General features: G+C 69.1%; 38 protein-coding genes and 3 pseudogenes. 15 read left to right on the top strand and 26 right to left on the bottom strand.

All coding sequences use genetic code 11. The annotated features are described in order from the left end of the window. Nucleotides 1–1005: IS701 family transposase (locus AC07FY_RS31525; RefSeq protein ID WP_479013382.1), on the bottom strand; the 1005-nt coding region annotated here is incomplete at its 3' end. Between the two features lie 401 nt (nt 1006–1406). Between AC07FY_RS31525 and AC07FY_RS31520 the strand changes: the two genes are divergently transcribed. Then, the gene (locus tag AC07FY_RS31520) at nt 1407–1877 is read left to right on the top strand and encodes a MarR family winged helix-turn-helix transcriptional regulator (protein WP_479013379.1); all 471 of its coding nucleotides are present in this window, start codon (nt 1407–1409) and stop codon (nt 1875–1877) included. 58 nt (nt 1878–1935) lie between these two features. Here AC07FY_RS31520 and AC07FY_RS31515 read toward each other — a convergent pair whose 3' ends face one another. The 14 genes and pseudogenes from AC07FY_RS31515 to AC07FY_RS31450 all read right to left on the bottom strand — a co-directional run bounded on the left by AC07FY_RS31515 (nt 1936) and on the right by AC07FY_RS31450 (nt 14268). Further along, nucleotides 1936–2178: a hypothetical protein gene (locus AC07FY_RS31515; protein ID WP_479013376.1), complete on the bottom strand. Its 243-nt coding sequence runs from the start codon at nt 2176–2178 to the stop codon at nt 1936–1938. Nucleotides 2179–2366: 188 nt separating this feature from the next. Next, nucleotides 2367–2774 carry a hypothetical protein gene (locus tag AC07FY_RS31510; RefSeq protein WP_479013373.1) on the bottom strand — a complete coding sequence of 136 codons (408 nt, stop codon included), beginning with the start codon at nt 2772–2774 and terminating at the stop codon, nt 2367–2369. An 18-nt stretch (nt 2775–2792) separates the two neighbouring features. Further along, nucleotides 2793–2999, bottom strand: a pseudogene (locus tag AC07FY_RS31505) (IS110 family transposase); the annotation flags it as partial. Between the two features lie 191 nt (nt 3000–3190). Further along, nucleotides 3191–3442: a chorismate mutase family protein gene (locus AC07FY_RS31500; protein ID WP_479013370.1), complete on the bottom strand. Its 252-nt coding sequence runs from the start codon at nt 3440–3442 to the stop codon at nt 3191–3193. Nucleotides 3443–3480: 38 nt separating this feature from the next. Continuing rightward, complete coding sequence (locus AC07FY_RS31495) at nt 3481–4239, bottom strand: thioesterase II family protein (RefSeq protein ID WP_479013367.1); 759 nt, start codon at nt 4237–4239, stop codon at nt 3481–3483. Nucleotides 4240–4283: 44 nt separating this feature from the next. Then, nucleotides 4284–4907, bottom strand: a complete 624-nt coding sequence (locus tag AC07FY_RS31490) for an NADPH-dependent FMN reductase (RefSeq protein WP_479013364.1) — start codon at nt 4905–4907, stop codon at nt 4284–4286. Between the two features lie 8 nt (nt 4908–4915). After that, the gene (locus AC07FY_RS31485) at nt 4916–7108 is read right to left on the bottom strand and encodes an anthranilate synthase component I (RefSeq protein ID WP_479013361.1); all 2193 of its coding nucleotides are present in this window, start codon (nt 7106–7108) and stop codon (nt 4916–4918) included. Nucleotides 7109–7216: 108 nt separating this feature from the next. Next, nucleotides 7217–8434: an acyl-CoA dehydrogenase family protein gene (locus tag AC07FY_RS31480; protein WP_479013358.1), complete on the bottom strand. Its 1218-nt coding sequence runs from the start codon at nt 8432–8434 to the stop codon at nt 7217–7219. A 97-nt stretch (nt 8435–8531) separates the two neighbouring features. After that, on the bottom strand, nt 8532–9329 hold the full coding sequence (thyX, locus tag AC07FY_RS31475) for an FAD-dependent thymidylate synthase (RefSeq protein ID WP_479013355.1): 798 nt from the start codon (nt 9327–9329) through the stop codon (nt 8532–8534). A gap of 12 nt (nt 9330–9341) precedes the next feature. Beyond that, nucleotides 9342–10097, bottom strand: coding sequence for a 3-oxoacyl-[acyl-carrier-protein] reductase (gene fabG / locus AC07FY_RS31470; RefSeq protein ID WP_479013352.1), 756 nt, complete (start codon nt 10095–10097; stop codon nt 9342–9344). Further along, nucleotides 10094–10354 (bottom strand): acyl carrier protein, encoded by a 261-nt coding sequence (locus AC07FY_RS31465; RefSeq protein WP_479013349.1) that lies wholly within the window; start codon nt 10352–10354, stop codon nt 10094–10096. The genes fabG and AC07FY_RS31465 overlap by 4 nt, the downstream gene beginning before the upstream one ends. A 43-nt stretch (nt 10355–10397) precedes the next feature. Further along, nucleotides 10398–11375, bottom strand: coding sequence for a beta-ketoacyl synthase N-terminal-like domain-containing protein (locus AC07FY_RS31460; RefSeq protein ID WP_479013346.1), 978 nt, complete (start codon nt 11373–11375; stop codon nt 10398–10400). After that, complete coding sequence (locus AC07FY_RS31455) at nt 11372–12508, bottom strand: beta-ketoacyl synthase N-terminal-like domain-containing protein (protein ID WP_479013343.1); 1137 nt, start codon at nt 12506–12508, stop codon at nt 11372–11374. Before AC07FY_RS31455 ends, AC07FY_RS31460 begins: the two co-directional genes overlap by 4 nt. Next, on the bottom strand, nt 12505–14268 hold the full coding sequence (locus AC07FY_RS31450) for an AMP-binding protein (RefSeq protein ID WP_479013340.1): 1764 nt from the start codon (nt 14266–14268) through the stop codon (nt 12505–12507). The genes AC07FY_RS31455 and AC07FY_RS31450 overlap by 4 nt, the downstream gene beginning before the upstream one ends. A gap of 493 nt (nt 14269–14761) precedes the next feature. Between AC07FY_RS31450 and AC07FY_RS31445 the strand changes: the two genes are divergently transcribed. The 10 genes from AC07FY_RS31445 (at nt 14762) to AC07FY_RS31400 (ending at nt 27224) form a co-directional block, all read left to right on the top strand. Beyond that, nucleotides 14762–16465 (top strand): class I adenylate-forming enzyme family protein, encoded by a 1704-nt coding sequence (locus AC07FY_RS31445; RefSeq protein ID WP_479013337.1) that lies wholly within the window; start codon nt 14762–14764, stop codon nt 16463–16465. Nucleotides 16466–16602: 137 nt separating this feature from the next. After that, entirely contained in the window at nt 16603–17862 is a 1260-nt protein-coding gene (locus tag AC07FY_RS31440) for an MFS transporter (protein ID WP_479013334.1), read from the top strand. Beyond that, on the top strand, nt 17859–19088 hold the full coding sequence (locus tag AC07FY_RS31435; protein ID WP_479013331.1) for a beta-ketoacyl-[acyl-carrier-protein] synthase family protein: 1230 nt from the start codon (nt 17859–17861) through the stop codon (nt 19086–19088). The genes AC07FY_RS31440 and AC07FY_RS31435 overlap by 4 nt, the downstream gene beginning before the upstream one ends. Further along, nucleotides 19085–19870, top strand: a complete 786-nt coding sequence (locus AC07FY_RS31430) for a ketosynthase (protein ID WP_479013328.1) — start codon at nt 19085–19087, stop codon at nt 19868–19870. Before AC07FY_RS31435 ends, AC07FY_RS31430 begins: the two co-directional genes overlap by 4 nt. After that, nucleotides 19867–20688, top strand: coding sequence for a 4'-phosphopantetheinyl transferase family protein (locus AC07FY_RS31425; protein WP_479013325.1), 822 nt, complete (start codon nt 19867–19869; stop codon nt 20686–20688). The genes AC07FY_RS31430 and AC07FY_RS31425 overlap by 4 nt, the downstream gene beginning before the upstream one ends. Continuing rightward, complete coding sequence (locus tag AC07FY_RS31420; protein WP_479013322.1) at nt 20642–21094, top strand: hotdog fold thioesterase; 453 nt, start codon at nt 20642–20644, stop codon at nt 21092–21094. Before AC07FY_RS31425 ends, AC07FY_RS31420 begins: the two co-directional genes overlap by 47 nt. A 15-nt stretch (nt 21095–21109) precedes the next feature. After that, nucleotides 21110–22489: a nitrate/nitrite transporter gene (locus AC07FY_RS31415; protein WP_479013319.1), complete on the top strand. Its 1380-nt coding sequence runs from the start codon at nt 21110–21112 to the stop codon at nt 22487–22489. Between the two features lie 22 nt (nt 22490–22511). Further along, nucleotides 22512–24608, top strand: a complete 2097-nt coding sequence (locus tag AC07FY_RS31410) for a molybdopterin oxidoreductase family protein (RefSeq protein ID WP_479013388.1) — start codon at nt 22512–22514, stop codon at nt 24606–24608. Between the two features lie 4 nt (nt 24609–24612). Beyond that, a complete protein-coding gene (locus AC07FY_RS31405; RefSeq protein ID WP_479013317.1) occupies nt 24613–26022 on the top strand; it encodes an FAD-dependent oxidoreductase in 1410 nt (469 codons plus the stop codon). Further along, nucleotides 26019–27224 (top strand): NAD(P)/FAD-dependent oxidoreductase, encoded by a 1206-nt coding sequence (locus AC07FY_RS31400; protein ID WP_479013314.1) that lies wholly within the window; start codon nt 26019–26021, stop codon nt 27222–27224. Before AC07FY_RS31405 ends, AC07FY_RS31400 begins: the two co-directional genes overlap by 4 nt. Before the next feature lie 505 nt (nt 27225–27729). On the opposite strand, the gene AC07FY_RS31395 is transcribed toward AC07FY_RS31400, so the two are convergent. From AC07FY_RS31395 to AC07FY_RS31365, 7 genes are all read right to left on the bottom strand, one after another. Continuing rightward, on the bottom strand, nt 27730–28080 hold the full coding sequence (locus AC07FY_RS31395) for a hypothetical protein (protein ID WP_479013312.1): 351 nt from the start codon (nt 28078–28080) through the stop codon (nt 27730–27732). Nucleotides 28081–28155: 75 nt separating this feature from the next. Further along, entirely contained in the window at nt 28156–28434 is a 279-nt protein-coding gene (locus AC07FY_RS31390) for a hypothetical protein (RefSeq protein WP_479013309.1), read from the bottom strand. A 347-nt stretch (nt 28435–28781) separates the two neighbouring features. Further along, on the bottom strand, nt 28782–29285 hold the full coding sequence (locus AC07FY_RS31385) for a hypothetical protein (protein ID WP_479013306.1): 504 nt from the start codon (nt 29283–29285) through the stop codon (nt 28782–28784). Nucleotides 29286–30086: 801 nt separating this feature from the next. Beyond that, nucleotides 30087–30776, bottom strand: a complete 690-nt coding sequence (locus tag AC07FY_RS31380; RefSeq protein WP_479013303.1) for a helix-turn-helix domain-containing protein — start codon at nt 30774–30776, stop codon at nt 30087–30089. Nucleotides 30777–30852: 76 nt separating this feature from the next. Beyond that, nucleotides 30853–31296, bottom strand: a complete 444-nt coding sequence (locus tag AC07FY_RS31375; RefSeq protein ID WP_479013300.1) for a hypothetical protein — start codon at nt 31294–31296, stop codon at nt 30853–30855. Nucleotides 31297–33239: 1943 nt separating this feature from the next. Further along, on the bottom strand, nt 33240–34898 hold the full coding sequence (locus AC07FY_RS31370) for an IclR family transcriptional regulator (RefSeq protein WP_479013385.1): 1659 nt from the start codon (nt 34896–34898) through the stop codon (nt 33240–33242). A gap of 5 nt (nt 34899–34903) precedes the next feature. Continuing rightward, nucleotides 34904–35491, bottom strand: coding sequence for a sigma-70 family RNA polymerase sigma factor (locus AC07FY_RS31365; RefSeq protein ID WP_479013297.1), 588 nt, complete (start codon nt 35489–35491; stop codon nt 34904–34906). A gap of 797 nt (nt 35492–36288) precedes the next feature. On the opposite strand from AC07FY_RS31365, the gene AC07FY_RS31360 reads away from it, so the two are divergent. After that, nucleotides 36289–37647: a NucA/NucB deoxyribonuclease domain-containing protein gene (locus tag AC07FY_RS31360; protein WP_479013294.1), complete on the top strand. Its 1359-nt coding sequence runs from the start codon at nt 36289–36291 to the stop codon at nt 37645–37647. 48 nt (nt 37648–37695) lie between these two features. Here AC07FY_RS31360 and AC07FY_RS31355 read toward each other — a convergent pair whose 3' ends face one another. Together AC07FY_RS31355 and AC07FY_RS31350 are read right to left on the bottom strand one after the other, a co-directional pair. Beyond that, nucleotides 37696–38151, bottom strand: coding sequence for a hypothetical protein (locus AC07FY_RS31355; protein WP_479013291.1), 456 nt, complete (start codon nt 38149–38151; stop codon nt 37696–37698). Between the two features lie 325 nt (nt 38152–38476). Next, a pseudogene (locus AC07FY_RS31350) lies at nt 38477–39149 on the bottom strand (transposase family protein); the annotation flags it as partial. 169 nt (nt 39150–39318) lie between these two features. Between AC07FY_RS31350 and AC07FY_RS31345 the strand changes: the two are divergent. Together AC07FY_RS31345 and AC07FY_RS31340 are read left to right on the top strand one after the other, a co-directional pair. Next, nucleotides 39319–40443, top strand: coding sequence for an SMI1/KNR4 family protein (locus AC07FY_RS31345; RefSeq protein WP_479013289.1), 1125 nt, complete (start codon nt 39319–39321; stop codon nt 40441–40443). Nucleotides 40444–40587: 144 nt separating this feature from the next. Beyond that, nucleotides 40588–40848 (top strand): annotated as a pseudogene (locus AC07FY_RS31340) (tyrosine-type recombinase/integrase); the annotation flags it as partial. 100 nt (nt 40849–40948) lie between these two features. Here AC07FY_RS31340 and AC07FY_RS31335 read toward each other — a convergent pair. Then, nucleotides 40949–41290, bottom strand: coding sequence for a hypothetical protein (locus AC07FY_RS31335; protein ID WP_479013286.1), 342 nt, complete (start codon nt 41288–41290; stop codon nt 40949–40951). Then, nucleotides 41287–48138, bottom strand: coding sequence for a polymorphic toxin-type HINT domain-containing protein (locus AC07FY_RS31330; RefSeq protein ID WP_479013283.1), 6852 nt, complete (start codon nt 48136–48138; stop codon nt 41287–41289). The genes AC07FY_RS31335 and AC07FY_RS31330 overlap by 4 nt, the downstream gene beginning before the upstream one ends. 749 nt (nt 48139–48887) lie before the next feature. On the opposite strand from AC07FY_RS31330, the gene AC07FY_RS31325 reads away from it, so the two are divergent. Next, nucleotides 48888–53183: a ricin-type beta-trefoil lectin domain protein gene (locus tag AC07FY_RS31325; protein WP_479013280.1), complete on the top strand. Its 4296-nt coding sequence runs from the start codon at nt 48888–48890 to the stop codon at nt 53181–53183. Nucleotides 53184–53313 lie beyond the last annotated feature (130 nt).

The raw sequence follows: 53313 nt of genomic DNA, 5'->3' as shown, positions 1-53313 counted from the left end.
CTGCTTTGCGCTCTGGAAGCATTCCTCGACCGCCCACCGGCTGCCGGCGATGCGGATCAGCTCGTCGAGTGTGGTTTCGGCCGGGCAGTAGGCGATGTAGTAGGAGATCTCCTCGGGCCGGCGGACACTTCGGCGGGCGATCACCCAGTGGCGGCGGTCTTCGCGGTGCCAGGGCCGGACTTCGACCCTGGCCCAGTCGTAGACCCTCGGGCCGTGGGCGCCGTTGCCGCAGGAACGGCGCTTCCACTTCTGCCGCGGCAGCCCGGGAAACAGATCGTGAACGGGGTGGTCCATGGCCCAGCGGGTGACGACCGTGTCGTGCCGAGTGGTGGCCATGACGTGAAAAACATCCGCCCGCTCCAGCTCAGTGCGCCAGCCTTTGGAGAAGCCGTAGGCGGCATCCGCGGTCACCCACCGGAACGGAATCTTCTCCGCGATCGCCCGGCGGACCATGGCCTTGGCGATTACCACTTTCGTCTCGAAGGCGACCGTGTCGTCGATGCCGGCGGCCCGGCACCGGTCGCGGTCATCCGTCCATGACGTGGGTAGATAGAGGCGGCGGTCGATCAGAGTGCGGCCACGACCGCCGGCATAGCCGAGGAACACCCCGATCTGGGAGTTCTCCGTCCGGCCGGCGGTTCCGGAGTACTGGCGCTGGACCCCGGCCGAGCGGACACCCTTCTTCAGAAACCCGGTGTCGTCCACGATCAGCACCGCATCCGGATCGCCGAGGTGCTCGATGACGTACTCCCGCACGTCGTCCAGGACCTCGTCCGCGTTCCAGTCGATCCGGTTCAGCAGCCGGTGGATCCGGTCCGGGCCGCCATGCCCGGCCTCCTCCGCCAGCGTCCAGCCGTTCTTCCGCTCCAGCGGAGCTATCAGCCCCCGCATATAGGCAAGAGCCGACTCACGCGGCTCCGACCTGGAGAAACGGTGCACGAACTGCTCATGCAAGGACTTCAATTCACCAGCCCACGACCGGGCATCAGCAAGTTCCCCACCCATGAACTGGCCAACGACCGACCTGCCCAACCGTCACGGCAAACACCGTTGCAGTACTAACCCAACATCATGTGTCCCCCGGAATGCTGTTCCGGGGGACACACGCATCTCGGCGCTCTGCGTCGAGATGCGTGCGTGCGGAAGGGTTCCCCGAAAGATGTTGCAGTGACGAATTCCACCCTTCCAGCGGCGCTTCCCCCCAATCGCCGTAGACGAGGTGGAGGACCAAGCCAAGGCAGTCGTGGAGCTCGCGGCACGCCTTCTCCATGGTCCGCGCTTGAAAGCGCAGTGCGTCGGGGTGGAGCGGGGTCGGGACTGGCATGAAGGGAGACCGTCCAAAAGTTGTAAGCTGCCTGATAACCGCAGCAGTAAAACATAAGCTGCCTTACAAGTCGGGGCCCCATGTGAACGAGAAGCCCATCCACACCGGCTACCTGGCCTGGCACTTCGCTCAGGCCATGGGCTCCCGCCTTGAGAGAGAGCTGCGCACGCTCGAGCTCACCCTCGCGCAGTACAACGCCCTCCAGCACGCCGATCGCCAACCGGGCATCTCCAGCGCCGACGCCGCCCGTCACGCCGGCATCACCGCTCAGTCCATGGGCTCCGCCGTGAGCAGCCTCACCGAACGCGGCCTGATCACGCGCTCGGCCCACCCCACCAACCGCCGCGTCCTGTGCCTTCACATCACCCCCGACGGCTCGAGCCTGCTCACGCAAGCCAGCACCCTCGTCCGGCAGGTCAACCAAGAGGCTCTAGCCGTCCTTGAACCCCAGGAACAAGCTACGGTCCACCGCCTCCTCTACCGCCTGGTCACCCACCTCAACCCCGGCGCCCTGCCCCCCACCCCAGCTCCCGAGGCAAGGCCCGACCCATGAAGCCATCACACCCCGCGGCCGAGCCTGGAAGGCAAGAGGGCCGACCTCGCTGAGAGCGTCAACCGCGGTAGGCGGCCGACGCGGGAGATGTGCACGTTGTTCGCGCACGAAGGCGTCCGCGCTCGGCCAGGTCAGCGGGACGTGAATCGATCAGGTCGGGGAAGCGGTCCTCGCGCCGGGCCTGAGCCAACTGCGCGGACAGCCGGCGGTACATCGGCGGCGTGTGCGGCAGCACGCCCTCGGCGGAGAGCCGGCACATTACCTGCCGCAGGGTGACCTTCAGCGGCGCGTACCCATCCACGATCTCCCTAGCGCGGTCCACGACAAGGGTCCACCGGATCCGTTCACGAGCCATCCCGGTACATGTACCCCTGCGGCGCCGCCGGCCCCCGGACACGGGACGGACCTCTTCCTCCGGCTATCGCGGAGAAAACTTCATGCAGCTAAGCCGTCAAGTTCGGCTCTGCCGTGATGGCGCCGGATGGCATCTCATGCCTCGTCTTCAGGGAAGAAGGTGTCCGCGATCTGCACGAGCCGGTCGTCACTCAGCTGCGGAGGCACCCATCCACGGTGGCGTGCGTGAGCGACGAATCGCTCATCGACGGGAACGTGGTACCGGTCGACGTAGTGAGCAAGGTCGGTGTGCCAGAACCATTCACCGTCGGTAAGGAGGTGAAGCCGATCGATGAGCTCGTTGGTCGGACTGAGGAAGTCGTAAACGGCTGCCCCAGTCGCGGCGATCACGCTGCCAGCACGCAGGTATCGCACGACGTCCTCCTCATGCGGGTCGCCTTCACTGCGCACGGCAGCAATCAGGGAGGGACCTTGGGGACTCCCATGCTTCAGTTCCCTGAAGTCGCCGAGAAAGCGGTCTGCGTACGGGTACTCACTGGTCACCGCCAGGAGCGTAGTCGATCAGATGTCCGACACCGCCTGGGTGGGCAGCGGCACTGCCCCGAGAGGAAAGGCCCCCGCCTCGTCGAAGGGAGTGCGGGTCTGCAGACAGTGGTGAAGCTGGCCGAGCATCCGGTTGAACAGGTGCCGCAGGGCCTGCATGTGCCAGTCTCCTCCCGCCCTGCGGCGCCGGTCGTGGGCATCAGCGCCCGTGGAGCCGCTGAGGGAGCGCCGATGCGCGCGCCCCGTTCGACTTCAGTGCCCTGTATCGCGGGCAGGGCGACGGCGAGCGGCTGAGCCGTGATTGCGACATCCTCCGGGCAACTTCCCACGGAACGACTGATGCGGGCAGACAGGCGGGCCGGACGCCGTGCGCGAGTCTCGTCACGACGCCGACAACGGGCTCCTTGAGCGATGGATCAGCCCCGTCGCCCGAGTTCCGTAAGACGCATCCCCAGAGAGGTTCCGGTGGGGCCGAGTTCCCGGTGGTAGCGGTGCAGTACCTCGTTCTCCCAGGAGAGTTCGATGGCGGGACCTCCGATGGCGCGACGCTGCGAGACCAGCTCCCGGCACAGGTCGGTGCGCTCCTTGACCAGGGCGATAATGGCCTGGTCCAGTCGGGTGACGTGGAGGTAACGCTCCTCAAGGGTGCTGTCCACTGCCTTGGACATTCTGGCTCACCTTCTCTAAGTGGTAGGCGTGTAGAGCGTCAGCGAATCGGAGCGGCAGCATGCATCGCCGCCGTGATGGCGGCGGCGAGGGGCCGCCTGTAGTCCGTCAGATAGAAGTGGTCGCCCTCGTACATCTCGAGCCCGCGGAAGTCCCACGTCAACGCCCGCCAGGCCAGCAGCCGACCCTCGTCGATGAGGGTGTCGCCGCGGCCCCCGAAGACGGAGAGCGGAACGGGCAGCGGTTCAGGGTCCCGGGGCGGAGCCCAGGTGTCCACGAGCTTGAAGTCGCCGCGGAACACCGGGCCGAACTTGCGCCAGATAGCATCGTTGTCGAGCAGCTGCGGGGGGCTGCCGCCCGCGTTCCGCAGCCAGTCGCGCAGTTCGTCGTCGGACATCAGATGGCGGCGGCCGTCGGCGCCAGCTTCACCCCGCGGGGCGCCGTACGCGGACACGCCCAGCCAGTCGGGGCGCGGGCCGCCGCCGCGGACGAGGCGGCGGGTAAGCTGATAGGCGATGAGCGAGCCCATGCTGTGGCCGAAGAATCCGAAAGGTCGGTCGAGCCACGGGGCGAGGGCGTCGTGGAAGTAGTCGACCAGTTGATCGCAGTCGTCGATCAGCGGCAGCATCTGCAGCTGTCCCCGGCCGGGGGCCTCGAGGAGACAGAGCTCCCAGTCCTCGGGGAAGTACGCCGCCCAGCCCCGGTAGAGGAGATGCGAGCCGCCGGCGTGGTGGAACATGAACAGGCGGACCGCCGGGTCGTCCAGCGGCTTCGGGCGGATGACCGGTCCGGTCGTCACTGGGCGCACGCCGCCGCGCACGGCCCGATCGTGGCCCCACGTCGTCACCCTGCCGCCCTTCCGGCGCCTACCGCGAGCTCCTCCGCCGGGACGGGTGCGCCGGCCTGGCGCAGGCGCGCGAATTCCACTACCTGCACGGCCATGGCCGTCAACTGATCCTGGGTGTGGGGGTGGTCGCAGCCACCGTCCGCATCGAAGGTCGCCGCCTCGCTGTTGACGGCAACCCCGAGCGGAGTGGGCCAGCCGCGCAGGGCGTGGGTGACCGTGCGCAGCGTCCCCAGCGTGGAGACCGCGCCCTGCCATCCCTGTCCCACCGCCAGGAGGCCGACGGCACGGTCGCTCAGGTAGGGCCGGGCGTCGCCGCGCAGCTCCTCAAGGTAGTCGAGGGCGTTCTTTACCAGGCCGGAGATGGTGCCGTGGTAGGCCGGACTGGCGATGACGACGCCGTCCGCCGAGGCGATCTCGGCGATCAGGCACAGCGCCTGCGGTGACCGGATCTCCTCGCGCGGGTCGTAGAGCGGGAGCATCAGCTCGGATCCGCCGATCAGGCTGGTTTCCGCGCCGAGGCGTCGCGCCTCCCTCAATACCGTGCGAAGCGCCCGCTCCGCAGTGGAGTGCGGCCGGGGCGATCCCCCGATACCGACGACCTTCACGGTGTGCTGCTGCATGGGTTCTCTCACTTTGTCGATACGGCGTGTGCGGTGGCGGGCTGGTCGATCGGACCCGCCGCCGGCCCGCCGTTCCGCGTGTGGCGCGTGCCGCCGAGCTTCAGCACGTTGCCGATGATTCGGTGGCCGGCGCCGTTGGAGGCGGTGAGGATCGATTCCGGGTGGAACTGCACCGCGAAGCGGCGGTTCACGCGGTCCTCGATGGCCATGACGACCTCACCGGTCTGCGCGGTGACCTCGAAGGGGCCGACTAGTTCCGGCCTCGTGTACAGGGAGTGGTAGCGCGCGGCCGTGAACTCGGCGGGCAGTCCCTCGAACAGGGCGCCGCCCAGGACGGTGACCCGGCCGGGTTTGCCGTGCACCGGGGTGGCCAGCTGGGCGAGTTCGCCGCCGCCGTGCTCGACCATGGCCTGCAGTCCCAGGCACACGCCGAACACCGGAATGTCCCGTGCGTACACCGCGTCGAGCAGGTCCGCGCAGGCGAAGTCCTTGGGGCGGCCGGGTCCGGGTGAAAGCACTACGAGGTCGGGCCGGATCTCGTCGAGCATCGCGTACGGGAAGCCGTGCCGCAGCGTCGTCACCTCGGCGCCCGCGCAGCGGAAGTAGTCCGCGAGCGTGTGCACGAAGGAATCCTCGTGGTCGACCAGCAGGACCTTCGCCCCGCTGCCCGGCTCCGGCTTCGGGGTCTCCGCGGCCCCGGCCTGGGGCCCGGTGAGGGCTTCCCGCAGGGCGCGGGCCTTGAGGTGGGTCTCGCGTTCCTCGGCGTCGGGGTCCGAGTCGTACAGCAGGGTCGCCCCGGCCCGTACGGTGGCCACGCCGTCGCGGATCTGCGCGGTGCGGATGGTGAGCCCGGTGTTCATCGAGCCGTCGAAGCCGACGAACCCGACCGCGCCGCCGTACCACCTGCGCGGGGACTCCTCATGGTCCTCGATGAACTGCATGGCCCAGCTCTTCGGCGCGCCGGTCACGGTGACCGCCCACATGTGGGTGAGGAAGGCGTCGAAGGCGTCGTATCCGGGACGCAGTCGGCCCTCGACGTGGTCGACGGTGTGGATGAGGCGCGAGTACAGCTCGATCTGCCGCCGTCCGATGACCTTGACGGATCCGGGTACGCAGATCCGTGCCTTGTCGTTGCGGTCCACGTCGGTGCACATGGTCAGCTCGGACTCGTCCTTGGTCGAGTTGAGCAGCTCCCGGATGTTCTCCGCGTCCTCCAGCGCGTCCGAGCCACGGGCGACCGTCCCAGAGATGGGGCAGGTCTCGACCCGGTGGCCGCGGACCCGTACGAACATCTCGGGGGAGGCGCCCACCAGATACTCGCAGTCGCCCAGGTTGAAGAGGAACTCGTACGGTGCCGGATTGCGGCGGCGCAGTCTGTCGTAGGCGGCGACGGCGGAGTCGCACCGCTCGTACATCTCGTGGCTGGGGACGACCTCGAAGAGGTCGCCGCACCGGAACTTCTCCTTGGCGTCGCGCACGAGCTGGGCGTAGACGCCGGGCACGGGCTGGTCGGGAAGTTCCCGCGAGGCCGGGGCGGGAGTGGGTTCGGTGGTGCGGGGCAGGCCAGCCGTGGAGACGCCGTCGACGACGAAGTCGTACGAGAGCCGGGCGCAGGTCTCCCGCTGGCGGTCCACGATGATCATCTCGTCGGCCAGATGCAGCACCATGTCGCGCTGGTCGGCCACCCGTTCCCGGGCGACCTCGATGTGCTCGAACTGCTGCACGAGGTCGTAGCCGAAGGCGCCGTACAGCCCGAGATACGGGTCGTTGGAGTGCAGCGCCGACGTCACCGCGCGCAAGGCGGTGAACACCGTGGGACGGCGGGTGCGGTCCTCCTCGGCGGCCACCCGGTCGTCGGCGAGGACCGTCACCTCGGCGGTCCCGTCGCCGAGCGTGACAGTGCCCGCGCTCTCCAGGGCAGCGGCCACGACCGACAGCAGGACGCGGCCCCGGTCGTTTAGGGCCTGGGCGGTCAGCCGCAGCCCGCGCGAGGTGAACTCCATGCACGGGTCGACGTAGGCCATGTGCCAGCGGCTGTACCGCCCGGGGAACTCCACCCCTGAACTCAGCACTCCGCCACGGCGGTTCCCGACGGCTGTCACGAGCCCGCGGAAGAGCTCACACTCGCGGTCCGGGTCCACCGGCGTGGCGGTGCGCACGACCCGTACCCCACCGTCGGTCAGATACTCGGACGTCTCCACGTGGAACGTACTCCCTTGACTGGCGTCTCGGCCCCGGGCAGGGGCGCTGTCACGATGAACTGCGTACGCGCGGCCGCCGGCCGGCCGGGCGCCGGGCCCTCGGCCCCGCTACTCCGGGAGCCCGAGGGCGATGGGGTTCTGCGGCTTGCCGCCCAGCAGGATCGCGCCGGCTGACTGCAGGATCTGGTCCTGCACCGTGGCGTGCTGGCACATCGCGTTGAGGTCGCGCAGCCAGCGGTCGAGCGGCGAGGGCTTGTAGATCGCGGCCGTGGTGACCAGGTCGAACAGCGTGGACACGATGGTCCGCGCCGCGCGGAAGGCGTTGACCCGGGCGAGCGCCACGGCGACCTGCTCGTCGGGACCGATCTCCGCCCCGGCCTTCAGCAGTTCCCACTGATGGCGCAGCGTGCCGTAGACGGCGTGCCGCGCGACGAGCAAGTCCGCCTCGCACTGGGCGATTGCCATCTGCACCCGGTAGTTCTGCGGCCAGGGCTGACGGGTCGGACGGTCGACGCGCTTCTTCGCCATCTCCCGTACGTGATCGAGGGCGGCACGGGCGAGGCCGAGGGGGACGCCGGGCATGGTCCGCAGGATCGAGTCGGGGGTGGCGGCCGGGCTCGGCACCACCGGGTTGGCGAAGCTGAAGGTGTGCTCCTCAGGGACGAACAGGTCCTTGGCCCGGTAGTCCCGGCTGCCGCTGCCCGCGAGTCCTGTCGTGTACCAGGTGTCGGAGATCTCGAACTGTTCCGGTCGGGCGACGATGATCCGCCAGTGTGCGCGACCGCCGACCGGCAGCGGGTTCGGCTCCGGCTCGCCGTCCCGGTACACGAGCACGCCGGCGATGACCCGGTCGCAGTGGGTGATGCCGCTGCCGAACTGCCAGTCACCGTTGACGCGGTAGCCGCCGGGGACCCGGTCGGCCCGGCCCTTCGGAGGGATTGCCCCGGCCGTGATCATGTCGAGGTCGGGGAAGAGTTCGCGGGCGGCAGGCTCGGCCATGAAGCCGGCGAACAGACCGCTGTCCATGCCGACCATGGCACACCACGCGGCGGAGGCGTCACCGGTCGCCAGCGCCTCGATCACCTCGGTTTGCTGGACCGGGGTGAGGACCGGGCCTCCCCACGAAGCGGGGTAGGCCATGCCGAAAACACCGGTCGAACGCAGCAGTCGGACGATGTCGTCGGGGAGGCGCCGGGCCTCCTCGATCTCCTCGGCGCGGGCCGCCAGCACCGGCGCGGCGGCCTTGGCGCGCGCCAGGATCTCCTCCGGCGTGGCGGATCCGGCACCGGAGACGTCTGACGGCGCCAGGGCGCTGGAAACAGACAATGGGATACTCGCTTTCTGTGCCGGGCCCGACGGTCCTGGCGGACACGCCGGGCCGGCTTACGTACTGGTTCGGAAGAGTGCGCGCGACGAGGCCGGGTCAGACCTTGCGCCACTTCGGGATCCAGGCCCCGTCCTCGACGTCGTAGTCCGAGAACAGCGCCGAGGCCTGCTGCCGCATGAGTTGCCCGATCCGGTCGAACACGATGCGGATCTCCTCCTCGGCGCCCGGTGCGGTGCGAGCCTCGATCATGTGCCGCAGAGCGCGCACGTTCGCGGTCCAGACGAGCCCGGTGGCCACACCGTCGGGGGCGAACCTGCGCATGAAGGACGTCTTGTGCTTCTTCTCGCCGAACGGCACTCCTTCGGAGTCCAGTTGGAAGTGCTCGGCCATCCAGTGCTGGAAGTCCTCCATCCGTTCCAGCATCTCGGCGGCTCGGCCCATCAGCTCGGGGTCCTGCCGCGCCCACTCCGGGAACCAGAACGGCAGTTCTTGGAGGCGTACGAAACGCAGCGACTCCTGGGAAACGGCGACACCGGCCCGGTGGCGGACCAGTTCGTGCGTCAGTACCCGGCTCACGTTGTGGAGCACGAAGGTGAAGCTGACGTGCTCGAGGACCGAACCGTGCGCGCTGGCCAGGATGTTGCCTAGGTACTGCTCTTGGTCGGTGCGGATGCGGACCACGTTGGGGTTGAGACCCGGCTCCCACGAGCGGTAGCAGGCACGGCCTGCGAACTCCGCCAGATTCTGCGGGTCGTTGAGATGGTCGTCGAGCGAGCCGCTGTCGAGGCGCTGCAGCCAGCTCTCGCCGCCGACCTCGCGCAGGTACTCGGCCATCGCCGGGTAATCGATGCGGGGGCTTGCCACGAGGAAGACCTCGGGTTCCACATGTTTCATGTCAGCGCTTCCTCAAATCGTGAGTCCGCCGTCGATGCCCAGGACCTGGCCGGTGATGTAGCCGGAACGGTCCGAGACGAGGAACGACACCAGGTCGGCCACGTCCTCCGGGGCGCCGAAGCGGCCCAGCGGGATCTGGCCCAAGTACTTCTTCCTGGCCGCCTCCGGCACCGCCGAGGTCATGTCGGTGTCGATGAAGCCCGGTGCCACCGAGTTCGCCCGCACGCCGAACTTTCCGTACTCCTTGGCGAGGGCGCGGGTGAAACCGATGATGCCCGCCTTGGAGGCGGAGTAATTGGTCTGCCCCACGCCGCCGTACACGCCGGCGATCGACGACAGGGTGACGATCGAACCGGTCCGGCGCTTGATCAGCGACTGGATGGCGGCACGGCAGACGTGGAACGTGCCGTCGAGGTTGGTGCGGATGACGTCCTGCCACTGGGAGTCGTCCATGATGGCCAGCGGCCGGTCCCGGGTGATGCCCGCGGCGGTCACTACCGCGTCTAGCGGCCCGAGATTGGCCTCGGTTTCGGCCGTGAACCGTCGGGTCGCCTCGGCGTCGGCGATGTCGACCCGGCGAGCGAAGGTGCGCGCGCCGTGCTTGGCAGCCGCCTCGGCGGTCTCCTCGGCGGCGTCCGAGCGCGAGTGGTAGCAGAACGCGATGTCGTAGCCATCCTGGGCGAGCCGGGTCACGATCGCGCGCCCGATGCCCCGGGAGCCGCCCGAGACGAGTGCGACGGGGCGGCCGGCCGTCGGGTGGTCGCTCATGCGGACGGCTCGCCGGCGAGCTTGGAGGCGAGGAAGGCGTGCAGCTCAACGAGGGTCTGGACGCCGCTGATGACCACGTCGTCCACCGGGACGCCGTACGCGTTCTCGACGCGGGTCGAGATCTCCAACAGCATCAGCGAGTCGATTTCGAGCTCGTCGGTGAAGTGCGCCTCGTTGGTGACCTCCTCCGGTTCGGTATCCAGGGCACCGGCTATCAGGGCGCGGAGATCCTCGATGTTCACGATTGCGGTGATCATGGGTGATCCTTTCGTTGGTTCGTGGGGAGATGTAGTCGGATGGTCAGGAGCTGACAGGGGTCAGCAGCAGAGCGGCGGCCGCGTCGTGGCCGGGTCCTCCTGCAGTGGCGAGCACGCTTCCGGCGGCGCCGCTCTCCAGATGGGCCGCTGCGGCGGCGCACTGCAGGACGCCCAAGGCCCCGGACAGCGGGCCGAGCCGGGACTCCAGTCCGATCCGGCGCGTGTCGCTGAGCAGGTCGGCAAGCTCGGCCTCCTGCCCGTCGCCCAGCCAGAGCCCAGGGGACGTCTCCTCGGTCACACCGGCGGCGGTCAGTGCCGTGGCTACGTCCTCGGCGCGGGCGTACCCGCCGATCGCGGCGCGCGGCCGTGCGCCACGGGACGCGGCGGTCGTCACCGGTTCGAGCACGATCGCGACCGCCGCGTCGATGGTCTGTTCTCCGAGGAGTTTCGTCACCACGTCGTTGGCCGGTTCGACGCCGACCACGACGGCCGCCTCGGCGCGCCCGGCCGCGATCAGGTTCCGGGCCCAGGACAGGGCGTCCAGACCGCTCGTGGCGCCGTTGCACACGGTGAGGTTCGGACCGCGCAGTCCGTAGCGGATGGCCACCCAGCCGGCGATGACATTGCTCGACGTCTGCGGCAGGCCCAACGGGCTGAGACCCATGACACCGGCCCTGGCGATGGTGTCGGTGGACTCGCAGACGCTGTCTACGTTGCCCAGGTTGGTGCTGACAACGACGGCGGTCTCGTCGGCCACGCCCAGGAACGTCGCGTCGGCATCGGTCAGTCCCGCGTCGTGGAGGGCGAACTCGGCCGCCCGCAGGGCGAGTCGGGATGCCCGGTCCTTGTTGCGCATCTCACGGCCACCGAGCCCGGTGGCCGGGTCGAACCCGCCCTCGCCGGGCAGGGGACCGAGCAGGTCGCCGTACGTCGCGACGCCGGGCAGCGTCAGTCCGACGCCGGTGACTACGACCTCCCGGGCACCCGTGCCCGTCACACGTATCGTGCTCGTCGCACTCATCTGGCTGCCTCCACAATCGCCACGGCGTTGATTCCGCCGAAGCCGAACGCGTCGATCTGAGCAATGGCCAGGTCGCCGACGGCGGCCTGGCCCCGCACCAGGCGCAGGCCGGCGGCCTCGGGAATCGGATCGGTGAGCCCCAGGACCGGCGGCACCACGCCCTCCTTCATGGCGAGCACCGCCATCACCAGGCTGAGCAGTCCCGAACCGCCCAGGGTGTGGCCGGTCATCGCCTTGATCGCGGTCATCAGCGGGCCGGCTCCCGCCCCCTCGAAGACCTGGCTCAGGACACTCGATTCCGTCAGGTCGTTCCGGGGCGTGCCGCTGCCGTGCAGCATCACCAGGTCGATGTCCTCGGCCCGCACCCCGGCCCTGCGATACGCGTCCCGCACCGCCAGGGTGATCCCGTCGGGGTCGGGCGCGGTGGCATGGTGAGCGTCACAGTTCATGGACACACCGCGCACCCGGGCGTGCACGGTGCCGGTGCCGGTGCCGGCGCGCTGGACGACGATGGCGACCGCGCCCTCGCCCATCAGCATGCCCTTGTGCGAGGTGTCGAACGGGCGCAGCGCCTCGGGGGTGTCGTTCTGCACCCGGTCGAGCGTGCCGAAGGCGCTCTCCGTCGCCGCGTCGGTGCCGGCGACGACGACCGTGTCGGCCATGCCGAGTTCGATCATGTCAGTGGCCATGCCCAGCGCGTAGAGCGAGGCGGAGCAAGCGTTGGCGAAGGTGTACGTGGTGCTCGCCCCGAAAGCCTCCTTCAGGGAGGTGCCGAAGTGCAGGTCCCCAAGGCCCACTTCCGCATCGTCACGCCACCACAGCTCGACGCTGCGCTGCTCGCGCATGGTGGTCCCGACCAGCACCGGCACCCGCGACAGGTCCTCGCCGAGGCCAGCGTCGGCGAGCGCCTGGCGCACCGCCGTGGCTAGCCAGCGGGTGGCACGCCGGGGCACGTCGCCGCCGCCCTCGGGCCGGTCCTCGATCTCGTAGGCATACGCGGCTCGATACTTGTCGGGGTCGAATGCCTTCAGGGGTGTGCGGCTTTCTCGGCCGGCGCAGAGCGCGGCAAATATCTCTTGGGGGTTGCCGCCGATGTTGGCGACGGCTCCCATACCCGTAATATCCCAGGTCACAGTTGTGCAGCCTGCTTCCTCAGCTCGAAGGCGGCCAGCTTGCCGGTCGACGTGGTCGGGAGCCTGTCCAGGAACTCCAGCCGGGCAGGCCGCTTGTAGGCGGCGAGACCGCCGCGGATCGAGGCCATCACGGAGCGCCGCACCACGGCCTCGTCGGCGCCGGGCCGGGCGACGAGGTACAGCACGGCCTGCTCCAGGCCGTCGGCGTCCCGGCTGCCGACGACCACGCAGTCCTGGACGCCCTCCGCGGCGCGGACCGCGCTCTCGATCTCGCTCGGAACGACCTTGTAGCCACCGAGATTGAGCAGGTCGTCGGCACGGCAGAGATGGGTGAACGTCCCGTCCGGCGTGCGGCGCACCACGTCCCCGGTGTAGACGCCGCCGTCGGCGAAGGTGACCGCCGCGGCCTCGAGCCGGCCTATGTAGCCGAGGGCGACCGTCGGGCCCACGATGTGCAGCCGTCCCTCTTCTCCGTCGGCGACCGGGGTGCCGTCCGCGGCACGGACGGTCGCGGTGACGGCGGGCACCGGAATCCCGAAGGTCCCCGGCAGATTTCGCCCCGGCGGCGTGCCAACGACGATGTAGAGCACCTCTGTGGCGCCGAGCCCGTTGAGCAGCTCGGCGTCGAAGGTGGTGCGAATCCGCTCGCCGAGCGAGGCCGGCAGGTTCTCGCCCGCCGCCACGCACAGCCGTACCGCGTCGACGGCGTCAGCGGCCGTCTCGGCGGCGCCGAGCAGCGCGGCGTACAGGCGGGGAACCGAGAACAGCACGGTGGGGCGGTGGCGCCGCATCGCGGCGACGAGCGAGTGGACATCGACGGTGCCGCGGATGAGCACGACGCGAGCGCCGGCCGTCAGCGGGCACAGGAAGGAGCTGCCGAAGCCGTAGCCGAAGGACATCCGGGCGCTGGAGAGCACGGTGTCCTCGGGGGTGAGAGCGAGCACCGTGCCGATGCCATCGGCCATGGCCGCGAGGGCGCCCGCCGAATGACGGACTCCCTTGGGCATGCCGGTGCTTCCGGAGGTGTACTGGACGAGCGCCTCGCGCCCCGCGCTCCACGCAGTCGGGGAGCTGGCATGCTCGGGGAGCCGGGCGGGGCCCGGATCCGCCGTCGCCAGACCGACACGGACGTCGGCTCCGGAGAACCGGGTCTTCCCCGCGAACAGCTCCTCCAAGGCGAGTTGCCGCTTCGGGGCCGCGTCCAGGTGCACGACCTCGGCGGCGCAGTCGTCGGCGATGTACCGGACCTCGTCGTCGGTGAGGACAGGGCTGATCACCACGGGCACACAGCCATGCCACCACAGGCCGAGGACGGCGACGACGGTCGCGACGGAGTCGTCCGCGACGAGGAGGCCCCGGGCACCCTCGCGCACGCCCACCGCCCGCAGTGCGCCGGCGTATCCGTGTGCGGCCTCCAGGAGGCCCGCATACGTGACCTCTCCGGCGTCGGGGTCGAGGTAGGCGACCCGGTCGCCGTGGCCGAGGGAGACATGACAGGCCACCAGGTGGCCGATCAGGTCGACGCCGCTGGGGGGCGTAGCCCGGTCACCGAGCACGTTCACCGCGGCATCGACGCTGATGACGGCCGCCGCCTCCTCGGGGAGCAGGGAGACGCCGAACTCGCTCTCGATCGATGCCACGATTCCGACCTTCTCCAGGGAGTCGACGCCGAGATCCTCGTAGAACAGGGCATCGGACTCGATGTCCGCCTTTTCCATTTCAAGGACAGACGCCACAATCTCACGCAGTCTGTCGCGCACTGAATCATTGGGCACTACATCGCGCACCAGCGAGGATCCTTTTCCGCATAGCTCGTTATGCCTGAGAGGTGAAGCCCGGCGGGCAACGGGGGTGAAGTTGAATTGGCAACCTTGCCAACCCGTGCAACACACACCGGGGTCGGCCAAGACCATACACCAGTTCCGATTGTGAAAACCCGGGCATGTCACTCCACGGACAGTCGATGGAGAGCTTCCATCGACCACCCGAGGGAGTTCTACGCGTATAGATTTGAGACTTGGCGCACATTGGTTCGTCCGGACTCCCGCAGAGAGGGGGGCGGCCTGGCCGTAACCTCACGGGGCCGTCGGCGGACCGAGATTGCTACGCCCCTGACATGCTGTTATGGTCCTCTCTGATCTTGAACGCCCGACTGGACCACCGGTACTCGATCCGGTATTCCTGTCACCCTCGGGCGCGGTGATGTCGACGACGGTCCGATTTCTCCTGCCCCCTTTCAAATCAGGTGAACGAATGCCTTTCTCTCCACGTACCTTGCGTACTCCGGAGGAGCGCGCCCAGCTCCTTCAGGGCAATTTCGGCGGCGGCAACGCCTGGCGTACCGCGCTGGAAACCAGCCGTACACCGGATCTTCCCGTGCTCGTCTCCCAGCGTGCTCTGGTGAACGCCGAAGGGATCGCGCAGTATGAATTCAGCCTTTCTCAGCTGTGCTCCCTCGCGGATTCCTGGTCCGCTTTGTATCTCGAGCGTGGAGTCGAGCCGCGCGACCGGGTCGCCGTATACATCGAGGATTCCTTTGAGGATCAGATCCAGCTGACCGCACTCGCGCAAATCGGCGCGATTCCGGTCCTCATCAACGGCCGGATGCGACCGGATGTCGCCCTCGGCGTCATCGAGCGCTCGGGCGCCGTCGCGCTGTACACGGACGCCGCCCACCTGGCGCAGCTGGACGGCCAGCAGGCCAAGCTGCCCGCCCTGCGCCACACCTGGACCCGCGAGGAGGTGGAACTCCCCACCGATGGGCTACCCGACACGGCGCGGTTCCGGCACGCCGACGACGACCCGGTGGTCCTGTGCCACACCTCGGGCACGACCGGGGACCCCAAGCTCGTCATCTGGTCCCACCGCCAGAGCGTCGCGGGCGCCCGTTTCCGCCTCTCGGTTCACCCTGAACCGGAGAACTCGGTCATGCTCTCGGCCGTGGCGCAGTCCCACTCGGGCGCGATCGCGTTCACCTTCTACGCGTTGCTCGCCGGACTTCCGCTGGTCACGCTCACCGACCGCAGCCCGGCCAGCCTGTCCCAGGCCGCCGCGATGTACCGGCCTACCACGATCATGGCCTTCCACCCGACCTTCGCGGCGCTGGCCACGTCCACCCCCGACCCCGCCGACTTCGAGTCGGTGGAGTACTGGCTGAACACGGGCGACTCCGCGCACGACGCGCACGTGCGGACGCTCATAGGCATGGGCCGGCACGTGGAGGACGGTCAGCTCGTACCCGGCTCGGAGTTCGGTGACTCGCTGGGCGCCTCCGAACTCGGCTGGGGCCCGCTGCGCCGCGTCATCACCCATGACACCCCGCCCCGTGCCCGGCACATCGGCCGGCCCGTACCCATCGCCGACGTCACCGTGCTGCGCGAGGACGGTACCGAGGCGGGCCCCGGGGAGACCGGTCTCCTCGGGGTAAGCGGAGCATCCGTCTCCCCGGGCTACTGGAACGACTCCGATACGTACTACCGCAGTTGGCTCGGCTCCTACCGGCTCACCGGCGACCTCGCCTACAAGGACGCGGACGGCGAGTTCTTCCACGTCGACCGTGTCGTCGACCGCATCCGCACCGCCGAGGGCGACGGCTACTCGGTGCTGATGGAGGAGACGCTGCTGCTGCACGTTCCGCAGATCGCCGACTGCGCGGTCATCGCGGGCCGTGACGGGGAGCGGACCGTTGCGGTCGCCGTCGTCCGCCCGCACGCCGAGGATACGGCGGCCGACGAGCTGCTCCGCCTCGCCAACGCGGCGCTGACCGGAGCAGGCCAGCCGGGGCTCGCGGTCCTAGAGCTCGCCCTCACGGACGAGGACATCCCGGTGGGTCCGACGGAAAAAACGCTCAAGCGCCAACTGCGCGACAAGTACAGCAACTTGGCCGCCTACGTGGCGAACGCGTCGGAGGGACGGCTGGCCACGGCCGACGATGGTCCCGCGCATATATCGCACTGACCCCCACACGGCCGCCCCTGCTCGCCCCGCCTGCACCGCTCGGCACGCGGGCGGGACGCCTCTGTCTCAAGTCCCTGCCGGACGCAGTGCGTTCCTCACTCCCCCCACGCTCCTACCCGGAGGATCAGACCGTCATCATGCGCCTCCCATCCATCACCGCCACTCTTCCCAGCGGGGCGGCCCGGAAGCCGATCCTGCTGATGACGCTCGGGGCGTTCGCCCTGGGCACGGACGCCTTCGTGATCAGCGGCGTCCTCCCCGCCGTGAGCCAGAGCCTCGGGGTCTCATTGGAGGCGGCGGGCCTGCTGATCACCGTCTTCGCCGGCGTGTACGCTCTGGGCGCGCCCTTCCTCGCGGTCGCCACGGGCAGCCTGGACCGGGACAAGGTCCTCAAGATCGCGCTGGCCGGATTCGTCGCAGCCAACCTCCTCGCGGCCTTCGCGCTCAACTACACGGTGCTGATGGTGGCGCGGGTCCTCGCGGCGGTCTCCGCCGCGCTGTTCATGCCGGCCGCCTCCGCCAGCGCCGCGGCCGTGGCCCTCCCCGCCGAGCGCGGCCGGGCCCTGACCACCGTGCTGGGCGGACTGACGCTGGCGAGCGCGCTCGGCGTCCCGATCGGAACCGTCGTCGGCCACGCCGCCAACTGGCGCGCCACGTTCGTCTTGGTCGCCGTCCTCAGCCTGGTCGCCCTGGTCGGCCTGGTGCGGGCGCTGCCGCCGACACCCACCGCGAACATCGCCTCGCTCGGCGACCGGGCCCGTGCGGCGAAGCTGCCCGGCATCCCCACGATCCTGCTCGGCACCGTGCTGACGTACTGCAGCATGTTCACCCTGTACGCCTACATCCCCTGGTTCGCGGAACGCACCGCGGGCATCGGCGAAGGCGCTATCTCCTGGGTCTACCTCCTCTACGGTCTGTGCGGCGTGCTGTCCAACATGGCGGCGGGCTGGCTGATCGACACCTATCCGGCGCAGCGGGTCGCGATCATCGCGTCCGCGCTCATGGCCGTCAGCCTGGGTCTGCTGACCCTCTTCGCCTGGGCGGGCCCCTCCCACTCGGTCACAGGCGGTGTGCTGCTGTACGTCCTGATCGCCCTGTGGGGTCTCATCGGCTGGGTGATCAACCCGGCGCAGCAAAAGCGCCTGATCACCACGGCGGGTCCGCAGGGGCCGGTGGCGCTCTCCCTCAACGGGTCGGCCGTGTACGCCGGACAGGCCGTGGGCGGGCTCGCCGGCGGCATCGCGCTGAGCAACGGCGCGACCTGGCTGATGGCGATCGCGGTGGCGCTCCAGCTCCTGGCCATCCTCGTCGTCTGCGTCTCCGCCCGGAGCGGAAAGAACACCGCCTCGGCATCCTCCGTCGAGGCCGCCGCCCTCGCCGAAGACGTGAAGTCATGACGCGGACCCACGACGTGGCGGTCACCGGTTACGGGGTCTTCACCGCCTTCGGCTTCGGCGCCCAGGCCCTGCGCGACGGGGTCTTCACCGGCCGATCCGCGTTCGGACCGGTCACCCGCTTCGACCCCGCTCCCTTCCACGCGACGTACGCAGCGGAATACACCGGGCAGGGGCCCGGGATCCCCGGAGTGCCGATCTGGCCGGGCACCACGCCCGGCCAGCTCGAGGTGCTGCTCGCCTGCGCCAGGTCCGCTCTGGAGATGGCCGGCACAGACGGGTCCGGCGCCGCCGTGCTCCTCGGTACCAACGGCGACCATTCCACCGGGCGGCGCTTCTGGGAGGCCCAGCAGGTCGGCCGGAGTCCCGACGCGCCGCGTAGCCTGGACAGTCTGGCCGGCCGGATTCCGCAGCGGCTCGCCGAGGAACTAGGGCTCGGCGCGCCCCGGCTCGCGTTCGTCAACGCCTGTGTCGCCGCGACCAACGCCATCGCCCATGCCGCTCAGCTGATCAGCAGCGGAGCCGCGACCACAGTAGTGTGCGGCGGTGCGTCCATGGTCACCGAGGACGTCTTCGCCCGGTTCGACTCGGGCCAGGCGATGACACGGGACTCCGTGGTGCGGCCCTTCTCGGCCGACCGCTCGGGCTTGCTGCAGGGCGACGGCGCGGCCGTCCTCGTCGTGGAGTCGGCGACGGCCGCCCGCGCACGCGGGGCGGAGATCCTCGGCAGGATCGCGGGCTGGGGCATGGCATCGGACGCTTACCAGGTCGTCCAGCCCCATCCGCAGGGCGCCGGCATGGCCGCCGCAGCGCGTGCCGCACTGCGGCGGGCGGCGATCGCGCCGGAGGAAATCGGCTATGTGAACGCGCACGGCACCGGTACCGCCCTGAACGATGTGGCGGAGACCAAGGCCCTGCACACCGTCTTCGGCGAGAACGCGCCCCGTGTTCCGGTCAGCTCGACCAAGAGCAGCACCGGCCACATGCTGGAAGCCACGGGCGCCGTGGAGGCGGTGATCACCCTGCTCGCCCTTCAGGACGGACTGCTGCCGCCGACGCTGGGGCTGCGGGAGGCCGACCCGGGCTGCGATCTGGACTACGTCCACGAGGGCCCCCGTCCCGTTCCGATCACCCGTGCGCTCTCCCTCAACGCCGCCTTCGGCGGGGTCAACGCGGCGCTCGTCCTCGAGCGGGTCCACCCCATCGATCACAAGGAGCCGACCCCATGACCCCGCCCGAGGCCACTGGGAACCCCGGCCCCCTCGCCCTGACCTCGGCGGCGGTGCTCACCCCCTGGGGTGAAGCCGGCGACGGGCTTCCCGGCGCCGCGCCGGTGAAACTGCCCAAGGTAAGGGGATTCGTCGGCTCCCGGTTCAGCCCACTCGTGCACGCGGTCGCCCAGGCATGTCTCGGCACACCCGAGACCTTCGCCGGCCCCGACGGCACGGCGGGACACCGCACCGGGATCGTGGTCGCCACCATGTTCGGCGACACCACGACAACGGACACGTCCACGCAGCGCGTGATGGAGGGGCAGGTCCACAATCCGCTCCTGTTCTTCCAGTCGGTGACCACCTCGATCCTGGGACATCTGGCCAAGGTGTACGACATCACGGGGCCGTTCAACTGCGTGTCGGGCGCGGCGGATCTGGCCGCCGAGGCGATGGGCATGGCCCGGGTCGTCCTGGACTCCGGCGACGTGGACCAGCAGCTCGTGGTGGGCGTCGAATGCGCCCCGAACGAACGCGCCGCCTGGGTGCACGGCTCGCTCTCAGGGGAGGTCCCGCTCGACGGGCTGCCTGCGGGCGACACGGCCGTGGCACTGTTGCTGCGTCGGCCCGCCGGCGGCGATGGACTGCCCAGGATTCCGGTCCGCGCACCGCACTTCGGCACCGAGCAGGCCGCCGGGCTCGTGGCGGAAACGATTCGTCCGGAGTGGACCGCGGCATTCGGATGGCTGGCCCCGCTGGTGGCGACCGCCGAGGCGTCGTACCCGAGCACCGTTCCGTGACCGGTTCCCCGCATCCCCGCCTGCGCGTGCTGGTGCGGTACGGGCGAGCGGCCGGGGAGCCTGACTCGTACGATCTCGCCGTCCTCGCCCCCGAGGAGCGGCGTCGGGCGCGGCGCTTTCGACAGCCGGACCGGGGAGCCGCGTACGCGGCGGCCCACGCGACCGCACGTCGCTGTCTGGCGGAGCGGTCCGGCGGCAGGCCCGAAGAGATGCGCTTCGGCCGGCTCGCCTGCCCGGGCTGCGGCGGGCGGGACCACGGCCGTCCCGTCGTCGAAAACCCCGCTACCACCTGGGAGTTGAGCCTGTCCCGGTCCGGCGCGCACTGGCTGTTCGCGGCTGCGGACGGCGAGCCGATCGGGGTCGACATCGAACGGATCCGCCCGGTCGAGCTGGGCTTCCTGGGCCCCGCCGTGCTGAGCGGAGCCGAAGAAGAGTACCTGGCCGGCTTCGCGCCGGAGCTGCGCCACGCCGCGTTCATGCGCTGCTGGACCAGGAAGGAAGCCGTCGTCAAGGCCACCGGCATCGGCATCAAGGCCGATCTGCGCCGGGTGGAGGTGCAGCCCTGGCGGGACACGGCCGTCGTCGTCCACCGGGCGGCCGGCTGTGCCACCACGCGGTGGACGGTCCGCGACCTGCCGATCGCGGCCGACTGCCGTGCGGCCCTAGCCGTTCCGGCCCGGACCGAACCGTTTCTCGACCTCTACCAGACCGGGATACCGTCCGACGCCCGGTCCGAGCCCCCGTTCTCACCCGAACCTGAAGAAGGCGCCCATGAAATCCACCACATCGCCCACCACCCAGCAGGGTCAGGACGGTGACGTCACGCCGCGCATGTTGCAGGTGCCTCCGCATCTGGCCAACAAGCAACTGGCCTTCCGTATGGGTATCGAGATCACCTCGTGGGATCCGAAGCGGCTGGTCGGCACCATGCCGGTGGAGGGGAACCAGCAGCCCTTCGGCTGGCTGCACGGCGGGGCGAACGCCGTCCTCGCCGAGACGCTCGGCTCGATCGCGGCCAGTCTGCACGCGGCGACGAAGGGTACGGTGGCTGGTCTCGAACTGTCCTGCACCCACCACCGCCCGGCCCGGTCGGGCCTCGTTACCGGCGTGTGCACCCCGCTGCACCTGGGGTCGCGCGTCGCGACGTACGAGATCGCCATCAGCGACGAGCAGGAGAACCTGACCTGTTCGGCCAAGCTCACCTGCGTCATCAGCAGCCGCTGACCCGGCCGTCGACCGATGCGAAGCGCTACACCCGACACCCCCGCCGAACGGCGCGGCTGGCTCACCGGCTGGGATCCCGAGGACGAGGACGCCTGGAACAAGGGCGGTCACCGCGTCGCCCGCCGCAACCTCGTCTTCTCGGTCCTCTCCGAACACGTCGGGTTCTCGGTATGGACCCTGTGGTCCGTCCTCGTCCTGTTCATGTCGCCGGAGATCGGCTTCGGCTTCGACCCGGGAGAAAAGTTCCTGCTCGTGGCCATTCCCACCGTCGTCGGCTCACTGCTGCGGCTGCCGTACAGCGCTGCGGTGACGCGGTTCGGCGGACGCGACTGGACCGTCTTCGCCACCGCGATCCTGCTCGTTCCCGCGCTGCTGGCGCTGTACTTCGTACAGCGGCCCGGGACTCCGCTGTGGGTGTTCCTGGCGATCGCCGCCTTGGCCGGCCTCGGGGGCGGCAACTTCGCCTCCTCGATGACGAACATCACCGCCTTCTACCCGCGGCGCCATCAGGGCTGGGCTCTCGGCCTCAACGCGGGCGGCGGAAACCTCGGGGTCGCGGCGGTCCAGTTGGTCGGACTCGCGGTCGTCTCCGTCGCGGGCACCGCCCACCCTTCGTACGTCGCGGCCGTGTATCTGCCGCTGATCGTGATCGCCGCGCTGCTGGCGGCGTGGAAGATGGACAACCTCGACGCGGTACGGACCGCGCCCGGTGCCCAGCGCGAGGCCGCCCGGGACCGTGACACCGGGTGGATCTGCCTCCTCTACATCGGAACGTTTGGCTCGTTCATCGGCTACGGCGTCGCCCTCGGCCTGGTCCTGCAGAACGAATTCGGCACCTCCCCCCTGGAGGCCGTCGGCTATACCTTTCTCGGTCCGCTGCTGGGGTCCGTCTCCCGACCGCTGGGCGGGTGGCTCGCCGACCGCTTGGGCGGGGCGAGGGTCACGTACTGGAACTTCGTCGGGATGGGCGCCGGCACCGTCGTGCTCCTGGTGGCGGCCCGGCTGGACTCCTTCGGCCTGTTCGTCGCGGGGTTCGTGGTGCTGTTCGTCCTCAGCGGGGCCGGTAACGGCTCCACGTACAAGATGATCCCCGCGGTGTTCGCGCGGCGAGCCGAGGTCGAGATCACCGCAGGGCACGACGCGACCGGCGCCTTCGCCCGCGCGCGCCGCCTGTCCGGCGCGGTCGTCGCGATCGCCGGCGCCGTCGGTGGGCTCGGCGGTGCGGCCATCAACGTCGCCTTCAAACTCTCCTACAACGACGGCTCCGGGGCCCCCGCCTTCCTCGCCTTCCTGGCCTATTACGTGCTGTGCATGGTACTGATCCGGACCGTTCACCTTCCCCGCAGGCCCGCCGGGAGCGGCCCGGCGGACATTGTCGAGGAAGCTCGTGTCTGAACTGCTGTCCCCCACACCAGAGATGTACACGCACTGCCCGTACTGCGCCCTGCAGTGCGGTACCCAGCTGACCCGAGTCGGTGGCGTCGGCGAGCGGGGCGCGGGAGTGAAGGTGACGCCGGCCGACTTTCCCGTCAACCGGGGCCGGCTCTGTCAGAAGGGCTGGACCGCCCCCGAGGTCCTGGCCGCTCCTGACCGCCTGACCCGGCCGCTGGTGCGCCGCCCGGACGGCCGGCTCGCCGAGGTCTCCTGGGACACCGCCCTCGACACGGTGGCGGAGGGCCTGCGCCGGATCGGCGACGGGTACGGTCCCGACGCGGTGGCGGTCTTCGGCGGCGGCGGTCTCACAAACGAGAAGGCATACCTGCTGGGCAAGTTTGCCCGGATCGCGCTGCGTACCAGCCAGATCGACTACAACGGCCGGTTCTGCATGTCCTCCGCCGCTGCGGCCGGGAACGCGGCCTTCGGCCTCGACCGCGGACTGCCCTTCCCCGTGACTGACCTCCGCCGTGCGCGGACGGTGCTCCTGGCCGGCGCGAACGTCGCCGAGACCATGCCGCCGCTGATGCAGCACCTCGAACAGGCCGAGCTGATCGTCATCGATCCCCGGCGCACCGCGACCGCCCAGCGCGCGGCGCTGCATCTGCAGCCCGCCCCCGGCACCGATCTCGCGCTCGTGCTCGGCCTGTTGCACATCGCGATCGTGGAGGGTCTGATCGACCAGGACTACATCCGCGCGCGCACCCGTGACTACGACGCGGCGGTGCGGCGGGCGATGGCGTGGTGGCCCGAGCGGGTCGAGGAGATCACTGGAGTCGCGGCGAGCGCGCAGCGGGAAGCCGTCCGGATGCTCGCCGCGGCACGCGATGCCTACGTCCTGACCGGTCGTGGCGTCGAGCAGCACAGCAAGGGCACCGACACGGTGGCCGGGTTCGTCAATCTCGCGCTCGCCCTCGGCCTGCCGGGACGGGACGGCAGCGGATACGGGTGCCTGACCGGGCAGGGCAATGGCCAGGGCGGGCGCGAACACGGCCAGAAGGCCGACCAGTTGCCCGGCTACCGGTCGATCTCCGATCCGGCCGCGCGGGCCCATGTCGCCGGCGTGTGGGGCGTGGCGCCGGAGGACCTGCCGGGACCCGGCCGCAGCGCGTACGAACTGTTCGACGCGCTGGGCGGCGAGCAGGGGCCGAAGGCGCTGCTGGTGTTCGGGTCGAACCCGGTCGTCTCGGCCCCGCACGCCTCCCGTGTCGCCGAGCGGCTGGCGTCGCTCGACCTTCTGGTGGTCGCGGACTTCCTGCCCTCGGAGACCGCCCGCATAGCCGATGTGGTGCTGCCCGTCACGCAGTGGGCGGAGGAGGAAGGCACTATGACCAACCTCGAGGGTCGCGTCCTGCGCCGCCGTGCGTCGGTGTCCCCTCCGGAGGACGTACGGAGCGACCTGCGGGTCCTGCACGACCTGGCCGTACGGCTAGGTGAGCCCGCGAGCCGCTATCCCACCGACCCACGGGAGGTGTTCGAGGAACTGCGCGCCGCCTCCCGGGGTGGGACGGCCGACTACTCCGGCATCACCTACGAGCGGCTGGACGCCGGCGAGAGCCTGTACTGGCCGTGTCCCGAGAGCCCCGATCCCGATCCGGGCACGAGACCCCAGGCCCATCCGGGTACGCCGAGGCTCTTCCTGGACCGGTTCGCGCATCCCGACGGCAAGGCCCGGTTCGCCGCGGTGGACCACCGGGGGCCGGCGGAGGACATCGGCCCCGACTATCCCCTCTACGCCACGACCGGCAGGGTCCTGGCGCACTACCAGTCCGGCACGCAGACCCGCCGGGTCGCGGAGCTGAACGAGGCCGCGCCCGAGCCGTTCGTCGAGATCCATCCCGACACCGCGGCCCGCTCCGGACTGCGCGACCGGGACCTCGCCCTGATCACGTCCGCCCGGGGACGCATGACCGCCCGGGTCCGGCTGGAGCCGACGATGCGCCTGGATACGGTGTTCGTCCCCTTTCACTTTCCTGGCGAAGGCCGGGCCAACCTCCTCACTCACCCCGCCCTGGATCCGCGCAGCCGCATGCCCGAGTTCAAGGTGTGCGCGGTGCGGATCGCTGCACACCAGGAGTGACGCCGTGAGCCATGTCCTCATTGTCGGCAACGGCCCGGCGGCTCAGCGCCTCGCGGAACGCCTGCGCCACCACGGCCACGAGGGACCTGTCACCATCCTGGGGTCCGAGCCTGAGCCCGCCTACCACCGGCCCTTGCTGACGTCCGTCGTCGCCGGCCTGCTCGCCCCCGAGGCCACGCGTCTGCCGGCCCCGCCCGACACGCACGTCCACCTGGGCACGGTGGTCACCGGCATCGACCGGGAACGGCGCCTGGTGCGGGCACGCGCGGCCGGGGCCACGACCACCCACTCGTACGACACCCTGGTCCTCGCGACGGGGGCCCGCGCCCGGATCCCGGACGTCCCCGGCGCCATCGGTCCCGAGGGAAACCTGGCCCTGGGTGTGACGACCCTGCGAACGGCGGCGGATGCCGGACGGATCACCGGGGGCCGGGTGGTCGTCCTCGGTGGTGGACCGCTGGGAGTGGAGACCGCCGCCGCACTCGCCGAGCGCGGCACCAGGCCGACGCTGGTCTGCGCCCGACCCCACCCCCTGTACGAGTGGCTCGGCGAGATCGGCGGGCGCATGCTCAGCGACCGGCTGGGGCAGGCGGGGGTGACCGTCATCGGTGGCGCCGGCGCCGTGTGCCGAGCGCCGGACCGGCTGCTGCTCGGCGACGGAACGACACTTCCCGCCGACATGCTCGTCCTGTGCACGGGCGTCACGCCCGCCACCGGGCTCGCGCGGGCGGCCGGGCTGCGCGTCCGCGAGGGCATCGTGGTCGATGACGAACTCCGTACCGACGATCCCCGCATCCACTCCATCGGGGACTGCGCCGAACACCGCGGCCGGACCATGGCCGGAGTCGGTGCCACCTGGGAGCAGGCGGAGGCGCTCGCCCGGATCCTCACCGGCCGACCCGAGCCGTACCGGCCCGTTCCGCCCGCGCTCCGCCTACGGGCCCGGGTGGCCGACGTGTCCTGCCTCGGGTCGTTCGCCGATCTCGACCGGTCCGGCGCCCGGCAGCTTACGTTCACCGACCCGGTCGGCCTGCGGTACGCGCGGCTCACCCTGCGCGACGAACGCGTCGTCGCCGCCGCGCTGTTCGGCCTGCCTCAGGCCATCGCCACGATCGGGCTGCTCCACCGGCGCGGGCAGCGGCTTCCCTCCGACCGGTTGGGTCTGCTGCTCGGCCTGCCGCCAAGGCCCGCGTTGGACAGCGCCGGGCCGGGGGAGGAGGCGCCGATCTGCGTCTGCAACCATGTCTCGCGGCACAAGCTGCACCGAGCGTGGCAGGCCGGCTCCCGCTCGGTCACGGCGCTCGCCGCGGCGACCCGCGCCACAACCGGTTGCGGCGGCTGCACCCGGGAGATCGAGGAACTCTGCGGCCGGTGGGTGCAGGAGACCGTACCCCCGGGGGAGAAGGCATCGTGACCCGTACGCTCGTCGTCGTCGGCCACGGTATGGTCGGCCACCGTCTCGCCGAGCAGATACGGGTGCTGGACACCGAATCCGCTTGGCAGGTCGTCGTCCTGGCCGAGGAGCACGACCCGGCCTATGACCGAGTCGGCCTCTCCTCCTACCTGGACGGCAAGAGCAGAAGCGACCTCACGCTGGCCGGAGCGGACTTCCTTGGCGACCCCCGAGTGGAACTCCGCCTGCTCTGCCCTGCGGTAGCGGTCGACCGGGCGGCCCGCGCGGTCCGGACGGCGGCCGGGGACGAGGTCTCGTACGACGCGCTTGTGCTGGCCACCGGCTCGAGCCCGTTCGTCCCCCCGGTCGTCGGCCGCGACCTCGTCGGCTGCTTCGTCTACCGAACGTTCGACGATCTCGACGCTCTCCGCGCCGCCGCGCGTCCAGGCCGACCGGGCGTCGTGGTCGGAGGCGGGCTCCTCGGACTGGAGGCGGCCGACGCCCTGCGCATGCTCGGCATGCGCGCCCACGTCGTGGAGACCGGGCCCCATCTGATGCCCGCGCAACTCGATGCCGGTGCCGCCCGCGTCCTGCACCGGCACGTCACCGACCACGGTCTGCGCGCGCACTGCGGGGTGCCCGTCGCGTCGATCGACGGCCACCCCGACGGGATGGTGCGCGCTGTGACGCTCTCAGACGGTACCGTCCTGGACGCCGACCTGGTGATCTTCGCCGCGGGCGTTCGTCCCCGCGACGAGCTCGCCGGCCCCATGGGCCTGGACTGCGGCGAGCGTGGCGGCTTCCTGGTCGACCGGCACTGCCGCACCTCCGACGAGCGAATCTGGGCCATCGGCGAATGCGCGGCCGTGGACGGACGGTGCTTCGGCCTGGCCGCCCCCGGCTACCGCATGGCCGACAGCGTGGCTCGCCAACTCATGGGCCAAAAGCCGGAACCCTTCGACGGCGCCGCCATCACCGCCACCACCCTCAAGCTCCTCGGCGTCGACGTGGCCACGTTCGGTACCACGGTCCCCGGGGGCGGCCAGGCCCTCGAGCTCGTGTACTCCGAGGACGACACCCGCTACGCCAAGATCCTCCTCCACCCCCACACCGGCGCTCTCCTGGGCGGCATCCTCGCCGGCGCAACCGCCCCCGCGACCACTCTCGCCCCCTTGGTCGGCCACCCACCCCCGGCAGACTTGGAACAGGTCCTCTTCCCTTGACTCCCCCGACGCTCTCGCGCAGGAAGGTACCCGCGTCCGACCAGGCTGGCGGGACGTGGACCTCGCGGAGGGTGTCGACCAGGTTGGGGAAGCGGCCCTCGCGGCGGGCCTTTGCGAGCCGGGAGGACAGCCGCCAGTACATCGACGGGGTGTGCGGCAGGGCGCCTTCGGAGACCAGCCGGTACATGAACCTGGCGCAGCGTGACGCCGCCCTCGTAGCTTTCCACGATCTGCCGGGCCCGGTCCACCACGGCCGGCCATCGCACGCGCTCACTCGACATGCGGTACATGTGTACCCCTTCGTGCCGGGCCGGGGCGTCAGGTGCCGCCCTGGGCACGGCCGCGCGGAACTCCTGCGTCATCAGTGGCACCGAGCCGCGCTGCACGGGCGCAGGGGCCTGCTCTCCCCAGACCTTGGAGCGAGATGCTGAAGCGCCAGATGTTCGGCCGAGCAGGCTTCGAACTCCTCCGCAAGCGCGTTCTGCTCTACTCCTGAACTTGCTGTTCAGCCTTCAGCGTCCGGCGAAGGTGCGTCGTTTTCGGCGGCGAGGGTGACCTGGGCGGTCCATGACCAAGGCTCCTGGGGCTGCTCCCAGCTCACCTCCACGTCGGTGTCGTGAAAGTCGCGCGCAAGTTCCGTCACCATCACCGCCGCCGCAGCCCGCGCGTCTTGCGGGTCGGTGTTGATCGGCACGTCCAGCCGCCCGCACAGCATTCCGCTTCCGGTGAGGACACCGGTGCGCCAACCCTCCGGCGTCGCCAACAGAACGATCCCCTTCGGAACGCCCCAGGCGGGCCGCTCCTTCTTCTCCTTCTTGCGTCTCACCATGCCGTTATCCAACATCGTCGAGTGCATGGTGATGAGTCTGGGTGGAGGGTCAACCACCGCAGCACGGTTTGGTGCCGGCCTTGCACGGCAAGCTGAGATCCTTCAGGACGGATCGTCGATGAGCCCGAAGCCCTCCGGGAACTCCTTCAGGAACTCACGGCGAGCGGGGTTGGTCTCGGCAGCTGCCATCTCCTCGAGCAGGGCGATCAGCTCCTGCTGCTGATCACTCGGCAGCGGGCTGACCACGCGGGCGACGCCCTCCATGACCTTGACCGCGTCGTCCTGATCCATCTGCTCGTCTTCGCTGCCATCGATGAACCACAGGACATCGACCAAAACCTCGGCCAAGGCACGAGCCAGGGACGGGTACGAAGACGTCACGACGGTCTCCCAGCAGATCAACGGCAAAGTCCGGCCATCCCACCACACCCCACTGACATCACGATCCGTGAGCCTCCACGGAAAGTGGACCAGAGCCTGAGATCTGGGAACGAATGTCGGCGAGTGTTGGCAGCAGCTCTGACCGGCGAGGCCCGGGAATGTCGGTCAAAAGTAGAACGGCTGGGCAGTCAGACACCCTCTGGACCAGGGAGTTCATGAGCCGAGGTCCGCCATGTCTGCTCAAGCATGTGGATCAATCCGTTGCGCACGGGGAAAGGCGCCGGGCCGCCGCGTCCTGAGCCCGGCGGTGCGGCCGTGCGCTGATTTGAGCCGTCCGCCCGCCGGGCTCATGCGTGTGTCCACTCCCGCAGGAGGGCTTCACGCTCAGGCGGTTTCGGTGTGCCACCGCCGTGGTCCCGGCTCCAGGTCGTAAGGGTCCGGGGGTCTGCCGTGCCCTCCCGGAAGCGGGCCAGGAGGCGCTGGGACAAGGCGATCTCCCGAGAGGTGTAGCCCTTGGTCGCCGCCGGCACCCGCACCTCCTCCGCACCGTCCTGCGTCTCCAGGACCAGGAACATCTGCGGCGGTTCCTCTCCGCCGTAACTGGACCCCAGCGTGACCACCGCTTCCAACACCGCCGCCAGGAAGCGGCCTCCGCCCCTTGCGTCGTCCTCCACGGGCGCGGCGTCCACGCCCGCGGAGCGCAGGCTCGACCACGGCCAGGCCCGGATGCCGTCCGGGCCCAGCGCCTGTACCCCTTTGGAGGTGATGCGGACGCAGTGCCCCTCCGCGTCCGGCGGGGAACCCACGTACACCGAGTCCTCGGTGATCCAGAACAGTCCTACCATCACCACGGCTGACTCCTGATGTGCGTGCCGGTCCGTCTCGAGCTCCTGCGATCGTTTTCCGGCGCCCTGCAGCGCCCGGTTCCAGTAAGCACCACCCTGGCGAGCGGGGCATGACCCTGCATCTCGGGGCTTGACCGCCTGCGAGACCTGCGCGCCTTCGTCCCCTGCTGCGCTGGAGCCAGCCCGCCGGCCGGTGGCGGGCACCGACCCGCAAGAGCGTCGGGCGTACAGATCGACCTTGGACTTCGGCACCGCAGCGACAGCAGCCGTGCGTCTGGTCATGAACGAAGCCTCTGCCCCCAGCATCAACACCCCGGCGTCGGGATCGCAGAATGTCCGGCGGCCATCAGCAGGCGTAGCGCCCCCTCCGGCTCGGCCCCGCGGTAGGGACGGAGCGCGCCGACGATCACCGACGAGCCTCATGCAACAACGGATCACGGCACCCTGTACGGGTCCGGGCCAAGCCGGTTGCCTCGGTCTACGGAGTCGGTCAACGCGCTCATCTCGTCGAGCACGGCCTCGCCGGGGCCGGGGGGTCCGTTCGTCGTCTGCTCCATCGGCGTCGCCGTGTACGCGGTAGTACTCGTGCTTGACGAGGCGATGCCCCGATCTCCGCCCCGGCGACGGAGTCCGGCGCGCCGATGATCTCGTTCTCGGGGGTGTCCGGCTTGAGGAGGGTCTTGGCCGAGGTGTCCTTCATGTCGAAGTCGATGCGGCAGGCGACGGCTTGGGTGGTAAGCATCGCGGAGACGCCTGAGGGCCCTCACCGTGTCGACGGTGGGGGCCCTCGATGTGCACGGGTCGGCCTCAGTCCTCCCGTCGTACGTAGGCGATCATCGGGCGGCTGCGGTGGACCCGCCGGCTGGTGGTGCGCTGGAGTGCCTTGCCTGCCATCTTCTGCCGCATCTCGGTGGCCTCCAGGACCAGCCGGGCCTGCATCCACTCGCCGTACTCGGGGTCGTCGGGGTGCATGCCGAGGCCGGCGAGGATGCCCTTCATCGCGCTCACGGTCGGCAGGAGCTTGGCGTTGAGGACGTCGGAGATGGTGGTCGTCGCGACGGGCTGCCCCTCCTTGCCCGCGAGGTGGGACATCGCCGCGTAGGTCGGGTTCTCCTTCCACATGCGCAGCTCGCGCAGGCCGACCGCGCAGTCGTCGAGGTTGAGGACGGACGTGGGCTTCAGGCGCTGGTAGGCGGCGCGCTGGGCGGGGTCCGCGGGGACGCCCGCCTTGAGGCGCTGTCGCTCGGTGGCGCACATCTCCCACTGCGGGCGCCAGTCGTCGGGGTCTTCGCCGAAGGCGGTCAGGTACTCGAGCATCGTCTTCCACGACGGGCAGGCCGTGGTCTTGGTGGCGCGCGAGAGTGTCGCCTGGGAGAGGCCGGTGAGGTTCGCCAGTTCGGCGAGGGTGGTGTCCTTCGGGCGGAGCTCGTCGAGCTGCCGGGCGAGGCGGGCGATCTTGCCGGTTTCGGTGCTGATGTCGCGACGGGGTCGTCCCATGATGTCCTCCCCTTTCGAACCGGGAGTGCCTGAAGGGGAGGCGCACCCTGGGTGCGCCTCCCCTTGCAGACATCTCTCAGTTCGCCCGGCCGGGCTGGTCGACGGCCGGGGCCGTGGCGGACGGGGGGACGTGGTGCTGCGGCTCGGCCGAGACCGGGTGGACCGGCTTGGGCTCGGCCGCGTGGGCCTGGGTCGTCGCGTCCTGGGCGGCGGTGGTCTTCGCCTTCCGCTTCTTGCGGCGGTCGATCACGATCAGCGCCGCGGCGGTGGCGACGCCGACCTTGCCGGCGGCCGCGGTGACCGCGGCCGCCGTGTGGGCCTCGTAGCCCAACTCGATCATGCCGAGGGTGGCCAGGCCGGCCAGGCTGACGGCGCCCAGGGTGACGCCGGCCTTGATGATGATGGACTTGCCCGCGCTGCGCAGGCGGTGGAAGCCGAAGCCCCCGCGGCCGGGTGCGTCGATGACGCACCCGCCGCCGGCTGCGGAGACCGGAAGGTTTCCGTTCCAGTTGATCTTCACTTTGAGCCCCTTTCAGGCGCCCTCACTTGCCGTCGACCCGGACGTTTACCGCCCGTTTTCCCTACACGCTCGGAGATGCCCTCTCCTCGCAAATCGAGAATCGCACGGCCATATACAGCGGGACAAGTTTCCGGTCCACCTGGTACGCAAAAAAGCGGAAGTCGATCTAGAAGTCGCCGGGGGTCGGCATAGCATTGGCCAACGATTTCCTTTTTTCTTGACGTTCGTTCAAAAGGGGATTTTCGTGACCAACAGGCTTGCGTTTTGCCCTACTTGCGCAGGTATCTCCAGCTAGGTGGAGTTCCGTGCTCCAGATGTGGAGGCGGTACTTTACCGCCACTAAAGTAGCGTTCGAAGTAATCGAAAGGCGAAGAGTAAGGTGCACATCAATTAGGTTCCACTTACCCGGCAACGGCTCTCGAAATTCCCTTGACAAGCCGCAACGGCCGCGTTCGGGAATGCGGCTCCAGAGGAGGCCAGTGGGGCGTTATGGCACCCTTCCGGCGAGTTCTTTTTTGCACGCAAGAAAGGATTTGAAATAATTTGAAAAATGCAGGTGGAAAGGGCCGACTGCGCGGCCTTTTTGCAGGAGGTTCGCCGCCGGACGGATGAGCCGTGCGAGCTTGCCGCCCAACTGCGGTGTCCGGGACAGTGGGGGCCTCGGACTGACGGAAGAAGCCGGAAGTCCAACCTTTCTGGCGCCCTACTTGACCCGGACAGGCGCCGCCCAACCTGGCCAAATGCCCTGGCCACGGTCGCGGTGCGCAGCGTTGTTGCGTGCCGCCCCGACGTAGAGAAACCAGGCTCGACCAGCAGGGATCCGGCCGGCCGCTAACGCCGAGGCCGACGACGGTGCGACGAAAGGGACTGCGATGACACAGCTGGAGCCACAGTTGGTTCTGCTCACGTTCGCCTCTTTGGCCTGTGCCGGCTTCGCCGCGCAGCCTCGCCCGTTGTCGGCAGGCGTGCTGGCCAGGTCCCGGACCAGGCGACGGCCGGATGCGGCCTCCAGCTGGGCGGGGCCCGGCAGGCAACGCCGCAAGTGGGCCGCTCAGCTGCATCCCGGCAGCGGACCGCGCCAGCGCCCTCCCCGGCCATAGAAGCCGGCACGCCCCTTTGCTGAAGGCCTCCCCGCACCGAACCGCACGGCGCCGGCCGTCACTGATGGGCCCTGCCTAAGCCACCCTCGTACGCGGTGCACACCCCTGCCCCAGCGGTGACCTGCCCGCCCCGTCAAGGCAACGCCATGCCTGCGCTCCTGGCCAGGGCTGGCACCAAGCCCGCCCCGCACCAGCGAGGCACAGCCGCACGCGCCGATGGTCCGTCCCGGCATGCCCCTTCCCCACCACGGCCTGCCTTCGTCCCTCGCGATGCCCGACAGGCGTCCAGCAGCGGCTGATAGGCCCTCGCATCTCCCCCGTGCACAGCCGTCTCGGCTTCGTGATGTCCCCGAAGCCATCGCGAAACGATCCCTGCTTCAGCCCCCTCATGTGAGGGGGCTGGACGGCGTTAGCCCGGCCGCCAGGACGCCGCACCACCTGCTGGCAGGCGCGGCCTGTGCGTCGCGCTTAGTCCTCCGCGGCACGGTGCGCCAGGCTGTGCGCCACTACCGTCCTGAGACCGGCTCCCGGGCTCCCTGGGCTGCGGCTGCCGCAACGGGAACCGCCTCGCACCAGAGCGTCGGCCCACAGGCCTCCCTCCTCCTGCAGACACGGCAGGCAGGCCGGCACTACCTCCCACAAGCCTGGACCGATCGGGCCAGGAGCAGACCCGCGGGCAGATGCCTGCCGAACCTGCACCTGGAGGAAGACAGCAGGCAGAGGGGGCGCGCCCCAGCAACAGGCCCAGCCGGTGCCACTTCGTCCGCCTCCTTGTTTTTTCACGCTGTTCGGGCAGATCCGGGCGACGCCACCTATCGCCATACGGAGCGGCACTGTTTCCCCCTAGTGGGGGATCACCACGCAGGGGATGCCGCTGGCCGCGGGCGGGGACGGGCTGCTGCCTCCGACGAGCAGCGCCAGCAGGACGGCGATCGCCTCGTTGCGCAGGACCCGGGCGGCCTGGGCGAGCTTTTGCGGGTCCGGGGAGGGGAGGGACAGTGCCACGCATTCGGGGTCGGGCCCCGTACGGATGGGGACGGCCGCGCAAAGGGTGCCCAGCGCGTACTCCTGCAGATCGAGGAGGGGTTCGCCCGGGTCACGGGTGTCGAGCTCGGCAAACAGGACGTCGGGGCTGGTGATGGTGTGGGGGGTAAATGCCTCCATCCGGTGCCGGCCGAGGTGGTCACGGCGCTCGACGTCATCGAGCTGGACCAGCAGCGCCTTGCCGACGGCGGAGGCGTGGGCGGCCTCGCGGAAGTCGACCCACTCGTGGACCGCCGGCGCGGTGGGGCTGTCGGCGTACTGGGAGATGGAGACCTCGCCGTCGGTGTAGGAGGCGACGTAGACGGCGGCGCCGACCTCGTCACGCAGGAACGCGAGCGTCTCGCGCAGCAGCGCCCCGCCGCTTCGGCCGGCGTCGGCGAGCTTGAGAGAAGAGCCCGCGGCGTAGACGCGCGGTGCGATCGGGGTGGCGAGCTGCGTGCGGACCAGGTGCTCGATCGCGTGGGCGAGGTAGAGCTGGGGCAGGCCGGTCTCCCGGGCGATCTGCGTCCGGGACACCCCTTGGGGATAGCGGTGGATGACCTCCAGGACGCGCAGGGCGCGCTGCGTGGACTCGAGGTGGGTGTTGACGGGCTGGTGCCGCTTGGGCCGCTTGGCCATGCGGGCGCCGGGCTTGGCGTCCGCGGCAAGGCCGGCGGGGTCCAGGCGTGCGCAGCGGGCCAGTGCGGAGGCCAGGCGGGGGGTGGGGGTGTAGATGTCGCCGAGTTCCTCGTGCTCCTCGGCTGTGGCGACATCGAGGGCGTAGCGGATGGGGGCGGGGAGGTCGCGCTGGTGGGGTGGGGTGGGCGGAGTGGGGGTGATCTTGGTGGTGGAGACGGGTGGGGAGGTCCAGATGATGGAGGCGTGGAGGGTGTCCTCCACGGTCGCGAGGGACGGCAGGGACGGGACTTCCTCGCGGGGGCCGGGGGTTGGGGGCTGGTTGTGCCAGTGGTGTGCGGTGGTGATCTCCGCGCGGGACAGGTGCAGGAGGTACAGGGCGCGGGCAGCGGTGTCGGAACCGGCGCCGGCGGCGTACTGGAACCAGAACTGAGCGGCCTCGGTGCGGCCGGACAGGTGCAGGAGGCTGGCGAACAGGAGCGCTGAGGGCTGGCTGTGGGGCCAGGCATCGGCGTCCAGGGCGATGCGGGTGAAGGTGGGGCTGTCAACCAGCGCGCGGGCCATGGTGTCCAGGGTGCGGGCGGCCCGCACATTGCAGGCCGCGTCCAGGACGAGCTTGCGGTCGGCCGGGCTGCCGGGCCGGGCCGCAGGCGACAGCGCCAAGGCTGCGTCGGAGGCCTTCGGCGCACTCAGGGCGCGGCTGGTGCGGGCGGAGGCGATACGGCGGGCGATCCGCCGACGAGCGGCGTCCTCATCGTAGAAGGCGTACTCGTCGGTGAAGACTTGGGCGTCCTGGAGAGCCTCGTCCAGTTCGCTGCCGGCGTCCGCGTCGTTGCGGATCATGTCATTCACAGGTCTTTCTCCTCTCCGGGAGTCAAGTCGATACCGATCTTCTTGGCGAGCGTGCGGCGCGCGGTGTGCAGGTGGGAGCGGACCGTCCCCACAGCGATACCCATCCGGTGCGCCACCTGCGCGGTGTCGAATCCGAGGAGGTAGGTGAGCAGGACGACGTCGTAGTGCCGGTCGGGCAGCTCCGCGATCGCCTCATACACACCGGAACGGGACTCGATCAGCTCCAGACTCCGCCGTGAACCGCGGCGCAAAGCGGCGTAGCGGGCGGTGTCCACCAAGGCGACGGGAACGACCTGACGGGCGCGGTAGCGCTCGACGTGCTCGCGCAGCTGCGCCCAGGCGAACGCCTGCAGATTGGCCTCGAGCAGCGCGTCGGGCCACACCGCCAGGAGGAAGGTGAACACGTCCTCCACCACCACAGGAGCGGCCTCACCTCCGAGTTCGAGGTGGGCGTACTCGAGGTAGGCGCGATGGTTCTGGGAGTGGAAGGCGGCGAACTCCACCGGCATGACACCGGCGAGCTCGCTGGAGACGGCCTGCTCCCCGAAGGGGTCGTACTCGGCGTCGGTCATGAACTCCCCCACGGCTGCTCCCCAGGCCCGTCCAAGCGCGCGAACCCGATCCTGTGCTGACGAACCACAGGGCCATACAAAGGGCGGCTTGCGGACAGCTCGGCCGCGCCGACCCGGACACCGGCGCCCAGCGGGCGCCGCAGATCTCTCACCACCTCGGGTGCGAACACCCGCACAGCAATCGCGGCTATCAGCGCGAGGACGAGGGGCTCGGTGCTGTTCACGTCGAACGGAGTCCTTCCCAGCGGATCAGTAGACAGACAGGCATGCCTCCCCCCAGGTCCGGCAGCCAGGACCCGACCCGAAAACCGGCTCCTACTCATCAGCCAAGCGAAAACAACCCCCAAACGTTCAGGGCACTTTCGAAAACTTTCCGGAGCGGTCGAATCCGCTTGATGCGCGGCCCCACGCGCCCGCGCACGCCTAGCGCATACCCACAGGCCAGAGCGTCCGTATGCCGGTCGGCGCGCCGCGGCGGCGCATACTGCAGCGCGCCGAAATCTCACGGGGCAGAGCGGATCTGCCCGCCCTGTCGGCGGGCGGTAGGACCGCGGTCTGGTGACGGCCGCCTGCCGGTCCGCGCAACGCTGTTCAGGCCGATGCAGGCCCTCGGCTCCGGTGATCAGCCAATGGCGTGGACGGATCACGCCATAGGTGTCGTATCGGGTTCCCGATGCGACCACACGTTCGATATCTATGGAGGTTCCGAGTGAGATCCAGTCACCAAAGTCCTTGGGGGAACCATCACTTCCACATCACGTGCCAGTCGCGCGCGCCTGGCCCTCCTGGCCGCCCTGACTGCTGTCGTCGTGCTGCCGACGAGCAGCACCGCGTCGGCGGCCGACAGCGCCGAGCGGTTACAGGCACGTACGTTCATGCTCGCCCCGTCCGCCGCGGTCCCCTCTCTTGAACAGCTCAGGACAGGAGGCGCGGCCCAGCTGCTGTCCACGGCGGATGCCGCTGCCGCGGCGCCCACGACACCGCTCGAGGTGGTTGGCCCTGCTGCCTCGTACGGCATCAAGGCGACGACCCCGGCCGCCGTCGCCCCCGCGCGCACCGGCTCGGCCCCCTCCTTCATGTCGCCGGCAGCGGTGTCCTATCCCGAACCCGCCCGGGCGGTAACGCTGCAGGAGTGCAAGCAGAACCTGGCCGGTGCGTCCCAGGTCTACGTGAAGTCCCGGTTCGCCGTCTGCACCGGATTAAAGGTGACGACCGTGTGGGAGAAGCAGAACGGCGCGGTGGGAACCAGCTCCTACACGGTGTACGTGCGCGGCACCGTTCCCAGGGAAGCCGACCGCACGATCTACTTCGACTACGACGTCACCGACTTCACCGCGGTCGGCAGCACCGGCGTGTCCGGTCTGAAGATCGGCCTCAAGGGAGACGTCGCGCAGGACTGGCCCGCCGCCGCGACCCCGGTGGTGGGCAAGACCCTCCCGGTCACCAAGACGTGGCTGGAGATGCAGTCGAGCTCCCACTACACGCACTCGGTCCGATACGCGCCCGGCCAGGGAACGGGAGCCGGCGCCGCGGACCTGATCGCCGCCGTCTATCAGCCGGCGGTCACCTCCACGCTTCCCGCCGGGTGGGTGGGTGAAAGCCCCAAGACCGGCAAGCCGTTCATGTTCGCCCCCCGCTGGGACGCCGCGTCTTACCTGCGCAACTCCACCGGGGCGGGCAACCCGGCCAACAAGGGCGGAGCCGCCTTCAGCATGATCGCCACGCTGGAGTACAGCTCCAAGGCTGCCGCGCCCGAGAAGGCGGTCGCCGAACACATCAAGCAGGCGTTTGCGAACCCGACGGCGACCAAGCCGCTCAACGCGCTCAAGAACGTGCCCGGCGACACGATCCAGGAGCCGCTGCACCGCCTGTTCCTCGACACCAAACGCCACGACCGCAACCGGGCGGTCGCGGTACGGGAGTGCAAGCGCTACTGGGGCGCGAACTACACCGACGGCGGTAAGGAATGTGACGAGTTCCCCTTCGCCTCCACCTACGAAGGCTCCGCGGTCGAGGAGTACGACCCGCACGTCGAGAAGAACAACTTCTCCGTCCAGCCCGTACCCGGCGCCGAGAACGGAGCAGCCGGAACCCTGCTGCGCGGCTTCTACAACAACAACCGCATCATCGACGGCCTCGAAGACGGGTTCATCGTGAAGATCACCTGACACACACGCGGCGGGGCGGGTCCGCCCACGCTGGGCCCGCCCCGCCGCTCAGTCCGTCTTCGGCCAGAAATCGATCCTGTACCGCTCCACCCCGTACGCCGTGCCCTCCGACCGGGTCACCTTCTCAACCTCGGCCCTCCCCGCGCAGCACACCCGCACCCTCCACATCCCGGGCCGCCCCAGCCGGATCAGGTCCTCAGAGCGCCCCGCCCCCCACACCGCCACATCACCCGTCACCGACTCGAAATCGGTCTCAGCCTGCTCATCCCAGCCACCGGCCTCAGCATCGGGCCGGCCGTCCCACACCCAGACGGCAAGCGAGGCGGTGTGAGTATGGCCCGCGCTGAACACGTCGAACCGCCGGACGTGCCCATGCAGGAACACCCCCCACCGGAAATCGTCCGGGAACGGCACCGGCACCACACTGTCGTCCGACTCCTGGAACCCGAAAGACCGGAACTCAACCCGGGCCTCCAGCTCCTGATGCCCCAACAACGTAGCCACAGCCCCTCCCCCTCCACCGCCCACACAAGACCAATCCCTCCTCGCGAGCCTAGAACAGAGCCGCGACCCGCCCACGGAACCCGGCCACCGCCCCGATACGGCCGAGACCTTTCGCTCGAACGCACCTTGGTGGGCCTCCGCGAGCGCCGCCAGCCCACCGGAGAGTGCGGCGGCGGGGATCTTGCTGCACCCGGGCGAGCACGTTGCCGGCCGCAGGATGTGCCTGGAGCGCCTTATAGAGGCATTCCGTGATCAGACCAGGAAAGACACCCCCTCCAACACCTAAGCGAGTGGTCGAGCACCGGAGTTTGCGGAGGAGCCTTCAGGCTTTGAGGGTCGCCATGGCCTGCTCGACGAGTGCGCGGATTTTCGCATGGGACCGGTTTACGGCCTTCTGACCGGTGGAAAGGCTTTCCCAGCGACCCCAGCAGGGGGTAACGGACCGTGCCGCCGGCGCCCCGATACGCCTTGTCCGCCCAGCACTGGACGCCGGTCTCGGCGAGGGCGTCAACGATGCCGTGTTCGCGAGCCGCGCGGACATCGTGGACGGCGCCGGGCAGGGCCGGTGAGGCCCACAGCAGTCGGCCGAAGGGATCCGTGAGGACCTGCACGTTCGTGCCGTGTTTCTTGTGTTTCCCAGAGTAGAAAGGCCGGTCCGCGGCAATACGGTCGATCGGCAGGAGCGTGCCGTCCAGGATCACGAACGCCTTCGTCGACGCGGCCCGTATCGCGTCCGTCAGGGTGGGCGCGAGGGCGGCCAGGAGTTCGACAGCCTCGGTGACATACCGGTAGGCGGTCGTGATTCCGACTCCGAACCCGGCCGCGAGCTGGGCATACGTGTGTCCCACCCTCAGGTGGGCGAGCGTGAGCAGGGCCTGCCGGCCGGCGCTCAGACGCCGCCAGCGGGAGCCGATCGCGCGACGGTGCTGCCGCAGACGGGTGGACAGGAAGTGTAGGGCAGAACTGGACACGTCGACGCCCGACGGGTAGACAAGCATGCGAAGCCTCTGGTGGAGACGGTTCTCTTGGTCGAAAACCCATCTACCAGGGGCTTCACCACATTGTCAGCCCAACCACCCTGTCTTTGCCGCAGGTTGGGAGAAGCTCATGTGCTTCCCCGCCCTCCCGGTCAACACCCGTTCGCTCCCGGTAAAGGTCTATGGACCCGTGAATGCTTCAGATCCGCACGTCAACGCCTTCGCCGAGATCTTCGGCGATCCGCCGGCCGACTACGCCGTACCTGTCGACTGGGCGGCAGTCGAGTCCTGGTTGGGGACGAGCCTGCCCGCCGACTACAAGGCCATCGCCGCCGCGTACGGCCCACTCGACATTGGCTCCTGGCTCTGGCTTCATATGCCATGCGTCAACCGCGGTTGGTTCGACTATGGGGCCTGGGTCCAGCGGACTCGGCGTGACGCTCCCGGCGTCCTTCCCTTCGGAGCCACCCGTACCGCCGATACCCTCTACTGGGACACCACAGCGTCCGACGACCCCGACCAGTGGCCGGTCGTCATGCACTGTCAGGATGACGAGAACGCGGGCCGCGACCCCTGGCGGCGCTTCGCGACCCCGCTCGTGCCGACGCTGGCCCGTCTCGTGGCCGACGGCATGCGCCCCGTGGCCGCCCGAAGTGGCATGCAAACCGACCTGGAGCACACTCCGTGGACACCGCCGTCTCGGCGACCGGAGCCAACCGCTCAGCAGCGGGCGGCGCTCACCACAGGCAACGGGCTGGAGACTTTGATCGCACTCGTCCCGCCGCCGGAGACACCCGCGCTCGGTCAGCACAACTGGGACTGGCTGTACGAACGGCTGGGTACACGTCTGCCCGGCGAGTACATACAACTGATGGAGCGGTACGGGGCCGGCTCCTGGTGCGGCTGGCTGCGCTTCAGCATCCCCTTCGGCGAGGACCAGTACGCACTCGCACCGTGGGCCGAGTGGTACGCGGAGACCTACCAGAGGCAGCGAGCCGAGTTCCCTGAGTATCATCCCCTGGCTGTCTATCCCGAGCCCGGGAGGTTCCTGCCCTTCGCCGACTCCATCGACGGCGACCAACTGTGCTGGCTGACCGGAGGTGCCACGCCGGACGACTGGCCACTGATCGTTGTACCGCGCCATGCCGACCAAGGCCCACCGCTCAACCCCGACCTCACCAAAACCCTGCTGGAGTGGCTGCGCGGCCGGTTCGCGACCGAGGGCCTGCCCCCGCTCGGACGCCGCGACGAGGATCCCCTCGACTACATCGAATTCGAGCCCTACGACGCAGAACCAGCCGCTGATGACCAATGATTCAGCGCCGCATTGGTCGAGTTGCGGGAGCTGAGGTGTTCCATCATCCGCATCACCACCCTGGTACAGGCCGTCCTTACTTGCACCTGACCAGGCCAGACCGAGGTTGAAAAGGGCTGACTGTCAGGCCCCTTAATCCGCCACGTCCGCCGCATCCGCTTCCACGACCTCCGCCACTCCACCGCCACCCTGCTCCTCGAACAGGGCGTCGAACTTGTTGTGATCAAGAAACTCCTCTGCCACGCCCGCATCGGCGTCACCGCCACCGTCTACGCCTACGTCCGACTCCGGCTCCAGCGCGACGCTATCGACCTCCTCGGCCGCGCCCTCCAGCGCTCCGACGACGCCACTAGCCAGCCCGACGACCGCGGCGAACCGCCGCTCTGTGCAGCACCTATCCGCTGACGTTGCCGTCAACTACTGCCGTCAGGCGCCCACAGCACACGCGAGCGGCCCCACCGGAATAAAGCCGGTGGGGCCGCTCGCTTTCCTTTTCTGTTCAGCGTCAGGCAGAGGCTGCAACCCCACGATAGAAATCGGCGGCTTGCTTCAGCGCAAGGGCCAATGCGGGCAGACCTTCAACGTGGCGCCATTCCCGAGTCGCCTTTTCACAGGCCCGCCAAATTCGAACATATTCGTCATCAAAATCTGACGACTTGATCACGATGTCGTCGAACTCGGCATCCGAAAATTTACGCCTACCGGCATCCAGGAACCGTTCATTCAGTTCTTCGCGTGCGACGAGAAGTTCACCGACTCGACGAAGATGCAGTCCGCCAACCCTCGGACTGACGATAATCTCCGCCAAGACCTTGACGTACTCAGACGGCCCACCTGCTTGACTCACCCTCTGTTCATCCTTCCTCGTAGCACGGCCATCCCGCGGCGCCCTTCCGGGAGGTTGACCCCACCAGCCCGCAGGATGTCAACACAATAGGTCACACAACTATTGTCCATTCCGTCGTACGCTCCGAGGTCCGCATCAATGGTCCTCCCCTGAGCCGCGTAGGCAGATTCTGCGTTCGGCAAGTCGAAGGTAAGACTCCTCGTGTTAGGGCCGAGGTCTTCGGGGAACGCGTGCGCACCTGTGGTCGGAAGCCCGTTGTACTGGCCCGGCCTGGCGGGAATTCCATTGATTACCTGCTCAGTAATCTGCGATCGACCGTCGGCCATATCGATGCGAATTATGGCATGCCCGGTAGACCCCATATCGGGGTCATACGAAACGGTGGCAGTACCGCCACAGTTATGAACGAGGACGGGAGTGGCGCCTGCGAGCACATAGTACGTGTGGAAGTCGTCGACGGTGAGGTTGTGTGTGGTGACCACGTACGGGTAGTCGCGGGTGGTCTGGACCGTGAGGGCGGTGCCGTTGGGCTGGCGGAGCTGTTCGCCGGGAGTGAGGTCGCCGGCGTCGACCCACTGGCGGCGGGTCTCGCTCCAATAGGGGTGGTGAGAGGTGGAGGTGATCGCGACGGGCGGCCCTCGGGGGCTTGCGTCGTCGGTGAGGGTGAGGTCGGTGAATTCCTTGTCGTCGGGGGTGGTGATGGTGGCGGTGACCTGCTTCGGCCGGGTTTCACCGGTCTGCGGGTCCGTGGCCATCACGGTGTCGCCGACCTCGATGTCCTGAATGGCCTTGGTGCTGCCATCGGCCATCTGGACCTTGGTTCCCGTGGGGAAGCTGTTGGTCTTTACGTCACAGCTACCGGAGCTGCTCTTGGTGTCAGAGCCGCTCCCCTTGGCTTCCGCGTCGGCTTCGCCCTTGCCTGCTTTGGAATCGGTGCCGGCGCTGTCGCTGGCTGATTCCTTGGAGGCTTTCGCGTCGCCTGATTTGGCTGCCTTCGAGGCCGCCTCGGCTGCTTCGGAGTCTGCCTTCTTGGCCTTGGTGAAGGCTTCCATGGCCTGGGACGCCCTACGTTCGGCGGCGTTGAGAGCGTCGTAGGTCTTGTTGATCTCCTTGTAGATCTGGAACGCCTTGATACCGATCTTGACGGCCTTGAAGAGCTTGCCCCAGGGAACCGAGTTGAGGGCCGTGTTGATACAGGCCATCACGTCGCCCTTGGTAAAGCAGTCACGGGCGTCGTTGTAGCCGATCAGGTCCATGACCAGGTCGACGACCGCATGCTTCAGCTCCTCGCGCTTCTTCTTGAGTTTGGTGACCTCGTTGTTGGCGCTGTTCAGCGTTTTAGCGGGAGACGGGCTGCTGGTCTCTTCGTGATATTTGATGGTTTGGGTTTTGACGTACGAAGAGCCGCCGCATTCGCCCTGTTCGCACTTGTACGCCAGTCCGCTGGGGTCCGACTTGTTGAACGGGTCGTTGTTGGAGTAGGCGTAGGCGTTCCATTGCTGGGGGTCGCCTGCGTCGATGATGGGGTCGGGGCTGATGAAGCGGCCGGTGGTGGGGTCGTATTCGCGGGCGCCGAGGAGGGTAAAGCCAGTGGACTGCTCCTTGGTGCCGCCGACGAAGCCCTTGTCGCCGGCCCAGGTGCCGGGTGCGGGCTGGGTGCCGCGTTCGTTGCCGAAGGGGTCGGCGGGGCGGCGGACCTGGGCGAGGTCGGTGGCGTTGAACTGGACGCCGTTGGTGCCGTGGTGGTCCGAGGACTGGTAGGCGAGGTTGGAGACGCCGGCGGTGGTGGTGCGGGTGACGGACAGGCCGCCGGGGGCGCCGTAGGTGCGGACGTTGGAGACCTTGCTGGTGGCGGTGTCCAGGGTGATCTGGTCGGTGCCGAGGTTCAGCGTGGTCTTGCCGGGGTCGCGTCGGATGAGCTGGTTGCCGCCGGTGTCGTAGAGGTAGCTGGTGCCGGCGCTTTCGCCGGTTCCGGTGATCTTGTCGAGCTTGCCCTGGTCGTTCCAGGTCAGGGTCTTGGTGCCGGGGGCGCTGGTGATGGAGGTGGTGTTGCCGGTGGCGTCGTAGGTGTACGAGGTCACCTTGGGGCTGGTGCTGCCGCTGGTCTCGGTGGACTTCATCAGGGCGTGCGGGCCGCCCGTTCCGGTACCGGTGTTATGTCCGGTGCCGAAGGTCTGGGTGACCGTCGTGTCCTTGGCGGTGTTGCCGGTGACGTCCTTCTTGACCAGCTTGGTGCGGTTGCCGATCTTGTCGTACTCGTACTGCTGCCAGTACGGGGCCGGCCCGCCCACGCTCGGCTTGCCGGTGAGGTCGACCTTGGGGCCGGTGGCGTTGGTGCAGCCGCCGATGCCTCGGACGCTGGGCTGCGGGGCCGTGGTGGTGGTGCCGGTGTCGGTCCACGCCTGGGTGAGGCGGCCGAGGTAGTCGGTGGTGAAGCACTGCAGGTCGCGGGCGGCGCCGTCCTGCGTGTTGCTGATGGACGTCAGCTGACCGACGCGGTTGTAGGTGTAGTCGACGACGTCGACGCTGGCCCGTGTGGCGGTCTGCTTGTCCAGAGTGGAGCGGACGGGCCGACCGGTGGCGAGGTCGTAGTCGACCGTGGAGACGATCTGCTTGCCGGTGTCGCCGATGGTGGTGCGGATGGCCCGGCCGTAGGGGTCGTAGCGCATGTCCACGACGTACGGCGTGATCTGCCCGTTGATGGTGCTGTCGAGGGAGGTGAAGCTTCCGGCGATGTTGCTGTTGTAGGTGAGGGTCTCCGCGGCGAGTCCGGCGGCCGCGATGGCCGGCAGCTCGGTCTTCTTCAGCTGGCCGTACTTGTCGTAGGTGTTCTTCGTTTCGTAGGTGCCGGCCAGCTGCTTCTCGGCCGCCGGGATGGTGACCTTGGTGCCGAGCGGCCGGTAGCCGCTGTCGTAGCCGGTGATCTCGGAGACGTAGGCGTTGCCGGTGGCGCCGCCGGTGAAGCGGGTGGTGGTGGCCGGCTTGCCGAGGGCCCCGGGCCTGGTGTCGTAGGTGAAGGCGCCGACCTGCTTGGCCGGGTCGACGGCCGTGCCCTCGTAGGTGGCGGTGGTGCGGCCGAGGATGTCGGAGACGGTGGTGGCGCTCTTGCCCCGGGCATCAGTGACGGTGACGAGGTTCTTGCTGTCGTCGTAGACCGTTGCGGCGGTACCGGAGTCCGGGTCGGTGGTCTTCACCGTGCGGCCGAGGAGGTCGTAGGCGAAGGTCCACTCGTTGCCAGCGGAGTCCTTGCGGCTCAGTTCCTGCCCTTGCGTGTTGGACTCGTAGGTCGTCTCGTCGTAGTCGGTGCCGGTGGGGGTGTTGGTCTTGTACTGGCGCAGGACGGAGGTGGTGCCGTTGCTGATGCTGGCCGTGGCGTAGCCGCCGGCCGGCGGGATCTTGCGGACCTCATCCGCTCCCGGGTACTCGGTCTTCGAGCGCCACTGCTCGATGCCGAAGGACTGGAAGACGGAGGCGGTGGGGCGGCCGAGGCCGTCGAAGACGGAGACCGTCTGGGCGGGGATGTGGTTGTCGGGAGTGACGCCGCCGTTGGGCAGGAACAGAGCGCCACCAGGAGCGGCCTGGTCGTTGTAGTACGGGGCGCTGGTCTTGACCTGCCAGCCGTGCGAGTCGAAGAGCGCGTCGGTGACCATGCGGCCGTAGGCGCCGGACGGCGTGTGGGCCTGGGTCTGCCGGATGCGGCCGAGGCCGTCGTAGATGGTGTAGCTGGAGATGTAGGAGTCGTCGTTCATGAGCGTCTGGCTCAGAACGGTCGTCGGCGCGTTGGTGCCGTTCATGCTGTACGAGAACTTGCGAACCGGCGGGTCCGCGGTTTTGTCCTGGCCGGGCTGCCAGACGGCGATGACGCGGCCGAGGGCGTCGTAGGTCTGCTCGGCGACGTGGCCGTTCTCGTCCACCGTCTTCAGCGGCATCGCGCGGCCGGTGTCGAGGGTGGTGACCGTCTTCCAGCCCAGCGGGTTGGTGTGCGTGACCTCGTAGGGCAGGGCGTTGGGCAGAGCCCGGTACTCGGTCTTGGTGACCGCCCCGTCCGGGTGCGCGGCATCCTTGCGCACCTTGTTGGTGGAGGTGCTGACGCGGCCGTAGACGTCGTAGGTGGAGGTGACGTTGAGGCGGTAGACCGGATTGCCGGCGGCGTCGTACTTCTCCAGGACCTCCGTGCCGGTCTGGTCGGCGGTGGTGTCGGCCTGGCCGAGCGGCTTGCTGTCGAAGTAGGCGCGGGTGTCGCCGACCGTGTTCGCCGCGTTCGGCGTCTGGGCGCAGCCACCTGCGCCCTTGAGGACCAGGGTGCGGGAGGCGAGCTGGGTCAGGGCGCCGCCGGGACCGTCGGCGTAGGTGAAGGTGGTGCACAGGCGCTGGTCAGGACGGGCCAGGTCGCTCTTGTCGTCGACCTGGAGGGGCCGGGAGAAAGCCGTCTTGTCGTAGGTCGAGGTGCGCTCGCTGGTGCGCCAGGTGCCGTTGGCGAGCTTGGCGCGGCTGGTGACCTTGTCCGTGTTCATCACCCAGGCGGTGATGGCGGGCATACCGCCGGACTGGGCACGGGTCGCCGTGGCCTTCTCGCCGAGGAGGGGGTTGGAGACCTCGTCGGCGATGACCGTGCCGCCGTCGCGGTCGTAGGTTTCGGTCTGGCGGACGAACCCTGAGAACTGCTCCTGGTCCTTGATGGTGCCCCCGTGCGCGTCGGGGACGTTTACGGAGCGCTTGGTGCCGTTGGCGAGGACGTCGCCGTCCATACCCCGGAGGAAGGTGGCGACGGACTTGGTGCGCGGGGCTTCGGCACTGTTGCCGCTGCCCGTGCGGGTGGTGACGGTGGCGTAGCCGCGGAACTGGTCCCAGGTGCGCGTCTTGGGGTCGGTGAACTCGGAGTCGTTGCGGTGCCAGGCGATGCCGCCGCCGTACTCGTAGTCCGTGATGACGCTGACCTGGCCGCCGACCTTGTCCTGCTGGGTGACGGACTGGACGACGATCTTGTGGAACCAGTCGTCGACCGGGTCGGGGAAGGACTGGCCGGGCAGATACCACTTGACCGGCATGCAGGCCATCGTGTTGCTGTCCGCGGCCGCGGGCATGGTGCCCTTGACGCGTGAGCACTCAGGGGCCTTGTAGACGACGTTGATCTGGCCACCGGTCTCGGTGGTGATCGTCTGGATGCGCGGCCGGTTGAACTTCGAGGCGCCGGCATCGGTGCCGTTGGGTCGCTTGACCACGCCGTCCACACGGTTGGGGATCTGCAGCGGCGTGAACGAGACGGCCGGTACGGTCTGCTTGGTCCGGGCGTTGGTGGCAGTGCGCTGGATGGACTCGAGCCACATGGTCGGCGCCGTGCCGTCGCCCGAGGGCTCGAAGCGCTGCTTCAGTGCGTAGGAGTCGATGTTGCGGTAGCCGCCGGTGCCCAGGACCTCGGTGTCGATGGCCGTCATGCGCTTGGTGGAGAAGTAGGTGGGCGACAGGTTCAGGCACTGGCCGGTGGCCGCGCACTCCTGGTCGACCGGGGTGTCGCCCCACGCTGTGGGGTTGGTCTTGCGCTGGGCCGGGTCGCAGGCGGTGCCCGTCTCGAAGCAGCGGTCGGCAGTGCGCAGCCAGATCTGGGCGGCGGTGTTGGCCTTGCCCTTGGCGGTGATCTGGTCGGGCAGGCGCTGGCCGTAGCCGATCCAGGTCGGGTAGGAGGCGCGCTGGTAGAGGGTGGGGGTGCCGTTGCCGTTGTTCTGGCCGCCGCCGCGTCCGTAGTAGTTGTTCTCCTGCTCGTAGCGGTAGGAGATCAGGTTATGGTGCGGGTCGACGACGTAGTCGAGGTTCCACTGCCAGCCCAGCTGCTGATAGGTGCCGTTGGCCGGGGTGTCCGCGCCCAGGCACTTGTCCTGGCCGCTGTTGAAGTACACCGGGACGGTGGAGACGGACTTGGCCTCGGGGTCGGTGCCGTCGCCGCCGGGCAGGCGGTTGGAACCGAAGTAGTACTGGGTGCCGTCGCTCGTGGTGACCTTGAAGCCCTCGCCCTTCCAGGCCGCGTTGCGCTGGCCGGTCAGGCGCTCGATCTTCGTACCGTCATCACCCTGGAGGCGGTAGACGCAGGTGGCGTCGTCGCGGACGATCTGACCGGCGTGGCCGGCCAGGGACAGCGACAGAATGTCGCCCGCCCAGCACTCGTCACCGGACTCGGCGATGCCCGCGTCCTTGCATCCCTTGTAGGAGCGGGAGATCGAACCCGGGTGCCAGTCCCAGCCCTCACCGATCAGGCCGGACTGGGCGTTCGTCGACGCCGTACGGCCGTCGATGGAGGAGGAGTCGTACCCCAGGACGACGCTCGGCGCCGCCCCGGCGATGGCCGAGGGGACCTCAGCGGTGTAGCCGTAGGTGAAGTTCGCGGCGTTGGCTCCGGCCTGCCAGGACGCCGACGGCAGCAGCGGGGTGGCGGAGTAGTCGCCGAGGTTGCCGGACGGGCCCGGCTCCACGCCCAGGGCGATGCCGTCCGCGGCGAGCACCTGCGGGGCCTGTTCGGGAGTGGACTTCGTGTCGGGCTTCTGCGTCAGTACGGAGGCCGCGGCGGCGGCCTTCTTCGAAACCTCGACTTCCGCGACGAGACGTCCGGAGGAGTCCCGGTGCGAGGCAACCGGTGTACGGCTGGTGCAGCCGGGTGCGCCGGGAGTGGTCAGGGCGCATGCGGGCAGCTGGACCAGGCGGGCCCGGGCACCCCAGTTTGCGGCGTTGTTCTTCGCCCACGCCGAGATGTCGACGCCGACCTCGACCTTGCCGGCGGCCGCGGTGCCCGCGTCTCCGGTGAGAGCGATGAGGGCGCCGTTCACGCCGGCGGCCTGGGTCTTGGCCTTGTCCTTCACCTCGATTTTGAGGCTGCCCGCCCCCTTCCCCGCGACCGGCGACTTTGCGCCATTAACGGGTGCGATCCAGACAGGAAGCGATCCGGCCTGAGTTGCGGCCGCGTCAGCCGACGTTCGCGCCGCCTCGCCACCCCCCACGGAGACGGTCGCCGCCCCGGAAGGAACCTTCCCGTTCGATTCGGGGGTCCACTTGCCACCGGTCGACGGCCTCTCCTTGGCGGGCTTCGCGTCTGAACCCTTGACCGGCTTTGCCCCTGGAAGCGGAGTATTCGGTGGCGCCCACACCTTGGGCGGTTTGTCGGCCGCCGTGACCAGGGGAGCCCCCAGGCCGGAGAAGAGCACTGCGAACACCGAGACGATCGCGACACGCGAACGGACGGCGCGCGAGCGCACGAAAACACGACTTCGACGAGACAACCGGATCCCCCCACAGGACACGTACTCACTGGAACAAGGCCGACCGGGCCCAGATCATGCGCACCCTACGCACACTTCGTTCGATTTTTCATCGGAGGCTCATATTCCGCTGCCGTGACTCACATCACCCATGTCGCGGGTCGGGCGATCGCCGTTCAAAACGGACGCCGACACTTAACAAACTGTTGACAGGATTGCAGGCGTGAAGGAATTGTGCGGCTGACTTCTGTCCGTCTCACAGCTCAGGGGGGACACCTAACGTGAGACTGCTTTCCCTTCCCGCTCGGAAGCCGAGATCAAGTGGCCGCAGGGCCAGGGGTGCGGGCGTCGCCATGCTCCCGGTGGCCGGTGCGGCCGTTCTCTCGCTCGGCGCCGGCCTGATCGTCGCGCCGCCCGCGTCCGCCGAGGACAACCGCGGCCACGGCCCGGCCAACAGCACCTGGCCGGCACCCACTCCCCGGCCTCCTTCAGTGGAGTCCGCCGCGATCGACACCGCGAAGGCGCAAGCCAAGAGCAGCGGCAAACCGGTCGTCATCAACCACCTGACGACCGAGGTCTCGCGGACGTTCGCCACGCCGAGCGGCACGCTCTCCACGGACATGACGCCGGTGCCCGAGCGGGTCAAGAACCCCTCCGGCCAGTGGCAGACGGTCGACGCCACGCTTCGGGCCACCCCCGACGGCATCGTGACCCCGGCGGCGGTCCCCTCGAAGCTCGCCTTCTCCGGCGGCGGCACCGGCCCGATGGCCACCATGACCACCAGCGACGGCAAGAGGCTAGCTCTCAAGGCGCCCTTCCCGCTGCCCCAGCCCTCGCTCAACGGCGACAGCGCCCTGTACTCCTCCGTCCTTCCCGGCGTGGACCTCGAGCTCAGCGCCAATACGCTCGGCGGCTGGCGCCAGGTGCTGATCGTGCGCACCGCCGAGGCCGCCGCCAACCCGGCCGTGAAGAAGCTCCAGCTCACCGTCGAGGCCGACGGGCTCACCGTCAGCGCGGACAGCGCCGGCAACCTCAAGGCCGCCGACGGCCAGGGCAAGACCCGCTTCTCCGCACCCACCCCGCTGATGTGGGACTCGGCCGGCGCAGTCACTCCGACCGCCCCCTCGAAGTTCGCAGGCGCCCTTGCCAAGCAATCCGCCGAGGCCGAGGACACCTCGATGCCGTCGAGCACCGACGGTCCCGGCAGCGGCGCCGCGGTGAAGACGATCGGCACGACCGTCGACGCCCAGGGCATCCAGCTCGTCCCCGACGCCACTCTCCTCGGGCAAGGGACCGGCCCCTGGTACATCGACCCAGGCTGGAACCCGACCATCGACAACGCCAACCAGGCATGGGCCCAGGTCCAGGAGGCGTACGAGAACACCAACGAGTACAACGGGACCCAGTACGGGCAGGACAAGCCAGCCACCGGCTACTGCGGCTACAACATAGGCAACCCGCCCTGCGACGGCATCGGCCGCACCCGCGCCTACTTCCAGATCGGCATGGACTCCCGGCTCCACAACGCCGAGGTCATCAACGCGACGTTCTACGCGACCGTCGTCTCCTCCTCCAGCCCGAGCACCGTCACTCCGATGGGCCTGTACTCCACCGGCTACATCAGCAACCCGACGAGCTGGAACCAGCAGCCCTGCTCCAAAAACGGGCACATGGGCAGCAGCTGCAGCAAGGTCGCCGGCATCAACATGTCCGGCTCGGGTGACGTCCAGTTCGACGTGAAGTCCCTGGTGAAAACCGCGGTGGCGAACAAGTGGCCGACCGTGACGCTCGGCCTGGCCCCGGACAACGAGTACGAGAAGCACTACCGCCAGCGGTTCAACAACACCCCGCACATCGTCGTCGAGTACGACATCACCCCCACCGTCTGGTGGCCCCGCACCAGCCCCACCCCCGGATTCGCGGACACCGCCTCATACGCCGAGTGCCGCACCCCCGGCACCGCGAACCCCTGGGACAACCCCGGATGGGTCGGCGCGAACAACAACGTCACCCTCACCACTTCCACCTACTCGGCCACCGGCCAGCAGCTCTACACCGGCTTCCAGTACTGGGACGACGACAACGGCGGGGCCACCTCGTACGCCGACGCCGGCTGGAACAGCAGCCACGGAGCCGTCACCGTCGACATCGGCGGACTGACCGACGGCCACCAGTACGGCTGGCAGGCCCGTGCCACGGACGGCACGCTCACCAGCAGCCCCACCGAGATGTGCTTCTTCCGCGTCGACCGCACCCCGCCGACGGCCACCGTCACGTCGACCGACTTTCCCACCTCGGGCACCATCGGCGCCCATCCGAAGTACGCGGGCGAAGCTGGAACCTTCACCCTCACCGGCGCCGACCCCGCCCCCCTGGGCGGCGGTCGCAGCTCCGGTCTCGCCTGCGCACGGTGGACCACCGACCCGGTCAAGGCGGCCGCCACCGGCTGGAAGTGCACCGACACCGCGCCCGGCATCACCAAGCTGACGGGCGGCAAGGCCACCATCACCGTCCAGCCGCCGCGCTGGGGCACCAATTACGTCTACCTGCAGACCCAGGACAACGCGGGCAACATGTCCCAGCCCTTCGTCTACAGCTACTACGCCCCCTCCAACCCCGACGCGGGCACAGCCGTCTTCGGCGACATCACCGGAGACCACAAGCCCGACATCCTGCTGCCCGACACCGCGGGTGACCTCCGCAAGATCGGCGGCGGCGAAGACCCGTACGGCGCGCCCCGCGCCAAAATGGTCACCGCGGCCGGGAACTCCGGGAACTGGAACGGTATCCAGATCACCCACCGAGGCAACCTCAACCGGAAGCCGGTCGACGACCTCTTCGCCCACCAGGCCGGCAGCCCCTCCCTGTACGTCTACGCCAATGACGGCAACGGCGGCTGGTTCGACGGTCAGGCACCCACCGGCATCACGAAGCCCAGCAGCTGCCTGAAGTCCGACAGGACAACGGTCATTCCCTGCGCCACCTACGGGTACACCGCCGACTGGGCGAAGGTGACCCAGATCGCGGCGTTCGGCGGGGTGGCGGGCGAGTCCGGCGGGTCCCTCCCCCAGACCTCCCTGCTGTTCGTCGAGAACGGACGCCTCTGGCTCGCCACCGCCGGCACCGGCGACACTCTGGCACCCCAGGCGGTCCTGCTCTCGGGCAACGACACCAAGTGGGACGGCTACGACCTGATCGCACCCGGACGCGCCCAGGGCACGGCCTTCCCGACTCTGTGGGCCCGCTCCAAGACCGACGGCGGCACCCTGCACGCCTTCACCGTCAAGAGCGCCACCGACCTCACCGGTTTCACCGACCCGGCGGCAGGCGTCATCACGGGCAAGGTCGACCCGAAGACCTACCCCCGCATCGGTTCCAACGGTGACATCAGCGGTGACGACATCCCGGACGTCTGGGCAGTCAACGCCGACCAGCAACTCGTCGCCTTCTACGGCATCGGGAGCGGCGGCGACTCCCACCCCACCGTCACCGGCGTCGACACCTCCCCCGTCAGTGTGGCCGACCTGAACCGGGCCTCCGCCCAGTGGGGTCTGACCGGCCTGGCCGGTGCCAAGGCCCGTGACGAGGTCGGATTCGACGGCGTCAAGGCGCCCGCCGGGAACAACCCTGCGACCCCGGCAGGTATCACGTTCGCTCAAGAGGCAATCGGCGGCCGCGCCACCACCTATGCGGCGTTCCAGGGCAAGGCATCCAGCATCACGAGCACGACCAAGGCCGTGGATACCCGCGGCAGCTTCACCATCAGCACCTGGGCCAAGGCCGACACGGTCAGCGGTGGCGTGGTCGCAAGCCAGGACGGCAACCGGAGCAGCGCGTTCTACCTGTTCGCGGACCCCAACGGCCAGGCGTGGCGCTTCGCCATCGCCCGCGGTGACGTTGATGGCCTCGAGTACGACTGGACCGACCTCGCAGAGAACAGCGCGGCTCGCTTCACCCCTGGGGTGTGGACGCGCATCTCCGCCGTCTACGACGCCACCACCGGCCTAATGCGTCTCTACGTCAACGGGATGCTCGCAGGTACCGGCCACCACACCGCCGCCACCAGCCAAGCCCCTGTCGGCCCGTTCGTCATGGGGCGGTACAAGCAGAACGGCCAGCCCGCGCACGTGACGGTCAACGGCTTCTTCGGCGGCGTCAGCAACCTCGCTGTCTACCCGTACGCTGCCTCCGTCACGGCCCCCGGCACGTCCAGTCCGATCCACCTGGCGGGCGCCGCTGCCCACTGCGTCGACAACGACTACGGCCGGGACACCGACGGCAACAAGATCCAGATCGCAGGCTGCAACGGGACGAACGCCCAGCAGTTCCAGATCCGCAACGACGGCACCATCCAGACCCACGGCAAGTGCCTCAACGCCGCAGGGGGCGGTACCGGGAACACCACGCTGATTGAGCTGCGCAGCTGTGACTCGAGCGCCGGCCAGAAGTTTCTCCCGCGCGCCAATGGAGCCCTGTACAACCCCGTTTCCGGCCGGTGCATCGACCTCGGCAACTACGACACGACTCCCGGCCACCAGCTCTGGCTCTTCGACTGCAACCGCTCGCCGTCTCAGACCTGGACCATTCCCAGTCTCGGTACGGCTCCGTTGCCACTCCCGGTTCCCGTACCCAACATTCCTGCCGCCTGACCGCCAGGCCGACAGGGGCACGGGGCCGCCACCCCCCCGGGGGGGGGGGGGGGGCCCCCCCCCCCCCCCCCCCCCCCAGGGGGTTTTTGTTTTTTTTTTTTTTCCCCCTTCTCGCCCCCCTTTCTTCTTT

Source organism: Streptomyces sp. NPDC045967 (genome assembly GCF_056430495.1).
This window is presented reverse-complemented; position numbering and strand designations above follow the sequence as displayed.

Bases quoted from the DNA above. Each gene is read 5' to 3' on its own strand.
- AC07FY_RS31460 (WP_479013346.1), bottom strand. From the start codon at position 11,375: ATGAGTGCGACGAGCACGATACGTGTGACGGGCACGGGTGCCCGGGAG.
- AC07FY_RS31435 (WP_479013331.1), top strand. From the start codon at position 17,859: ATGACGCGGACCCACGACGTGGCGGTCACCGGTTACGGGGTCTTCACC.
- AC07FY_RS31395 (WP_479013312.1), bottom strand. From the start codon at position 28,080: ATGCACTCGACGATGTTGGATAACGGCATGGTGAGACGCAAGAAGGAG.
- AC07FY_RS31500 (WP_479013370.1), bottom strand. From the start codon at position 3,442: ATGTCCAAGGCAGTGGACAGCACCCTTGAGGAGCGTTACCTCCACGTC.
- AC07FY_RS31370 (WP_479013385.1), bottom strand. From the start codon at position 34,898: ATGATCCGCAACGACGCGGACGCCGGCAGCGAACTGGACGAGGCTCTC.
- AC07FY_RS31420 (WP_479013322.1), top strand. From the start codon at position 20,642: ATGAAATCCACCACATCGCCCACCACCCAGCAGGGTCAGGACGGTGAC.
- AC07FY_RS31490 (WP_479013364.1), bottom strand. From the start codon at position 4,907: ATGCAGCAGCACACCGTGAAGGTCGTCGGTATCGGGGGATCGCCCCGG.
- AC07FY_RS31380 (WP_479013303.1), bottom strand. From the start codon at position 30,776: ATGGGACGACCCCGTCGCGACATCAGCACCGAAACCGGCAAGATCGCC.
- AC07FY_RS31415 (WP_479013319.1), top strand. From the start codon at position 21,110: ATGCGAAGCGCTACACCCGACACCCCCGCCGAACGGCGCGGCTGGCTC.
- fabG (WP_479013352.1), bottom strand. From the start codon at position 10,097: ATGAGCGACCACCCGACGGCCGGCCGCCCCGTCGCACTCGTCTCGGGC.
- AC07FY_RS31410 (WP_479013388.1), top strand. From the start codon at position 22,512: ATGTACACGCACTGCCCGTACTGCGCCCTGCAGTGCGGTACCCAGCTG.
- AC07FY_RS31325 (WP_479013280.1), top strand. From the start codon at position 48,888: ATGCTCCCGGTGGCCGGTGCGGCCGTTCTCTCGCTCGGCGCCGGCCTG.
- AC07FY_RS31445 (WP_479013337.1), top strand. From the start codon at position 14,762: ATGCCTTTCTCTCCACGTACCTTGCGTACTCCGGAGGAGCGCGCCCAG.
- AC07FY_RS31440 (WP_479013334.1), top strand. From the start codon at position 16,603: ATGCGCCTCCCATCCATCACCGCCACTCTTCCCAGCGGGGCGGCCCGG.
- thyX (WP_479013355.1), bottom strand. From the start codon at position 9,329: ATGAAACATGTGGAACCCGAGGTCTTCCTCGTGGCAAGCCCCCGCATC.
- AC07FY_RS31430 (WP_479013328.1), top strand. From the start codon at position 19,085: ATGACCCCGCCCGAGGCCACTGGGAACCCCGGCCCCCTCGCCCTGACC.
- AC07FY_RS31465 (WP_479013349.1), bottom strand. From the start codon at position 10,354: ATGATCACCGCAATCGTGAACATCGAGGATCTCCGCGCCCTGATAGCC.